Raw genomic sequence first — 41,415 nt, 5'->3', positions numbered from 1 at the left:
TCTCACGGAGACTGAATCAGGACGCCCGCGCTACTTCAAGCCTGAGTTTTTCAACGGAATACACCCAAATCCAGTCATTCCGCCCTTCTGCCGAAAGCGGCCGTTTATGAGTTCACGGTCTAGAACGGATCATGCTCCAGCGCTGGGCATGGAAGCATTGCCGATACCGAATTGTCTGGAAATTCGCATCCGCTCAACGGAAACTCCGCGCTCGTGCATCGTCCCACTGAATCAGGAGCGACGCGAGTGATGTGAGCAGCGACAGGCAGGCACGGATCATGGCTTGGGTGGGGAGCGAGATCCTTCCCCACGAGGCGGACGTGCGCGCCTGGCTCCGCCGCACGCTCGATCCGGACGACCTGGAGGATGCGATCCAGGAAACCTACGCCCAGATCGCCGGGCTCGCCGATATCGCGCATATCCGCTGCGGCCGCGCCTATTTCTTCGCCGCCGCGCGCACATCGGTGCTGATGCGGCTGCGGCGCGCGCGCATCGTGCGGATCGAAACCGCGACCGAGATCGACAGCCTGACGATATCGGAGGACGCCCCCTCCGCGGAGCGCGTCGCGGCCGGCCGGCGCGAACTGGCGCGCGTGCGGCGGTTGATCGCCGGCCTGCCCGATCGCTGCCGCCGCGTCTTCGAACTGCGCAAGATCGAGGGGCTGTCGCAGCGCGAGGTGGCGGCCCGGATGGGGCTGGCCGAACATATCGTCGAGAACGACGTGGGCAAGGGACTGAAACTGATCCTGAAGGCGCTGGCCGAGGGCGAGGCGCAGGCGGAACAGGCTTTGACGAAGATGGGAAGAGATGGACGAGCGCGAAACAGCACAGGCGATTGAGGCGCGTGCCGCCGAATGGGTCGCCCGCCTGGACGGCGCGGACGATCCCGCCGATCGCGACCGGCTGGACGCCTGGCTGGCGGGCGATATCCGCCGGCGCGGCGCCTTTTTCCGCGCCCAGGCCGCCTATGCCATGCTCGATCGCGCCAGCGTGCTGCGCGGCGGCCAGATCGAGGGCGGCATGCCCGCCCCCGATGACGACGATGCCGGGGATGCCGGGGATGCCACCGTCGAAGTCGACGCCACCGCGCATGGAAGCTTCACGCGCCGCCGCTTGTTCTGGGGCGGCGGTGCCGTCGCGGCCGGGCTCGCCACCCTGGGCATCGGCTGGATGTTCAGGGAGGGCGGGCAACAGCATATCGAAACCGCGATCGGGGAAATCCGGCGCGTGCCGCTGGAAGACGGGTCGCTCGCCGCCGTCAACACGCGGACCAGGCTCGCCGTCTCGCTGAAACCCGAATTGCGCCGCATCGTCCTCGACAGCGGCGAAGCCTGGTTCCAGGTCGCCAAGGATCACACCCGCCCCTTCGTGGTGGAGGCGGGGGAGGTGCGCGTGCGCGCGGTCGGCACCGCCTTTTCGGTGCGGCGCACCGATGCGGGGGCGGAAGTGCGCGTGACGGAGGGCGTGGTGGAGGTGTGGCGCGCGGGCGACGAGGGCAATGCCCGGCGCGTCTCCGCCGGCTCCGCCGCCATGGTCGATATCGCAGCCCAGGCCCCGCCGATGGTCGCCGCGCGCGACGATATCGATCGTGTGCTGTCGTGGCGCACGGGCCAGCTCATCCTGGATGGAGACAGCGTCGCGGAGGCGGCGGCCGAGTTCAACCGCTACAACCGCGTGCAATTGCAGGTGAACGACGATGCGCTGGGCCGCGAGAAGATGATCGGGCGTTTCCGCACGAACGAGCCCGACGCCTTCGCCCGCGCCGTCGCCGGCCTGATGGGCGCGCGCGTCGAAACCGCGCCCAATCTGATCCTGCTGTCACGCGACTGAAATAAATTTTGCGGCCCCGAACGGAAGCCCGCGATGAAGGCATCGTTCCCACTGAAATCCGAACGCATTCGGATCCGGCAAGGGGGGAATATATGAGATATCCTGGGTATCGCGGCACGCTCGCCGCATCGGTCGCCATCTGCGCGGTCGCGGCGGCGACGCCCGCCATCGCGCAGACGCGCAGCTTCAACGTGCCCGCGCAATCCGCCGCCACCGCCATTCCCGAACTGGCGCGCCAGGCCGATGTCCAGATCCTGATCAGCGAAAGCGCGGCGCGCGACAAGCGCACCAATGCGGTGAAGGGCAAGCTCACCGCCGATCAGGCGGTGCGCCGGCTGATCGCGGGCACCGGGCTGCGCATCGCCTCCAGCGACGGGCGCACCTATACGCTGGCCAATGCCGCAGGCTCAGGGCCGACACAGGCGACGCCGGGAAACGACGGCCAGGCCGCCGCCCGTGAGGACGACGCGGCGGATGGCCAGCAGATCGCCGAGATCGTCGTCACCGGCACCAACATCCGGGGCAGCGCGCCCGCCGGTTCCCCGCTGATCCGCTATGACGCGGAAGAGATGCGCCGCACCGGCGCCGGATCGGTCGATGATTTCCTGCGCAAGGTTCCGCAGAATTTCAGCGTGCTCGATACCAGCACCTATATCGGCGGCATCGCCAGCGGATCGATGGCGGCGGCCAATTTCACGCGCGGCGCCGCGGTCAGCCTGCGCGGGCTTGGCCCCGAAGGCACATTGGCGCTGATCAACGGCCAGCGGCTGGCGCCCGCCGGGCTGCAAAGCGCCTATGCCGACATCTCGGTGATCCCGATGACCGCGATCGAGCGCGTCGAGATACTCGGTGACGGCGCCTCCGCCATCTATGGATCGGACGCCATCGGCGGCGTCGTCAACTTCATCCTGCAGCAAAGGCTCAACGGCGGCATCACGTCGCTGCGCTACGGCACCAGCACGCGCGGCGGCGGCGAGGAGATCCGCGTGTCCCAGGCGGTGGGCGTCACCGACGATCGCGGCCGCGTGATGATCGCCTATGAATTCTTCGATCAGAACCGGATCGACGCGAGCGAGCGCGGTTTCGTCACGCAACGCCCAGGCCGACGCGTCGATCTGACGCCCGATCGCCAGCGCCACAGCGTGCTCGTCTCGTCCGCCTATCATCTGACGCCGAGCACCGAAGTCTCGTTCGACGGGCTGTATTCGCGGCGCACCTATCACCAGGTCTATTATTCGCAGTCGCTGCCCGAACAGGTGGACGATAGCGGCCAGGCGGCGACGACGCAGGCGAGCCTGGGCGTCGCGCAGGAACTGGGCGACTGGCGCGCGCGGCTGAACGGCACCTATTCCGGATCCACCGTCCGCCGCGTGACGGTGCAGCCCAGCTTCACCACGCCCAGCAACGGCTTCATCCGCTACAAATATCTCGATTTCGCGGTCGACGGCCCGCTCGTCGTCCTGCCCGGCGGCCCGCTGCTGCTCTCCGTCGGCGCATCCTATCGCAAGGAGGAATATCGCCCGACGGACGGCCGGACGGTGGGCATGACGCTGGCCCGCAACGTCGAAAGCGCCTTCGCCGAATTGCGCGTTCCCGTGATCGGGCCGGAGAATGGATTGCCCTTCGCCAAATCGATCAACCTGTCCGCGGCGCTGCGCCACGATCGCTACAGCGGCATCGGCAACACCACCAATCCGAAGGTCGGGGTCGAATGGAACGTCAATGATTGGCTGCGGCTGCGCGGCAGCTACGCCAGGTCCTTCCGCGCACCGTTGCTGTTCAATCTGGCGCCGGCGCTGCAATCCGCCTTCACCTATGATTTCCCCAATCCGGCGTCGCCCACCGGCCTCACCAACACGCTGGTCGATTCATCCTCCTACAATCCCGATCTCAGGCCGGAACGCTCGCGCTCCTTCACGCTCGGGTTCGACGTGCAGCCGACGGGGCGTTACGGGCCCCGCCTGTCGGTCACCTATTTCGACGTCGATTTCCGCGATCGCATCACCACGCCCCCGCTCAGGGGATCGATCTTCCTGGTCTACAGCCAGCTCGATTCGCTCAGGTCCTTCATGAATTTCTCGCCCAGCCAGGCCGATCTCGCATCCTATTTCGCGAGCCCCTATTTCGTCGATCTCGCCGGGCGCGGCCCCGGCGACGTCAAGGCGATCCTCGATTTCCGCCCGCAAAACCTGAAATCGCAGGTTTCGCGCGGCCTCGATATCGAAGGCAGCTATGCCGTCCCGCTGGGCCGGGGCACGCTCACCGCCGATGCCAATATCAATTACATGATCGATCTGAAGGTGCAGGCCACGCCGGACCTGGCGGTCGCCAACCTGCTCGATCAGGTCAGCGGACCGCTCAGCTTCCGCGCGCGCGGCGGGCTCACCTGGGCGAACGACGATGTCGTCGCCTCGCTCAAGCTCAACCATGCGCGCGGCTATCGCAACATCCTCATCACGCCCAACGAGCATATCGACGCCTATACCACCGCCGATCTGCATCTCTCGTGGAAAATCGCCGAAACCACGGTGGCGCTGGACATAGACAATCTGTTCGACGTGAAGCCGCCCGTCGTCCACACCAACATTCCCGGCGCCTATAATCTGGGCTTCGATGCGGTGAATGCATCGGCGCGCGGGCGCTATGTCGCGCTCGGCCTCACCCATCGCTGGTAAGCGGCAGGCCCCTTCCCTCCCCAGCCCCCTCACAAGAGGTGATCCCATGAAAACCGTCCGTCGGCGCCTTGCCGGCCCGTCCCGCCGCGCCCTTGCGCATCCCCTGATCCACTCCATCATGGTCGCCGCGCTGGCGGCAGCCCCGGCGGGAGCAAAACCCGCCGCAACACCGGCGAGAGAAGCACAGGGCGCCGAAAAGCCCATGGTTACGCTGCGCGACATCTTCGCGATGCAAGGCATCGGAAACCTGATCACGGGGGGTGACGGCAGCTTCGCCTATGCCCGCCAGCGCCCGGCGGAAGCCGGCGGGGATTTCGGCGGCGGACGGCTGTTCAGCATCGAAACGGGCGGAGACCTGATCCTCGTCGAGCGATCGGCCGGGGGCTACGCCACCCGCGTCGTCGCCCCCGCGACGCCGGAAACGACGTTCCTGCCCGTCGCCTTTTCGCCGGGCGGGCAGCGGCTGCTGCTGATCCGGATGGCGCGGGCGGGCACCCAGGTCGGCGTCTATGATCGCGCCAGCGGATCGCTGCGCTTCTTCGATGCCGCGCCCAGCCTCACCTTCGATCCCACCCGGCGGCTGGCGGGGCTGGAACAGAACAACCTGGTCTGGATCGATCGGGATCGCTTCGCCTATGCCGCGCTGCCGCCTGGCGAACAGCCATCCTACTCCAATCTGCGCTGGGACAATCAGGCGCGCTTGACCGCCGGCCGCGAAGCGAGCTGGGCTGGCCGCGAACCCTCGTTCCGGCTGATGGTGTCGGGTGGCGAGCCCGCGCCCCGGCCGGGCGCGCTGATCCTGGCCGACGCCGCGCGCGGCACCAGCCATGAACTCGGCCAGGGCCTGTTCTCCGATCTGGAGCGCTCGCCCGACGGGCGGTTCCTCGCCGCCAACCTTCTCCACGATTTCACGCCGCCGCCCGGGGACCAGCAGCTCAATTCGCTCTACGACGCCAGCCGCTCGTCGCGGCTCAGCCTGTTCGATCTGCAGGCGGGGGCCCCGCTTCCGCTTGCGCCCCATCGCGCCGTCCGCGGCACGATCTCCTGGTCGCGAACCGGGCAGCTCGCTTTCCTCGAACCCGATCCCGACAGCCGCGATCGCGCCGTCACGCTCAACGTGGTCGATCCCGCCACGCTTCGGGTCACGCCCCGCTCGCTGAAGGGACTGGCGGTCGCGTCGGCGCGGCAATGGGGCGGGTTTCAACTGCCGCTGCGCCCGCTGTGGCTGGAGGACAGCCTGGTCGTCATCGCCCGCCCGTCGGATCGGGAAACCATGGGCTATTTCAAACCCGTCCAGATCGGCGGGCGCGGCGAGGGCGAGACCGGGGCGGCCAAGGCGCCCATGCCTTTCCTGATCGCGGCGACGGGCGATCCGGTGCCGCTGACGGCCGATCTCGGCGATCCGGCCACCACGCTCCGCATCGTCGGGGATCGCCTGTTGACCGTCAGCGGCGGCGCATTGCGCAGCTATGACGCGCAGGGCCGCACGCAGACGATCGCGACGCTGCCCGCCTCGGCCGGCTTCGTCGAAACCGGCGCCGATCGCGCGGGCGTGTCGCCGGAGGCGCTGGTCTCGCTGACGAAGCCAGACGGGACGCCCCAGTTCGCGCGGATCGATCTGGCCAGCGGCCGGCTGGGCAGGCGCATCACCGTGCCCAAGGGAGAACAGGCGCTGGCCGCGAGCGCCGCCGCCATCGTGACGCGGAAGGACAGCGCGGCCGGCTCCAGCGTCACCGTGCGCGGCTTCGACGGGCGCGAGAGCCGCATCGAAACGCTCAACACCTTCCTCGCCGGCAGGACGATCCCGCGCTGGCGGCCGCTATCCTATCGTTCGTCGCAGGACGGGCGCGAGATGACGGGCTGCATGGTGCTGCCGTCCGATTATCAGCCGGGGCGCCGCTATCCGCTGATCGTCGAAGTCTATCCGGGGGTGCGCAACAGCGGTTGCGCCAATCCCGATGTCGATCCGGAGCCCTTTTCCGCATCGGCGATCGCCGCGATGAAGGGCGAATTGCTCGCGGCGCGCGGCTATATCGTGCTGAAGGCGAGCATGCCCGGCGATCTTCATCGCAGCGACGCGGGGCCGATCGACCTGATCGATGTCGCCGCCAAGGACGCCGCCGATGCCGCGATCGCACGGGGTTTCGCCGATCCGAAGCGCATCGGCCTGAACGGCATGAGCCAGGGCGCGATCTGCGCGCTGTGGATCGCCACCAAACAGCCGATGTTCCGCGCCGTCCTCGCCACCTATGGCTGGGTCGACAATTGGACGCACTATTTCGAAAACGGCATCTCGCGCATGTTCAACGCCGATTTCCCGCCCGCCGGCAGCGCCGAACGCTTCGAAATCCCCTTCGGCGATTTCGGCCTGGGCAAATCGCCCTTCGACGATCCGCTGCGCTATATCCGGACGAGCCCGCTGGTCCACACGCCCAGGATCACCGCCCCCATCATGCTGATGAACGGAGAGATGGACGCGTTCGACAAGGCGCAGTTCGATGCGATGTTCATGGCGCTGTTCCGCCTGAACAAGCGCGCCGACTACATCACCTATTGGGGCGAGGGCCATTCTCCCTCCAGTCCCGCCAATCTCCGTCACATGTGGGCATCCACCCTCGCCTTCTACGATCGAGCCCTCTCAGTCGCCCGCGACGATCAGGGACGCATCGTCTGGGATGGAGATGTCGCGAAAACGGCCGCAACGGGCGGGACGAAGGACACCGACTGGTTCATGCGGCATGACGGCGTCGGCACCATCAGGCCATAGACTCGTGGATATGACGTCGTTCCCTGATCAGCGGGCGCCTCGATCCAGTGCCGGCATCACGCGCTGTTGCAGCAGTGCGGCTTCAATCGCGCAATGTTGAGCGGGCGGCGCGCTGCGGCGAAGTGCTGCAAGTTCGGCTCGGGCGGCCGCGAGATCATTCTGATAGGCGGGTTTCGTCGCCACGAGCGCCATTGTCGAGGACGCCGACAACATGCCCGCTTCGACCGCGCTTTCATTGTGAGCGCCACAGACGAACCGGCTGTCGCCATAGGCGCGCCCGCGTTCGAGAATGCGCTGGGCCCGATCCGGTGCGATCGACGACAATATGAGCGCCCAGGTCCAGCCCCAGGTGGTATGGCCGGAGGGATAGTCATAGCTCATCCGCGCCGCCTTTTTATCATAGAGTTCGGATCGCGGCTGGCAGATCGCGCCCTTGTCGATCGTGAACGGGCGGCCACGCCTGTAGCTTTCCTTGGCGATCCTGGTCTGGCCCGACGTATCGACGCCGGCCCGGCGCACCACCGCCACAAGCGCCGGCGCATTTTCCGCTGTCAGTTCGACGCCGACCGCGCAACTGAAGTCACGCAGCAACGCCGGCACGCCGGTATCGGCATCGCGTGTCGCCAGGTCCCAGCGTGGAGATCCCTCCAGGCGCCTTGTCGCCCGGAATATCCTGCGATCCGAGTCGTATCGCGGATCGCCCCGCCGCGGGGCCGGTTCGATCACCGATGTCACGTCGAATTCGCCCGGCGTGAGATAGCCGCCATGGCCCGTGTCCGAAGCGGAACCCGCCGCGCCAATCGTCGTCAACATCGCGGCGACGGCCCAGGCAAGCTTGCGGTCGATCATCAGCTCTTTCCTCTTCGCGGGCCTTGCCGGGCCGCATGGCCCGCCTCAACGGCGGATGTCGGTGACGCCATCCAGAAACTGGTCGACGTCGCGCTGCGAGAAGAGCGAAGCGTCGCCGGGGATCGAGTGCTTGAGCGCCGCGAGCGCGAGCCCGGTCCGGGCCACTTCGTCAAGAGGAAGGCCCGAGCGAAGCGCATGAAGGATCCCGGCGGCGAACGCGTCGCCAGTTCCGATGCGATCGACGATGCCGGTTATGGCCACCTCGTCGGTCTGGACTTGCCGCTCGCGCGTATCGATCCGGGCCGAGAGCCGATTGCGGCCGGCATCTTCGGCATGGCGCGCGGTGGAAGCGATCAGTTGCAGGCGAGAAAAATGTCCGAACGCTGCTTCGGCCGCCTCGCGACGGCGCTCCGGCCCCTCGCCGCCGAACGGCTGGCCGAGCAGCAGCGCGATGTCGCGATGATTGCCGAACAGCATATCGGCGCTGCCGACGAGTTCCGTGAGGATCGCGCGCGCATCGCCGTTCCACGCCTCCCACAGCCGGGCGCGGTAATTGCCGTCAAAGGATAGCGCCACGCCCAGCCGGTTCGCCGCCCTCGCCGCCGCGACGGCGGCTTCGGCGCCTTGAGGGCCAAGGGCGGCGGTGATGCCCGACAGGTGCAGCCGATCCGCGCCGACGAGAAGGGCATCCCAATCCCATGCCGAGGCGGGTGCGGTGGCGAAGCTGGAATGCGCGCGGTCGTAAAGAATATCGGTTGCCCGGGGCCCCGCGCCGAGCGCTGCGAAATAGAGCCCCATGCGTCCTTCGCGCCGCTGGACCTGGCCGACATCGATCCCCGCGCCGCGCAGATGCGCGACGGCCGCCTCTCCGAGCGCGTTCGCCGGCACCGCGCTGACGAAGCGCGTCGCATGCCCCAACCGGGCGAGCTGGGTGGCGACATTGGCTTCGGCGCCGCCGATCCAGACGTCAAATGCCGGCGTCTGGAGCAGCAAAGCCCGGCCCGGCGGCGACATCCGCAGCATCACTTCGCCGAAGGTCACGAAAATGCCGCCCACGGCCATCAGAGCCTTGCGACACCGGCCCGATCGGGGCGGGTGATGAAACCGGCCAGGGTGTTGATCGCGCCGCCCGGTGTGAACGCCTGATCCACCACCCTTACGCTGGTGCGCCAGGCATCGGCGCCGATGTCGCACAGCAGATAGCCGCGCTGATCATGGATCATCGACATATGTGGATTGCTCGCGGCACGCGGATCGGGACCGATCGGAAGGCCGTTGCCGCTGTTCGAGCTGATCGAGGTCGCATGGAGTTCGGTGGCGACGGGCGCGCTCTCCAGATCCCCCCGCCGCGACGGCAGATGCCCGATGAAGAACATATGGCTGTCGCCGCCGGCGATGACGACATTGGTGAGCCTGCGATCCTGGATCATGGTCACCAGCCGCTCCCGCGCATCGGGATAGCCGGTCCAGTTGTCATAGCCATTGGTGGGAACCGGCTGGAGCGACCTGTCGAAAGGCATGACCAGGCCACCCAGTGCGAGCAAGTTCCAGGTCGCCCCGCCCGTAAGCCCGTCGCCAAGCCAGCGCTCCTGCGCCTCGCCGAGCATCGTATCCGGCCCGTCGCGCTTGTCGACGCAATTGCCGTCGCCCGGCTTCTCGCACAGCCGGATGCTGCGATAGCTGCGCTTGTCGAGGATATTGACGCGCATCAGCCGGCCGAAATCGAGCCGCCGATATGCGCGCGGCGCGCCGCTGTGCGGGAACTGCCCCGCCCGGACCGGCATATGCTCATACCAGGCCTGCATCGCGGCGGCGCGGCGGAGCAGGAAAATCTCGGGCGGCGTGCTGCCTTCGTCCAGATCGCCCGACCAGTTATTCTCCACTTCATGATCGTCGAACGACGACAGGAATGCCGCAGCCGCATGCGCGGCCCGCAGATCGGGATCGGCCTTGTAGAGCGCGTAACGGAGCCGATAATCGTCGAGGCTGTAGATCTCGTCACCCAGATGACGGCGGACGATCGGCACTTTCCCGGCCGCGAGCGCTCCGGCGGCCCGGCCTTCATAGATGTAATCGCCATAATGATAGACGAAATCCAGGTCGGCCTCCTGGCTGATATGGCGCCAGGCGGTGTAGAGGCCGCGCTCGTAATGCTGGCATCCCGCGACCGCGACGCGCAGCCGGTCGACCGCCGCGCCCGCCGCCGGCGCGGTCCGCACGGTGCCGGTATCGCTTCGGATTCCATCGACCACGAAGCGATACCAGTAGCGCCGATGGCTGGGCAGCCCCGCGACCTCGACATGGACCGAATGCGCCAGTTCGGGCCGGGCAAGCGCGGTGCCGGCGCGCACGATCGTCCGAAACCCCTCGTCCCCGGCGATTTCCCAGCCCACCTGGACGGCCTCGGCGGGCATGCCGCCATGCGGCTCGAGCGGCCTGGGCGCAAGACGTGTCCAGATCACGAAGCCGTCGGGCGCGGGATCCCCTGAGGCGACCCCCAACGAAAACGGATCGTCAAGGAATTTCGGCTTGGCCAGCGCCGGCGCGGCGGCGAGCAGCGCGGCCTGTCCCCCGGCGAGTATGAGGGTGCGACGGTTGAGCAGGGTTTCCATCATGGCGCTGTGGCAGCTTTCCTTGTCACGAATGTTTCACCCGTTTCCGTTCGCCCTTTTCCTGCACCGGAACCTGCTGGTTGGAACCCGGAATGGGCGGATCGGGCAATCTTGCCACCGACTGTTGCGCGAGCGCCAGCATGTCGGCCGTGCCGGGCAGGTTCGGAATCCGCCGGGTCGGTTCCCCGAACCGGAATGCCGAGGTCAGATCGCCGAAGGTCCGGCGCCGCCATTCGCTGATATTGGGCTCGCGCACGCCAGTATGCCGTTCGAGAAGCTGCAATATCGATGTGTGATCGAACGGCTCGCTGCACACCCAGCCACCGACCGTCCAGGGCGAGACGATGATGCAGGGCACGCGGAAGCCCGCGCCGATCGGAACGCCGTCCACGAACTCCTGCGGCGTGCCGGGCGGCGGCACGGGCGGCGGCACATGATCGAACAGCCCGTCATTCTCGTCATAATTCAGGATGAACGCGGTCTTCGCCCAGACGTCGGGGTTCGCGGCAAGCTCGTTGAGCCTGCGCGCGATGAAATCCGCGCCTGTCGCGGGCATGTTGCGCGGATGCTCGTTCGCCTCGGCGGAGGGATATATCCAGGACACGGCAGGCAGCCTGTCGTTCAGGACATCCTGCGCGAACCGGTCCTCGTCAGTATCGGGCATCCCGCGCATCGCCAGCGATGACCCCGCCGCGGCATCCTGGAACCGCGCGAAATATTTGAACATATTATGGTGCCGCTTGCCCGCCGCACCATATTGATAAATGCGCCAATCGACGCCGGCGGCCTCCAGCCGCTCGGGATAGCTGGTCCAGCGAAAGCCGCCCGGCGGCATCCTGTTGCGCGTCGCCGGCCCGCCGCCGGTCGCTTCGGGATCGATCATCCCCGTCAGATAATAGAGGCGATTGGGCCAGGTCGGCCCCATCACCGAACAATGATAGGCGTCGCAGACGGTGAACGCTTCCGCCAGCGCATAGTGGAACGGGATGTCCTCCCGCTTGAAATAGCCCATGGTATAGGGGCCGTGCGCCCCGTCCGCCGCGCGATGAGCGGGCAGCCACTGGTCCATCGCGCCACCGTTCCATGCCTGGTGCTGGACATCCCATTCATGGCTGGTCGAAGGCAGCCTCTGCGCATTGGTCGAGAAACTGTCGAGATGGAAGGGCAGCAGATAGCCGCTGGGGTTCTGCGCATCGGGCTGATGGAATACCGTCCGGCCGTTCGGCAGGATGAGCGGATCGGCGTCGCCGAAACCGCGCACGCCGGAGAGCGTGCCGAAATAATGGTCGAACGACCGATTCTCCTGCATCAGCAGGACGATATGCTTGATGTCGCCGATCCTGCCCGATCGTTTCGGGGCCTGGGCCATCAGCTTCTGCACATTGGGGGGCATCAGCGTCGCCGCCGCCGTGAGCGAGGCAAGGCGGACCGCGTCGGTCAGGAGACGGCGGCGGGTGAAACGAGATGGATCCGGCATGACAACCCCGCGATGGGCGGAACGTTGCGGACGGCCCGCTTCGGCCGCCCGCGATGATCAACATGGGCCCACGGCCCCCCTCCCTAGAAGCGCGCCCGGATGCCCCAGGTGCCGGTGCGCCCGTTCTGGACATAGATGGCGCTATGCGTGCCCAGGCCGGTCGCGGCCGTCGACGGATAGGCGCTTCCCGGCGTCACGACATTATAGGGCTGCCCGAGCACGTTATTGACGGTGAAATAGGTCTCGAGATTCCTGGTGAGCTTGAGCCGTCCGGAGATGGTGAGATCGGTGCGCGCCTGGAACCAGGTCGGCGTATCCGAACGATATTTGTCGTCGTTCCACAGCAGATTGGCGAAGAGGCGCACCGGGCCCTTTTCATAGATGATGCCGAGCGAGCCGATATTGTTGCCGACGCGCGGGATCTTCCGGTTCGGCTCGTTATGCATGAAGGCGCCGCGCACGGAGAGGCCGTCGAACGGCTCGGGCAGCCATGTGAAGCTGTGCTGGAGCGCCGCCTCGATGCCCTTGATCGTCGTGATGCTCTGCTGCGTGAAGGTCGAGAAGCTGTAGCCGGCAAAGGCCGGATCCGAGGCATAGGCCGCGAGCGCGGGGATCGATGCCGCTTCGCTCGCCGAATATTCCTTCACGACCGCCAGGCCGTCGATGCGATTATAATAGAGACCGACGTTGAGCATGCCGACGCCGCGCAGATAGCGCGAGAGGCGGATCGAGAAATTGTCGGAGATCGCGGGTGTCAGGCCGGGATTGGGCACGACGAGAAGCGGCCCGCCGACCGAGCTTCCGGTCAGGTTCTCGGTGGGCGAGGTGCCGGTCGCATCGACGCCCGGCCGCAGGATCGTGCGGCTGTAGCCGGCCTGCAGATCGTTGCTCTCGCCGAATGTGAGCTTGAGCGAGGCGCTGGGGAACAGCGTGAAATAGCGCCCCTTCACATTGGCGGGGCCGCCGGAGAATTGATAGTCGACGCACGGGATGGTGGTCGCGACCCCGGTCGACGCCGTCACCGCGCAATTGGCGGTGGCGCCGGCGGGCCGGTGCGCGCGCACGTCCGCCAGCGGCAGCGACTGGTAGACGAGCGCGTTGTTCTCGGTCCATTCGCCGCGCAGCCCGGCCCTCACCTGGAAATTCGGGGTGAGCGAGGCCGTCACCATGCCGTAGAATGCCTTGATGGTCTCATCGACATCGGTCTTGCGGTACTTTGATGTGGCATATTGGGCCGCCGTCGTCGAACTCACCCATTCCCCCGGATTCTGCCGGTACATCTCCAGCAGCCTGGCAAGGTCGATCGACGGAATATAGGTCGAGCCCGAGAGCGACTTGATGACGAAGTTGCTCTTGTTGGTGATGCCGCTGGTATAGGGATTGACCGCTTGCGCCAGGAACTGGGCGTTGGTCAGCGCGCCGTTATAGGTATAGCCGTAAAGCGCGTCGTTGCCGAACTCATAGCTGATGTCGGTGATCTTGAAGCCCGCCTTGAAGCTGACCGGCACCGCGCCGAATTCGGTGTCGTAGCGCGCGTTGAGCGCGCCCGATCGTGCCGAGAGCTTCGCATAGCTGCCCGTCGTCAGCGTGATCGCCGGCCTGCCGGTGAAGCTGTAGGACGCCGGATCGGACCAGTTGGGCCCACTGAGCTGGGTGATCGTCCAGTCCGCCAGGTTGAGATCCGCGCTGTCCTTCACGAACTGCGAATTGCCCGTTGAGGTGATCGTCGGCCCGGACGTGACCTGACCGGCGCTGGGCGAGTCGTAATAGGAATGGCTGTCCGAATAGGCGGCATAGCCATCGACGCTCCAGTTCCCCGCGCTCCAGTCGAAATTGGCGGCGAGGACGTTGCCCTTGTTGTATTTATACTGGTCGCTGGATGCCGAGCTGATCGACTGGACCGTGCCGGGCAGATTGGACTGGAAAGCGGAGAGCGCGTCCTGCGCGTTCGCCGGCTGACCGTTGAGGTTGCGCAGTCCATAGGTGCCGGTGGCGGTATCGGCGGTGACGGTCGTCACCTGATTGTGCAACTGGATGTTGCCGCGATAGCCCATGCCCAGAAGCGAGACGTTCAGCGTGTCGGTGGCCTTGAAATCCAGCACCAGCGAGGCGGTGCGGCGGATGGTCCGGCGCGCGCCCGTCTGTCCCTGCATCCGGTAGAATTCCATCGGATAGGGCGCATTGGCCGACTGGGTATATTGCCGGTCCAGCGTGATCTGCTCGCGCTCGATATACTGGTCGTTATAGCCGAGCGAGAACATCACGCCGAGGCGCCGGTTGAAGAAGCTGTTCGAATAGAACAGCGATGCGTTGGGCAGCAGGCGCTTGTTGCCCCAGCCGCCGGTATCGGGGCCGATATTCTTGTACTTGTCCCACATATTCTCGTGGGTGAACCCTTCGACCGAGACCACGAACAACGGCTTCTTGCGGTCGTAGGAACGCTTGGTGCGCAGATCGATGATGCCCGCGGGCGCATCCGCATTCTGGTCCGCGCCCGTCGTCTTGTACGTCGTGACCGCGTCGATCGCGGACATCGAGATGGTCTCGTAGTTGAAGATTCGCGCGGCGGCGGCGGCGCTCGAATAGCCGGTGGCGGTCGCGGCGTTGGCCGAGACGATATCCATGCCGTTCAACTGCGTGCGCGTGAATTCCGCCGGCAGACCGCGCAGATAGGCATAGACCGAGGTGCCGTTGGACCCGTCGACGTCCACGCCGGGCATATATTTCATGAACTCCGCCGGATTGCCGCCTGCGATATCGCCATAGGCCTCGGTATTGAGCATGTCGGCGATCTGCACCTCCTGGCGCTGCGACATCAGCTCGACCGCATTGGCGTCGCGCACGCCGCTGACCACGATATCGCCGCTGCTCGCCGCCTGCCCGTCGCGCCCGGCGCGCTGCAGATCCAGATCGAGCGTCGCGATCTCGCCGGGACGGATGACGACATCCTGGGCCTGGGAGACATAGCCGACGAAGCTGACGGTGATCCGGGCCGTACCGGTCGGGAGATTGGGAATGCGATAGGCGCCGGCTTCACCCGTGGCGACCGTGCGCTTCTGCCCGTCCGCCGTCTCCACCTCGATCAGGGCATCGCGCAGATAGGCCTCGGTCGCCGGATCGAAGATCTGGCCGGACAGCGTGCCCCGCCCGCCCTGCTGATCGCCGGAGGACTCGCCGGCGGCCGGCGACGACGCGTCCTGCGCATGGGCCGGCAGCGCGGCAGCGGTGAACATCGAGATCATCGATGTCGCGACAAGCAGCTTCACCTTCATTCGCATTGCAGCCTCCCCTGAATCGATTTTGGTATCGTTAATGGACATTGCCATACACCCCGTTATCCGTCAAATCCCTATAACATGCTGTTATCTTGCATTATTTTTTTACAGTTTCGTGACGGATGGCCAGATTGACGATTCCAACGTGCAGATTTACGATAACGCTAATGTTCCTCAAGGGGTTAGCCTGTCCCGATGCGCGGCGCACATCTTGCCCAAGGGGCTTTCACAAAATCGCTCGTTGACATCCTCACCAGTCATCGTCATCAGTCCACATTATGGACTATGGTCCACAAATAAGATTGGGAGGCTTCGTATGTCAAACGGATTTTGTCGAACCAACGCCGCGCAGGCCCCTCACCCAGGGCCGGGCCTGGCCGTACACGGCGGCGAACATGGCGGATTCCTGACGGGCGCGGTGGCGGCGGGATGCTGAAAATCGCTTCGATCGCCGCAATCGAGATGCGCTATCCCTTCTCCAGGCTCTATGGCGAAGGCCGCGTCCCGCAGGAGCTGCTTTCGCCAGCCGCGCATTTCCAGCGGATCAAGCGCACGGGCCAGACCGCGACGCTGATCGTCGTGACCGATCAGGACGGCGCCAAGGGCTTCGGCGAATGTTTCGGCCTGCCGAGTCCCGGCCCAAGCCGCGCCATCATGGAAGACGTCATCGCCCCCGCGCTTGCCGGTGCGGAGATCGCCTCGCCCGAGGAGGCGATGCAGGAATTCTACCGATTCTTCCTTGCCCTGGGGAACAGCCGCGGGCCCGCCATGGAAGCGCTGGCCGGGCTGGACATCGCGCTGTGGGACCTGCTGTCGAAACGCGCGGGAAAGCCGCTGGCCGAGATGCTCGGCGGCACGGTCGCGCCGGTCCGCGTCTATGCCAGCCCCGTCCCCTTCCTCGCCAGCCCGGACGACAGCGCGGCGAAAGCCCTGGCGTTTCTCGAGCAGGGCTACACCGCCGTGAAGCTGAAGATCGGCCGGGGCGTCGAAACCGACGTGCAACATGTGCGCGCGATACGCGAGGCGATGCCCGCCGGTACGCCGCTCATGCTCGATGCCAATTGCGGCTATGAACGCGATGAGGCGCTTGCCCTGCTTGACGGACTGGCCCCCTATGACATCGCCTGGCTGGAGGAGCCGGTGGAGCCGGAGGATTTCGAAACGCTGAGGATGATCTGCGAGCGCGCGCCCTTCCCGATCGGCGGCGGCGAGAACGACTTCACGCTTTCCGCCTTCGAGCGGCTGGTCGATCTCGGCGTGACCTATCTGCAGCCCAATGTGACGCGCGCGCTCGGCGTGACCGGCATGCGCCGGCTGGACGCGCTGGCGCGACGCACGGGCGTCGAAGTCGCGTTGCACGGTGTGGGAACCAGCATCGGCGTGTCCGCCGCGCTGCACTGCTGCGCGGGACTGGAGGGGCTGACGCTGTTCGAGCGCAATCATCTCGTCAATCCGATGCGCGACGATGTCGACATCGCGTTGACGGTCGATGGCGACGGCACCATCCTGCCGCCGCCCGGCCATGGGCATGGCGGGGCGCCCGGCCCGGCCGCCGCGCAGCGGATCCACGACCCCGCCGTCCAGCGCGCGCTGGCTCCGTCGTCGCATGTCGATATGGAGCTGGCGCAATGATCGCCGTCCAATCCTGCCCGCCTGGACGGCCCGGTTCATGAGGGCCGTCTCCATGCTGGACGCGGCCGATGCGACACGGCTTCTGGACGCCGCCATCGCCGCCGCCATGTCGCTCGGCGTGCCGCAGAATATCGCGGTGGTCGATGCCGCCGGCGCGCTGCTCGCGTTCCACCGCATGGACGGGGCCAAACCCTTCACCTGCGATTTCGCGATCGCGAAGGCACGAACGGCGGCGGGCCTGCACACCGCCACCGAGGCGCTCGCCGAGATCGCCTTGCCGGGGCAGCGCGGCTTTGGCCTGAACAGCCTGCGCGGCGGCGATGTCGCCATTCTGGGCGGCGGCGTGCCCGTCGTCGTGAATGGCGCCGTGGTCGGCGCGATCGGCGTCAGTTCCGGGACGGTGCACCAGGACGCGGAGATCGCGAACCGTGCCGTCCGGGATTTCGCGGTCCGGGAAGCCTAGCCTCAACCGATGGGATCCACTTGATGACACACGCCGCACGCTCAAGCCCCGACGACGCGCCGACCAGGAAGCTGCCCTTGAAGGTCTGGCTCGTCCTCGGGCTTCTGATGAGCCTGGTCGTGCTCAACTATTTCGACCGGCAGACGCTCTCCATCCTCAAGCCGGTGGTCAAGGCCGAGCTGGATTTCGACGACACGGCCTATGCGCTGCTCACCTTCACCTTCATGCTGCCCTATATCGTGATGTATGTGGTGAGCGGCCGGCTCATCGAGCGGTTCGGCACGCGGATCTGCATGACCGTCTTCGCGATCGGCTGGTCGATCGCGAACATCGCATCGGGCATGTCGCACAGCTTCAGCCACCTCGCCGCATCGCGCGCCTTGCTGGGCGCCACGGAGCCGGGCGTCTTCCCGATCATGCAGCGGGCCATCCTCAACTGGGTTCCCGTCGAACGCCGCACGCTCGCGATCAGCATCGTCACGCCCGCCGGCAATATCGGCGCGGTCCTGGCGCCGCCGCTTGTGGCGTTGATGGCGACAGGCATCGGCTGGCGCGCCGCCTTCGTGATTCCGGGGCTGGTCGGCATCGCCATCGCGATCATGTGGTGGTTCACCGACACCAGGCATGCGCCACGCGCCGAACCCGAACCGGAGGCGCGCCCTGCCGATGCCGCCGGCGACGATTCGGTGTCGGCCACGGCACTTCTCAGGGATCGCCGCTACTGGGCGATCATCGCGGTCCGGATGATCAGCGATCCTGTCTGGTACTTCTACCTCTTCTGGATTCCGGGTTATCTTCAGGAACGCGTCGGCCTGTCATTGTCCGAGCTCGGCCTTGTCGGCGGCCTGCCCTATATCGTCGCCATCGTCAGCTGCATGATACTGGGCCGCACCGTCGACGGGCTCGCCACGCGCGGACATGATCCGATCCGCATCCAGCTTCGCGTGTTCGCGATCACCGCCGCGCTCATGCCGCTCGGCGCGCTGATCACCATGACCTCCAGCCCCGCGATCGCGCTGCTGATCATCACGGTCGTCATCACCGTCTGCCAGGCCTGGTTCGTCGGCTTCAACGTGCTCCTTGCCGGCCTGTTTCCGGTCAAGGTCAATGCCTCCGCCGTCGGGATGCTCGGCGCGGTCGGCGCCAGCACCTCGCTGCTCCTCAACCTGCTCGCCGGGCTCATCCTCGCACAGTTCGACTATGCCGGGCTGCTTGCCGGACTGGCGATCCTGCACCCGATCTCGGCGGTCATCCTGATCATGGTGATCGGGCGGTCGCGAGCAAAACCCACCGCGCGCGACATCGCGTGACACCACATCGCGGGCGCCCGGCCCGGACGGAAAAGGATATCCAAATCATGTCAGTCGAGCCCAATCAGCCCCTTCATGATCGGGTGGCGATCGTCACCGGCGGCGGCAACGGCATCGGCGGCGCGATCGCGAGCGCACTCGCCGCACGCGGCGCCAAGGTCGTGGTGAACGACATCGATGCCCAGCGCGCGCGCCGCAAGGCCGAGGAGATCGGCGATGGCGCCCTCGCCGCGCCGGGCGACGCGTCGTCCTCGGCGGACGTCTCGACGGTGGTCGCACAGGCGCTCGCGCGGTTCGGCAAGGTCGATATCCTCGTCAACAATGCCGGCATGGATCAGGCGGTGTCCATCCTCGACCTGGAAGAAGAGGACTGGGACCGGCTGATCGCGGTCAATCTGAAGAGCGCCTTCCTGTTCTCCAAGGCGGTGCTCCCGGGGATGATCGCGCGCGGCCATGGCCGGATCATCTGTACCTCGTCCGTCGTCGCGCATCGCGGCGCGATGAACGGCGGCATCCATTACGGCACCACCAAGGGGGGGATGCTCGGCTTCGCGCGCACCCTTGCGCGGCAGATGGCAAGGACCGGGATCACCGTGAACGCGATCGCGCCCGGCGTCGTCGATACCGACCTGATCCGGACGCACATGCCGGACGATGTCCGTGCCCGGGTGATCGAGGACATTCCGCTCGGCCGCCTCGCCGACCCGGCGGAGATCGGGCATGCCGTCGCCTTCCTGGCGTCCGACGAGGCCGCGTACATCACGGGCGCCACGCTCGACGTGAATGGCGGCTTCTGGATCGGGTGATGACCAGCATCGATTACATCATCGTGGGCGCGGGCAGCGCGGGCTGCGTGCTGGCGAGCCGCCTGTCCGAGGATCCGCGCCTGAACGTCCTGCTGATCGAAGCGGGCCGCGACCTGGCACCCGGGCGGGAACCGGCCGAATTTCTCGACATGTATCCCGGCATCGTCGCGTTCGATTCGGCCAATCACTGGTCCAACATCCGCGCGCGCGCATTGCCGATGACCGGCAACGATCTCTCCTCCGAACCGGCCCCGAAACGCTACGACCAGCCCAAGGTCGTGGGCGGCGGATCGAGCATCAACGGCCAGGCGGCCAATCGCGGAACGCGCGAGGATTATGACGAATGGGCCGATATGGGGGCTACGGGCTGGAGCTGGGACACCGTCCTTCCCTATTTCCGCAAGCTGGAGCGCGACCTGGATTTCGGCGGGCCGATGCACGGATCGGACGGCCCGATCCCGATCCACAGGATTCCGCGCGAACACTGGCCGGAATTCACGCACGCGGCGGAGCGCGCGTTGCTGGCGCGCGGCTTTCCGACGATCGACGATCAGAACGGATCGTTCGGGGACGGCGTGTTTCCCCTCGCCCTGTCCAATGACGGACGGCACCGGGTCTCGACGGCGCGCGGCTATCTGACGCAGGCGGTGCGCGACCGCCCCAATCTCAGGATCATGTCCGGCACCGAGATTTCGGGGCTGGTGCGTCGCGGCAACAGGGTGATCGGCGTCAGCATCGGCAGGGGCGGTGAAACCGCCGAAATCCTGGCGCGCGAAACCATCATATGCGCCGGCGCGCTGCAATCGCCAGCGATCCTGATGCGCGCGGGCATCGGCGCGGCGCCCCGGCTCCATGCACTGGGCATAGAGATTTGCGCGGACCTGCCGGGCGTCGGCCAGAACCTCCAGGAACATCCCGGCGTCTCGCTCTCGGCGCTGATCCGTCCGCATGCCCGGCTCGGCGGGAAAACCCGTCGCCACAGCCATATCGGCCTGCGCTACTCCTCCCGGATCGAAGGTTGCGAAGCCGGCGACATGTTCGCCATGGTCGCCACCAAATCGGCCTGGCACCCGCTGGGGGAACGGATCGGCACGCTGCTCTACTGGATCAACAAACCCTATTCCCGGGGGTTCGTCGATATCGAGGACGCGGATGGATCGAGCGGGCCGATCGCCAATTTCAACTGGTTCTCCGATCCGCGCGACCTCGATCGCCTGGTCGCATCGACCGTGATGATGGCGGCGGTCGCGGCATCGCCGGAACTGGCGCCGCATATCGTCGGCCCGTCCCCGTCGAGCTACAGCGGATGGGCGAAACGGCTCGGGCGGCGCAGTCTCTCCAACTATCTGATGACCGCGCCCGTCGCGCTGCTGCTCGACGCGATTCCGGCGTTGCAGCCCGCCTTCGTCAAGACATTCATCGGCGGGGGCCGAACGCTCGACAGTTTCGTGAAGGATCGCGCCGCGATCGAAGCCTTTGTCCGCGCCGGCGTCTTTGGCCAGTGGCACCCGTCAGGCACCTGCCGGATGGGCGCGGCCAACGATCGCCATGCGGTGACGTCGCCGGAAGACGGACGCGTGCACGGCGTGGAGGGGCTGCGCGTCGTCGATGCGTCGCTCATGCCCACCATACCGCGCGCCAATCTGAACATTCCCGTCATCATGATCGCCGAGCGGATGGCGGACCAGATCCGGCGAACGCAGGTATCGCAGTGATTTCGAGCCGGGTGATTCCACCGGCCCTGAAATCGCTCTAGGGTCGCCGGCGGAATCGCGCACGCCCTTGGATCGACCGCTCAATGCATGATTTGGATGAAAAGCAGACGGGAGGCGCGAACGCCGTTCGCCGCAGCCTGGCTGTCCTGCGCGCTGTCGCCGAGGCCGGCACCGACGTGACCGTCGCCGAACTGGTGGAACGCCTCAACCTCAAGAAGCCGACGGTGCACAGGCTCGTCGCCGCATTGGTGGAAGAGGAGTTCCTCCAGGCGGATTCGTCGCCGCAACGCCTGCGGCTCGGCCCCCTGTTCCTCGAACTCGCGCATTCGGTGTGGAGCCGGTTCGATATCCGCGGCGCGGCGGCGCCCGAGCTCGAAAGGCTGGCACGGGCGACGGGGCACACCGCGCGGCTGCTGACCCGCGCCAGCGACCGCCTCATCTGCGTGGAAGCCGCCCATGTCGGCGAACGCATCCGTGCGCTGGACGTTGGTTCGATGGAGGCGCTGCGCGGCTCGGCAGCGGGGCTCGTGGTCGGCGCCTTCTCGCACGCCGACATGCATGATCCCGATCCCGAGGAAGCGCTGACCAAGGCGCGTTATTACGCGATCGACGGCGATGCGCATTCGGGCTGGCGCTCGGTCGCCGCGCCGGTGTTCGACGAGCATGGCGAACCGGTCGGCGCGGTCGTTGTGACCGGCCCCGCGCATCTGCTCACCGACGAGCAGCTTCACGCCTTCGCCCCGCATGTCCTTGAGGCGGCGCGCAAGACTTCACGCGCCGCCGGCGGCTACCCCTTCGCGATCTCGCCCGACGAACAGGGCTCCGATGGCCGCACCGCCGCCGTCCGGCCGATCAGCCGCCTCGCCAACCTGATCGGGGATTCGCCGCTCTGGGTGGGCGAGACCGATACGCTCTACTGGATCGACATATTGGCGCCCGCGATCCTGCGGCTTGGCGCGGACGGCAAGACCGAGAGTTTCGCGATGCCCGACGTGATCGGCGCGCTCGTTCCCAGGCCCGATGGACAATTGGTCGCCGCCTTTTCCAACGCCATCGCGACCTTCGACCCGCGAACCAACACCCTGGGCAGCCGCGTCACCGTCGAAGGCGTGAATTTCGGCTATCGGTTCAACGACGGCGCGACGGATCGGCGCGGCCGGCTCTGGCTCGGCTGCGCCGACCCGTCTCGCGCGGGCGCGCATGGCAGGCTGCTCCGCGTCGAGGACGACGGCACGGTGGCGGCGGAGCTTTCGGGCCTCGGCCTGCCCAACGGCGTGGTCTGGTCCGACTGCGGCAGCCGCGTCTATCTGATCGATTCCGCGATGCGCCAGTTGCGCGCCTATCGCTATGACGAGGACCGGGGCCAGTTCGCCGATTTCGAGATCCTCCACCAGTTCCCGCCCGGCGGACCGCGCCCAGCGGGCCTCGCCATGTCGCCAGGGGGCAATCTCTGGACGGCCATCTGGGATGGCTGGGAGCTCGTCGAACTGAATCCCGCCGGCGAGATTCTCGACAGGATCGCGCTTCCCGTCCCTCGCCCGTCCGGACTCCGCTTCACCCGGGATGGCCGAAACCTGATCATCACCTCCGCCTCGGTGCGGCTGAGCCCCGCCCAGCTTCTCAAGGCCCCGCTGTCCGGCAGCGTCTTCATCTGCGAAGTGTGAAGGGCGCCCGCCTCCCGGGACGGGAGCCCGGCCTCAACGCGCGGTCGAGGCGCGGAGAACGAGTTCCGGAACGATACGCTCGGTGACGACCCGATCGTCCGCCGTGCCGCCGATCCGGTCGAGAAGCCGGCGCGTCGCGCGGCTCGCGACTTCCTGGAAGGGCAGCAGCAGCGTCGAAAGCGGCGGCGCCATGAAACGGGTGAAGGGATGATTGCCCCATCCCATCACCATCACATCCTCGGGGATCCTGAGGCCACGCTCGGTGAGCGCGCGGTACAGGCCAAGTGCATAATAATCGTCACCGACCACGAAAGCATCCGGCCGCCGACCGCGATCCAGCAGGTCGCTGACGACACGATAGGCGTCGTCGGCCTGCCAGGACTGGGAAACGCGGAACGCGCGGGCCGGCGGGACGAGGGCGAGTTGCTGCCGGGGATCGAAGGGCAATCCGTGCCGTTCGAGCGACCGCCGGAATCCCTCGCTGCGCAGCCGGATCGTGGAGAAGGGCATGTCTTCATCGACAAGGACCACATCCTTGGCGCCCTGCGCCAGAACGAAGTCGGTCGTGAGGCGAATGCCGGCCTCATTGTCGGCCGAGTAGAAATCGACACCCAGCTCGGGAAGTTCGCGGCTGACCAGGACAAGGGGAATGCCCGACTTGATCACGGGCGTCCACGCATCCGAACGCTCCTGCACAGGCGCCGCGATCAGGCCGTCCAGCCCCGATCGCAGAGCCCTGCCGATCGCCTCCCGCTCGCGTTCCGCCGATTCGTAGGAGAGAAGCAGCAACACGGTGTAGCCGGCCTGCTGCGCCTGAAGCTCCACCTCGCTGACCAGATCGGCGAAGAAGGGATTGGAGATGTTGCTGACGATCACGCCGATCGTCTTGCGTGAACCGAGCACCAGCGACCGTGCATGGACGTTGGGGACATAGCCGAGGCGTTCCGCCTCCGCCTTGATCAGGGCGCGCGTGGTCGCGCTGACGCCGGATTTGTCGTTGAGCGCGCGCGAGACCGTGTTGGCCGTCATGCCGACGGCATCCGCCAGATCCTGAAGCGTTGGCGGACGACGCCCGTTCCCTACATCCGCGATGGTCTTCACTCCAATGCAAGCCTGACGTGTAGCGGGGGGCGCAAGGCCTGCCAAGCCGGCCGGCAAGCGCGCGCAATTACATTAGCGCTATTGTGATCCATGACATTTCCCGGCCATCCCTATATGATGAACCAGAAGATCATCCACAAAAACTACCATTAAACAGCAATTTATATAATCTCCTCCACGGAGATTGAGCGGCGACACAAGCATCATTAGCGCTATTGCATTCCGATCGAATGCGCCTATCAACGTCGAAGGCCATGCCCTGGCCTTGATGAGGGAAGGACTGTCGATCGCCGGGCCACGCTGCCGATCGCCGGCGCGTAAGATCGCCTGCCCCATCATCCGGGCTCGCCGGGCAACAACCGGATCAAAGGAAAAAATGTGTCGGTGACATCAGGAATGAGGAATTCGATCCGGGAACCGGGCCGGGACGTGCCGGTGGCCGGCGACTATGATGTCATCGTATGCGGCGGGGGCCCCGCTGGCCTGATCGCCGCGGTCGCCGCCGCCCGCAATGGCGCGAACACCCTGCTGATCGAGCGCTATGGCTTTGTCGGCGGCATGTCGACGAGCGCCCTGGTGACCCCGATCAGCGAGTTCCGCCATTTCGGCAAGCAGCATATCGGCGGCATCCCGTTCGAACTCCTGCGGAAAGCGGCCGAACTCGGCGGCGCGGACGTCTCGCTTGAGAGCGGCAACTATCCCGTCAACGACGAAATGCTGAAACTCGCGGCCCAGCGCCTGCTGCTCGAAAGCGGCGTGACCCTGCTCTATCACTCCTGGTTCTCGGACTGCGTGGTGGAGGGAGACCGCGTCACCCATGTCATCGTCCAGAACAAGGCCGGCCGCGTCGCCTATGGCGCCGATGTCTTCATCGATTGCACCGGCGATGCGGACCTTGTGCGCGCGGCGGGCTTTCCGACCACCAAGGGCGACGTCCTGCAGCCCGCGACGCTGTGGTTCCAGTTGGGCGGCGTCGATACCGACGCGCTGGACTATCTCTTTCGCGACGCGGTCGACGGGATGCTGCCGGTCTCCGCCGACATTCGCGACCGGCTGCTCGCGCTCAACGAACAAGGCGAGATCCCGATCTTCGGGGGGCCCTGGATCAACAAATTCTTCCGCGATGGCATGGTCAGCATCAATGTGCTGCGCGAAGCGACGGATGCCAGCGATCCGGAATGGTTCACGAAGACCGAATGCAGCCTGAGGGAAAACCTGCAACTCATCATCGAAGTCCTGCGCCGGGAGTTTCCGGAATTCCGCGACTGCTGGCTGGCGAAGTCGGGCATCCAGACCGGCGTGCGGGAATCCTATCATATCGTGGGACTCTACGAGCTTCAGCGGGACGACATCCTGTTCCCGAAGGCCTTTCCCGATACGATCGCGAAGGGCGCGCACGTCATTGATATCCATGCGAGCGACAGCAACGACCAGAACGGCCTGGTCGTCCCACGGCAGGAATATAACGTCCCCCTCCGCTGCCTGGTGCCGCAAGGCAGCGTCAACCTCATCACGGCGGGACGATGCCTCAGCGCGGACGGCCCCGGTTTCGGCTCGGTGCGCGTGATGGCCACATGCATGGCGATGGGCCAGGGCGCGGGCACCGCGGCGGCGCTCTGCAACAAGCACGGCTACAGCATGTCCGACATGAACTTCACGCATCTGCGCGAAACCCTGATCGCGCAAGGCGCCGTCGTGGATTTCGACAATGTCGTCGCCCCGAAGGCCCCGATCGAACTGACGATCTACCCGGCGGTGAAAGCGGCATGCTGAAAGCGGCGCCCTCGGAAGAGGCGCGCCTCTCCAGGCTGGCGGGAAAAACCGCGCTGATCACCGGCGCGGCGCGCGGCATCGGCCTGGCATTCGCCCGCGCCTATATCGCCGAAGGCGCGACGGTCGCGCTCGCCGATATCGATGGCGAGCGCGTCCGGACAGCCGCCGCTACGCTTGGCCCCTCGGCGGTCGCGGTCGAGATGGACGTGACCCGGCAGGCATCGATCGACGCGGGCTTCGCCGCCGCGATCGCAAAGCTCGGCACACTCGATATTCTGGTGAACAACGCCGCGCTTTTCACCGCGGCGCCGATCGCCGAAATCGCGCGCGCGGACTATGAGCGGGTCTTCGCGGTGAATGTGGCGGGCAGCCTGTTCTGCCTGCAGGCGGCCGCCCGCCACATGATCGAGCGCGGGCGCGGCGGAAAGATCATCAACATGGCAAGCCAGGCCGGCCGGCGGGGCGAACCGCTGGTCGCGGTCTATTGCGCGGCGAAGGCGGCGGTGATCAGCCTGACCCAGTCCGCCGGGCTCGACCTCATCCGCCACGGCATCAACGTCAATGCGATCGCGCCCGGCGTCGTCGACGGCGAACATTGGGACGGCGTGGACGCTGAGTTCGCCCGGCTCGAAAACCGGCCGCCGGGAGAGAAGAAGCGGCTGGTGGAGCGCGCGCTGCCGATCGGCCGCATGGCCGGGGCCGGCGACCTGACGGGCATGGCGATCTTTCTGGCAAGTTCGGAAGCGGACTATATCGTGGCGCAAACCTATGGCGTCGACGGCGGCAACTGGATGGCATGAGATGAGCCCTTCCCAGCCCAGATATGATCGCGCCCGGCTGACGCCCGGGATCGTCCATATCGGCCTCGGCAATTTCCACCGCGCCCATATGGCGGTCTATCTCGACGATCTGTTCGCGCTCGGCGAAGATGCCGATTGGGCGATCCTCGGCGCGGGCGTTCGTCCGCACGATGCTCATACGCGCAAGGCACTCAAGGCGCAGGACTGCCTGTCGACGGTGATCGAACTCGATCCGGAAGGGAAAACCGCCCGGCGTGTCGGTGCGATGATCGACTTCATCGAGGTGGATCCAGCCAATACCGCACTGATAGCGGCGATGTGCCGGCCGGAGATCCGGATCGTCTCGTTGACCATCACCGAGGGCGGCTATTTCATCGCCCCGGCGAGCGGCCGGTTCGATCCGACCGATCCGGACATGATCGAGGACGCCCGGAACCCGGACCGGCCGGCCACCGCGTTCGGCGCGATCGTCGCGGCGCTGAAGCGGCGTCGCGACGCCGGCACTCCCCCCTTCACCGTGCTTTCCTGCGACAATCTGCCGGGCAATGGCGATGCGGCAAGCGCCGCGACGATCGGGCTGGCGCGCCTGTCCGATCCCGATCTCGCCGATTGGATCTCCGCCCATGTCGCCTTCCCCAATGCCATGGTCGACCGGATCGCACCGGCGACGGGTGCGCGCGAACGCGCGATGGCGGCCACCTTCGGCCTTGCCGACGATCCGGTGCCGGTCACGTGCGAACCCTTCCGCCAATGGGTGGTTGAAGACAGGTTTCCGTCAGGACGCCCAGCGCTCGAGAAAGTCGGCGTCACCTTCACCGATCGGGTCCACGCCTTCGAGACGATGAAGCTCCGCATCCTCAACGGCGGCCATGCGATCATCGCCTATCCGGGTGGCATCAGGGGCATCGAACATGTCCATGAAGCGATGGCGGACAGGACGATCGCCGCCTTTCTCGACAAGGTCCAGGCCGACGAGATCCTGCCTGTCGTGCCCCCGGTACCCGGCCTGGACCTGTCGGAATATAAGAGGCAGGTCATCCAGCGCTTCTCCAATCCGGAGATCGCCGACACCGTGCGACGCCTGTGCTTCGACGGTTCGAACCGGCAGCCCAAGTTCATCATTCCTTCGATCCGCGACGCCCTGGCCAGGGGCATCATGCCCGGCGGGCTGGCCCTCGCAAGCGCGATGTGGTGCCGCTATTGCCATGGCGTCGACGAGCGCGGACAGATCATCGCACCGAATGATCCCGATTGGGAGGAACTGACGGCAATGGCGCGACAGGCACGGCACGACCCCGCCCGCTGGATCGGCATGCGTGCGATCTACGGCGACCTGGCGGACAATCAGGCCTTCGCGACCGCATTTGCCGAAGCCCTGGAGCTGATCTGGGATCAGGGCGTCGACATCGCCATGGCGCATTATCTCGGGAGCTGACGCCGATGTCGAACCCTGCCCGCCCAACCGATCATTCGGCAAGCCCGTATCGCGCCGCGCGGGACATTGCGGAATGACGCTTTCTCCGCTCGTCGCCGGTCTCGAGCTGGGCGGGACCAAATGCGTCGCGATCCTCGCGACCGGCCCTGACGATATCCGGGCGCGTCAGACCGTTCCGACGGCCGATCCCGTCACGACGCTCGCCGCGCTCGAAGCTGTTTTGGACGGATGGCAATTCGATGCGATCGGCGTGGCGAGTTTCGGACCACTCGACCTCAACCCCGCCAGCCCCGGTTTCGGATCGATCAGCCGAACCACCAAGCCCGGCTGGACGGGCGCCGATCTGGTCAGGCGCCTCACCGCTCGCTACGCCAAGCCGCTGGCGATCCAGACCGACGTGATCGCCGCCGCCTTCGCCGAAGGTCGCTGGGGCGCGGCGCAAGGGCTTTCCAGCCATTGCTACATCACGATCGGCACCGGCGTGGGCGTCGGGCTCATTTCAGGGGGCCGGCCCGTGGAAGGCTTTTCGCATGGCGAAGCCGGACATATGCGCGTGGCGCGCGCCAAGGGTGATGATTTTGCGGGCTGGTGCCCCTTCCATGGCGATTGCGTCGAGGGACTGATCTCCGGCCCCGCGCTGGCCGACCGTTTCGGCCGCTCCGGCGAAACCCTTCCCGACGACGGACCGGAATGGGACGCGTTTGTCCACGACCTGACCGGATTGCTCCACAATCTCGTCGTGGTGGCCGCGCCCGAGCGTTTCGCGATCGGCGGCGGCGTGATGGCCACGCGCGAGCGGCTTTTCCCCCGGCTCCGCGCGAGACTGGCCGCCAGTATCGGCGGCTATGGATCGCTCTCTGCCTATGTCCAAGAGCTGGATCGCCGCCTGGGCGCGCCCGGCCTCGGTCCATTGGCTGGACCAATGGGGGCGATCGCGATGGGGCTTGAGAACCTCGGCCCATAGATCGCCCCGGCTATCGGCCCCGGTCTGGAGAGAGCCGCACAGCATTGTGCGGACCCTCGCAGAGACCGGCCTTCCTTGCCCTTCCGACCGTTCGCCGGGCGCCCGTGAAACGGATCAGGCCAGAGATCAGAAGGGATAGTTCACCCCGTAATAGCCATAGACCTCCCGGCCATAATCGCGGTCGAAAGCAGGTTCTCTGTCGCTCGCGTAGCGCGGCGCCTTTTCGAGCATGGCCCTGTCGAGATTGACGGCATAGCCGCCCTGGGCGGTATCGTAAGTGAGGACATCCCAGGGAAGCGGATAATAGTCGCTGCCGAGCCCGAACAATCCGCCGAACTGGAGCACGGCATATTCGACCCGGCCCGATCGCTTGTCGACCATGAAGTTATAGATCGAACCCAGCTTCTCCCCGTCCCGGTTGTAGACATTGGTGCCCTCGACCTTGTTCGAGGCGATGAGGCGGCTGGTTTCGTCGGTGGCGATATCGGTCTGTACCATGTGGATTCTCCTCGCGGCGGTGGGTTAGGATCCAACGCAGGAGCAGACCTCGTCTTTCCACCCGGCGGCGGCCAATCGCCGGAACGCCCTGCGAGCCGGACCAGAGCTGTACGAACCGGCCGATAAATCCGTGTTTCATTGACCCAATATCGGCCGGCATGGACACAATCCCCGATTGTGCGGCGCAGCATGATCCATGCCGCATGAACCACGACGAAGCGGCCATCGCGTCCGGGAACTTTCACCCGGCCTCACAATTCAACCCTGACCGTCCATAACGCGGCGACATCGCCCGAAAGGAGCTGCAATGCCCGTGAAGCTCAACGGATCGTGCCGGTGCGGCAATGTGCGCTTCTCCGTCGACAGCCATGCCCCCGTGCCGTTCATGCGCTGCTATTGTTCGATATGCCGCAAGACCGCCGGCGGCGGCGGATATGCGATCAATCTCCACGCCGATAAACGCACGCTGACAGTCGAGGGCGCCACGAGCGTGTTTCACGCGGAGCTCGACGACGGACATGGGGGGTGCCGCGTCAGCACGGGCGAGCGGCACTTTTGCGCGCAATGCGCCAGCGCGCTCTGGGTCTTCAGCCCGGAATATCCCGAGCTCGTTCATCCCTTCGCATCGGCGATCGATACCGAACTGCCGAAGCCCCCGTCGCTCGTCCATATGATGCTCTCCTCAAAGGCGACATGGGTCGAGCCGGAAATCGGCCCGCAGGATCAATGTTTCGAGGAATATCCCGAAGACGCGCTCGAGGACTGGCATCGGGCGCATGGCCTGTGGATCGACTAGCCGCGCACCCGTCTTCGCATCAGCCTTCGCCATCAACATAGGTTAAGCTGATAAAATGAAACAATTTATTCGACTTCGACGTTGAGAGCCACATGCTGAAACCGACCGACGATTCCACGCATCCCCTTGCCCGCTCATTCCAAGCCTTCGTCAAGGCAGACAGCTTTCCCTGTGTCGGCGCCAAATCGGCGCTCGGACGCGGGAAAATGCGTTTTGTCGTCGGCAAGGAGATCGGGTCGGCATGGGACGATCTGCGCATCTACCCCAACCTGCTCGACCTGGTTCAGGACTATCGGGCCGATCCGACACTGTTCCAGTCGCTCGTCGTGCTGTTCGAGAATGATGCCGGGCTGGACGAGGCCGCGTTCGAGCACAATCTCTGGGCGCGGCTCCAGTCGCTCAGCGACAAGGACGAATGGCTTGGGCAAAGGCCCGATCCGCGCGTCAGCGCGGATCCGGAAGATCCACACTTTTCCCTGAGCTTTGGCGGAGAGGCCTTTTTCGTTGTCGGCCTTCACCCGCATGCAAGTCGCCCCGCCCGGCGCTTCGAGCGCCCCGCGCTGGTCTTCAACCTTCACGACCAGTTCGAGCGGCTGCGCGAACAGGGGCGTTACGACAAACTGCGCGAAGCCATCATCACGCGCGATGTGGCATTGGCGGGCACGCCCAATCCTATGCTGGCGCGACACGGCGCGATATCGGAGGCACGGCAATATAGCGGCCGCGAGGTCGGGCCGGATTGGCAATGTCCGTTCCGCGGCCGCAAGGAAGGACAGCCCAAGGGAGAACAGGATGCCGCATAGGATCGCTCCACGCACGGGCGTCGCCTTCGAATTGCCGAAGGGTGCGCTGCTTTCGGTGATCGATCCGAGCGGCGAACAGGTCGCCGACCTTCTCGCCTTTCGCCGCGACGACGTGCGCGAGGTACTGTCCTCGGGCCGTACGCTCGATTATGCTGGCCGCATCTATCTCACCACCGGCCACAAGCTTTATTCCAACCGCAGCAACATATTGCTGGAGATCGTCCATGACGATGTCGGACGGCACGATTTCCTGCTCACGCCATGTTCCAGCGACACGTTTCGGATCATCTATGGTGACGAGGACCCGCATCATGGCTGCTTCGGCAATCTCGCATCGGCGCTTGCTCCCCATGGCATCGCACCGGACGATATTCCCGTGGCGTTCAACTGCTTCATGAATGTGCCGATCGACGCTGTGACCGGCGCCTTGCGCGTCGATCCGCCATTGAGCGTTGCTGGAGATCGCATCGTCTTCAGGGCGGAGGAAGACCTTGTGATCGGCCTCACCGCCTGCTCGGCGCCGCAATCCAACAACGGATCGTTCAAGCCGATCGATTACGAAATTTCCCACCCCTAGGTTCGAGGTTGGTTGCGGGGTCAGATTCTCATTACCGGGCGGCAATGTTTACCCCGGTGCATCGGCCGCAAGAAGATCCTGTTCCTCGGGATGCCTGTCGAGATAGGCGGAGACGAACTCGCAGAGCGGAACCACCTTCAACCCCTGGGCACGAACGTCCGCCAACGCACCCCTGATCAGCCGGCTGGCGACACCCTTGCCCTTCAGTGCGCCCGGCACTTCGGTATGGGTGAAGACAATGGCGCCTTCGCGACGTTCATAACATGCGATGCCCAGTTCGCCGTCCACCATCAGCTCGTAACGGCCGGCTTCCACGTTGTTTCGTACTTCTGCATGTTCGGTCATCAGGCCTGTTCCTTCCAAACCATGGCGCGAACGGATCATTCACCCAGCAGGTGGAGCGCGATGGAGCGCCGATGCGGCCGCCGCCTGTGCTCGAACAGGTAGATGCCCTGCCACGTTCCCAAGGCGAGGCCGCCGTCGATCAGCGGGATCGACAATTGCACCTGGGTGAGTGCGGTGCGCAGATGCGCCGGCATATCGTCCGGCCCCTCGTCGTCATGCGCATAGGCTGCCGGGTCCTCGGGCGCGATGCGCGCGAAATATCTTTCAAGATCGGCACGCACCTCCGGCGCCGCATTCTCCTGGATCAGCAGCGAAGCGGAGGTGTGCCGGCAAAAGATCGTGAGCAGCCCCTGTACGAGTTGGGCATCCTCGACCCATGAGGAGATGCGATCGGTGATCTCGACCAGGCCTTGGCCGCTGGTCTGGATCGACAAGCTTGTGGTGAACTGCCGGATCGCCATTCGGCCCTCCTGAAAATCGTCTGGCATGTCCGGCATGTGCGGCGAATCCGGATCAGGCCACCTGAACCAGCGCCTTCGCAGTCATGTCGAGCAAGATCGCTGTCGAGAAGGGTTTGGTGACGATCGAGACTGTCTCGAAACCCTCGGGCAAATTCTCCCGGCCATAGCCGCTGACGAACAGGAAGGGTACGCCGCGCGCGGCAAGCGCGGCGGCGATGTCGTCCACCGTCTCGCCCTGCAGGTTGCCGTCGACCAGCGCGACTTCGGGACCGGCATCGTCGATCAGCGCCAGCGCCTGCCTGGCGGTCGCCGCCGGACCGATCACCTCCGCGCCGGCATCGGCCAGGATCGTCGCCAGTTCCAGCGCAACCAGCGGCTCGTCCTCGACGACGAGGATGCGCCTCCCGCGCAGCGATCCGCCACCGCTCGACTGCTGCGCCGCCTTCACCGCCTGTTCGAACCGGCGCGGCCGGGCTGGTGCGCGCGGGCGCGTGGACGCGCCGTGCGGCAGCGACAATGTCCAGCGCATGCCCGGCCCCGTATAATCGGGCACCGCGCTGCCGCCCTCGGCGCGCAGGCTGCGTTCGATCAGCGCGGTGCCGAACCCCTTGCGCGTCGGCGGAGAGACGGCGGGGCCGCCGCTTTCCACCCAGTCGATGCGGAGCGTTCCGTCCACCACGTCCCAGTCGAGCGTCACCCGCCCTTCCGGAACCGAGAGCGCGCCATATTTATGCGCGTTGGTCGCCAGTTCGTGGATGACGAGCGCCAGGTGCAGCGCGGGTTCGGGCGCCAGTTCCAGATCGGGCCCGTTCGCCGCGAAGCGCGCGGGATCGATCGTGCCGATCTCGCGCTGCCCCTCGATCAGCTCGCTCAGCCGCGCACCCTGCCAGGTGGTGTCGCTCAGCAACCCGTGCGCGCGCGCCAGCGAATGGATGCGGCCGATAAAGGTCGGCGCGAAATCCGACGGGCCGGATGAATGGCGCAGCGTCTGCGTCGCGATCGCCTGGACGGAGGCGAGCGTGTTCTTCACCCGGTGGTTGAGCTCGCCGATCAGCAGCCGTTGCGTTTCCTCGGCCCGCCTGCGGTCGGTGACGTCCAGGATCTGCGCATTGACCGAAACGAGCCGGCCCAGCGCATCGAGCAGCGCCGAACAATAGACGTCGCAATCCAGCACCACGCCCTCGGCCGTGCGCATCCGCAGCGCGCCGGTCTCGCGCAGCGATCGCCCCTCGATCATCGCCTGCATCAGCGCGGCGAAGCGCGCGGCATCGTCGCTGTCGATCCAGTGCAGTTCCCCGCCGCGAAAACCCGCCACTTCGGGCGCGCGCCAGCCGAACATGCGCTCCGCGCCCTTGGACCAGCCGATGATCCGCGCCTCCGCGTCGAACTCGACCACGGCCAGCGGCGAATTGTCGATATGCGCGTTGAGCCGGGCGAGCGCCGCGGCATGGCGGTCGCGCTGGCGCGCGAGCTCGCGGCGCTGCGCGAACAGCTCGACGAACACGTCCACCTTGTTGCGCACGATCTGGGTATCGACGGGCTTGAGCAGATAATCGACCGCGCCCGCCTCGAATCCCCGGAAGCGGCGGCGCTCGTCGGTGGCGACGGCGGTCAGGAAGATGATCGGTACGCCGCGCGTCCGCTCGGTGCCGCGCATCAGCTCGGCCAGCTCGAACCCGTCCATGCCCGGCATCTGCACGTCGAGCAGCGCCAGCGCGACATCATTGACGAGCAGCAGCTCCAGCGCCTCCTCGCCCGATGCCGCCTTCAGCATCTCCAGCCCGTCGCGCTTCAGCAACGCTTCCAGCGCGACCAGGTTTTCAGGCACGTCGTCCACCGCCAGGATGGTGACCGGATCACGCAGCATGGATCGCCTCCCGCATGTTCACCGCATTGCGCCGGTAGATCTTCTCGTCCGGATCGAAATCGGCGAACCGGTCCGAAACGGTCGAGAAGCGCAGGCTTTCGCGCGCGCCCAGCCCCAGGAAGCCGCCGCGCACCAGCGAATCCCCGAACAGGCCCAGCGCGCGATCCTGCAGCGCGCGGTCGAAATAGATGAGCACGTTGCGGCTGGAGACGAGCTGCACCTCGCTGAACACCGCATCGGTCGCCAGGCTGTGTTCGGCGAACACCGCGCGCGCGCGCAGCGACCGGTCGAACACCGCCGATCCATAGCCCGTGGTGTAATAATCGGAGAGCGAGGTCCTGCCGCCCGAGCGGCGATGATTTTCGGTGAACTGGGCGATGCGGTCGAGCCCGTAGATCCCGGCTTCGGCCGCCTGCAGCGCGGCCGGGCTGATATCGGTGCAATAGAAGATCGTGCGATCCTCCAGCCCCTCCTCGCGGAACAGGATCGCCAGCGAATAGAATTCCTCGCCATTGGCGCAGCCCGCGATCCACACTTTCAGCGAGGGATAGGTGCGCAGGTGCGGCACCACCTTTTCGCGCAGCGCGCGGAAATATTCGGGATCGCGGAACATCTCGCTCACCTGGATGGTCAGGAAGCCCATCAGCCCGGCGAAGATCGCGGGATCGCGCAGCACCAGATGCTGGAGCTGCGACAGGCTCTCGCAGCCGAAGCGCGCCCGCGCCCGCGCCAGCCGGCGATGCAGCGATCCGCGCGAATAGCCCCGGAAATCATGATGATGATGACGCCAGATCGCATCGAGCAGCAGGTCCAGCTCGATCTCCTCATGCGGCAGGACGGCCTCTTCGTTCATCGCGGCATCCACACGCGCACCAGGCTCAGCACCTTGTCGACATCCAGCGGCTTGGCCAGATAATCGTTGGCGCCGGCATCCAGGCAATCCTGCTGGTCGCGCGCCATCGCCTTGGCGGTCAGCGCGATGATCGGCAGCCCGCCATGTTCGGCGCGGCTGCGGATCTCGCGCGTCGCGGTCAGCCCGTCCATCTCGGGCATCATCACGTCCATCAGCACAAGGTCGAAAGGCTGGCAGAGCTTGCGTTCCGCCTCGTCGAGCGCGGTCAGCGCCTCGCGGCCGTTGCGCGCGATCCGGATCTTCACGCCATGCGGCTCGAAGATGCTGGTGAGCGCATAGACGTTGCGGATATCGTCCTCGACCACCAGAATGTGCCGCCCCTCCAGCGCGGCGTCGCGGTTGAGTGACTTCACGATCAGTTGCTGCTGCTGCTCGGGCAGCTCGGACACCATCTGGTGCAGGAACAGGGTCACCTCGTCGAGCAGCCGCTCGGGCGATTTCGCGCCCTTCACGATGATCGACTTGGAATAGCGCCGCAGCCGGAATTCCTCGTCGGCATTCAGGTCTCGTCCGGTATAGACGATCACCGGCGGGAAACCGACGCTGTCGTCGGCGCTCAGCCGGTCGAGCAGGTCCAGCCCCGATGCGTCGGGCAGGTTGAGGTCGAGCACCATGCAGTCGAAGGTCTGTTCGCCCAGCCGCTCGAAGCACTGGGCGGCCGAATGCGCCTCCACCGTCTCGACATCGCGCGACGCCAGCAGCAGCCGCACGCTTTCGGCCTGTTGCGCGTCGTCCTCCACCACCAGCACGCGGCGCATGCGCTGCGCCATGCGCGCCTCCAGCCCCTCCAGCATCTCGACAAGCTGTTCGCGCTTCACCGGCTTGAACAGATAGCCGATCGCGCCGCTCGACAGCGCCGCCTGGCTGGCGTCGTCGACCGAGACGACATGGACGGGAATATGGCGCGTGCGCACGTCGCGCTTGATCCGGTCGAGCACCGAAAGCCCGGTATGATCGGGCAGGTTCATGTCCAGGATCACGGCATGCGGGATATATTGCCGCGCCATCAGCGCGCCTTCGTCGGCGGTGCCCGCCACCAGGCACTGGAAACCCTGTTCGCGCGCGATATCGCACAGGATGCGCGCGAATGCCGGATCGTCCTCGACGATCAGGATCGTGCGCTTGTCGCCCGCAAGCTGCTCGCGATCGTCGCCGGCGGGCATATGCCCCTGCGAGCGTTTCGGCCGGACCGGCCTGGGCGCGGGCATGGGCGGCGACGGCAGCGGCCTCGCCCCCTCGAAGTCGCGCGGCAGCACCAGCGTGAAGGCGCTGCCCTGGCCCCTGGCGCTGGCGACCGAGATCTCGCCGCCCAGCAGCCGCGCCAGCTCGCGCGAGATCGAGAGGCCAAGGCCGGTGCCGCCATATTTGCGGCTGACCGTCCCGTCGGCCTGGCGGAACGCCTCGAAGATCAGCCCCTGATCCTCTGGCGCGATGCCCACGCCGGTATCGCGCACGGTGAAGGCGATGCGGCCATCCTCCTGCTCCGCCACCGCCAGCGTCACCGTGCCGGCATCGGTGAACTTGACTGCGTTGGAAAGGAAGTTCTTGAGCACCTGCTCCACGCGCAGCGCATCGGTCTCGAACGCCTCGGGCAGGCCCGGCCCGGTCTCGGTCACGAACATCAGCCCCTTCGCCTCGGCGGCGGGCGCGAACACCGCTTCCAGCTTGGCGATCATGCCCCGGATCGCGACCGGTGCGGGCTCCAGGTCGATCTTGCCCGCCTCGATCTTCGAAATGTCGAGGATATCGTTGATCAGCGTCAGCAGGTCGTTGCCCGACGTCTCGATCGTCTCGGCATGCTTCACCTGCTCGGCGCTCAGATTGCCCGCCCGGTTCTCCGCCAGCAGCCGCGCCATGATCAGCAGCGAATTGAGCGGCGTGCGCAGTTCATGGCTCATATTGGCCAGGAATTCGGATTTGTAGCGGCTCGCCCGTTCCAGCTCGCCCGCCTGGTTTTCCAGCGAGACCTGGCTGCGCGTCAGATCGTCGCGCTGCACTTCCAGTTGACGGGCCTGTTCCTCGAGCTGGGCGTTGGTCTGCTCCAGTTCGGCCTGCTGCGCCTCCAGCCGCGCCGCCGCATCCTGCAGCTGGCGGCTCTGCGCCTCCAGTTCCTCGTTATTGGCGCGCAGTTCCTCGCTCTGGACCTGGAGCTCCTCGGCCTGTTGCTGCGTCTCCTCCAGCAATTCGCGCAGCCTTGCGCGATATTTGCCCGATCGGATCGAGACACCAAGCTGGCCAGACACGCGATCGAGCAATTCCTGCGCGCGCGCGCCGCCGCCGCCGCGGAAGCCCAGCTCGATCACCGCATTCACGGCGCCATCGGCGCGCGTGGTCGCGATCACCAGCCGGGCGGGTTTTGCGCGGCCGAAGGCGGATCCAAAATAGAGATAATCATCGGGCACCTGATCGATCACGAAGCCGCGATCCTCGGCCGCCGCCTGGCCCAGCAGCCCGTCGCCGGGCAGGAAGCGTTCGGGCACGGGCGCATCGGCGGGCACGCCATAGGTCGCATGGCGGCGGAAACCCTCGCCATTGCGGATGAACAGCGCGCCGGCATCGGCATCGAGATAATCGACCAGGAAATCGAGCGCGCTTTTCGCGAGTTCGTCGAGCGGCTGTTCGCCGCCCACCGCCCGCGCCAGCCCTACCTGTCCCGATTGCAGCCATTCCTGATGCGCGATCGCCAGCCGGTTGCGGATGAACAGCGCGCCGATGATCGCCAGGATCCAGGTGACGCCCACGCCGAGCGAGCGATTGACGATCGCCACATTTGGATCGACGCCTTCGGGCGCCATCGCGAAACCGACGATCACGAGCAAGGTCGCGAGCGCGGCGACCACCAGCGGCGCCTGTTGGCGCGGCGCCAAATATGCGCCGACGACGGGTAACAGATAGGCGACCCAAACGGCCGTCCCCAGCGGAAAAATCAGATCCGCGGCAAAAGGCAGGGCCAACAGCAGCGCGACGACGGCATAAACCCACGGGGCCCGGTCGCGAGAGGTGAAGCTGGACATCAATTGCCTCGATCAGGTCGGAAGAAGGGCCGGGAATGGCGTCTGCGCGGTGAGATCATCCGCCCGTTCCTGCCCGGGCGCATAAGCCGCGCCGGCCTCCGGTCGATCGAATTGTTTGGTCACCCCCGCCATCTGGCGCGCCAACGCACATCTTGTCAAACCGTTCCCAATATTGAATTTTTTGTCATGGCAGGGCGGAATGCGACGAATGGGTCACGGCCCCGCGTTCGTATCGCCCCCACTTTCCACGGGCTGGAGCCGCGACAATCGCGTGAGCAAAACGGGCAGGTCGCCGGTGATGAAGGTGTCGCGCCGCACCTCGTAGGTGGCGCGCAACGCATCGCGCAATGACAAGACAGGATCATTGTCGTCACGAGCGGCAGGCTCCCGCTCGCGCAGTTCGAATTCGGACGGCATGCTCATCCCGGATGATAGTGAAGCCAGCACGCACCAGGGGAGGCGGGCGGCTGGCTCCGGGGGTTCAAACCCGGCAACCGTGCGCAGGTTCCACGACGAAAACCGGCTCGCGAATTTCCGGAAGCGCGCTCAGCCATGGTCTGCCATCATTGGGCGCGCGCCGGAATTGCCAGTTCCTCCGGAAAATGCGGAACGGCTGGATCGGGCGATGTATCGGCATCCTCACCGATCGGGATCACGGGCTCGGCAGGCGCCGATGCACCCAGGTCGATATCGGGTATCATGCCCTCATCGGCGATGCGAGCGGACAGGCTCGCACTGTCATCGGTTCCATCGGCGCGATGCGTCAGTCCGGGTGATCTGGCCCGGCGTGAACGCCATATCCATACCGCCGCGATGGCGGCGATTCCGCCGGCTGCGGCGGTCAGTCCAGCCAGCGCCGCGGGCGGAACGATCCGGTTCCTGCTGTCTCTGCTCATATTGCCCTCACGGATCGGTCGTCATGGGTTTCGAAACCCGCCGGCGTCGATTCGGTTGCCTCGTCCGCCGCCGGCGGCCGTGCGCGCCGCTGCTCCAGCCGGCGGGCAAGGACGGCCAGGTGCAGGAAACGCTCCGCCGCCACCACCGCCTGCCGGGCGCGTTGCGGCAGGCGTTCGCTTTCCGCGAGTGTCATGAAGGTGCGCACACGCTCCAGATATGCCTCGCTGCTTTCCAGGGTACGGATCTGGCGCGCGCTTTCTTCGCGGGCGTTCACGGGTATTTCCCCGTTTGGACAAGGCCCTGCGCGTATGCCTCGCAGCGGGCGGCCCAACCCTCATGCGCCAGGCGGTCGCCGGGATCGATCGCGCTTTCCGCCCTGCGCCGGGCCTGCCGGGCCCTTGCGCGCCAATACGCCAACTCCGTGTGATCGGTCATCAGGCCTCCGAACCGCCCCCGGCTCGTCGGCGCATCCTGCGCGGTTCTTCGGTCCGCCGCCTTAATGTCGATCAGTGTGTTCGATAATCGCGGTCACGCGTCAGGACGCGGCACGCCATTTTTCCAATGCGAGAGCGCACGCCGGGGCCGGGCGGCCACGCGCGTGGCCCTGGAAATGATGCCCGGCGAAATCGATCGCACCGCCCCGGAAGCAGGGAACTTCGGACTCTCACCCGTGGTTTGAGACGAGCCCAATCAAGGAGACTGATCATGGCGCAACAGCAATTCACCGATGCCATCGCCCTGCTGAAAGCGGATCACCGCAAGGTGGAGGGACTGTTCGAACAGTTCGAAAAAGCGCGCGATCCAAGCCGCAAACAGGCGATCGCCAACCAGATCTGCACCGAACTGAAAGTCCATACGATGATCGAGGAGGAGATTTTCTACCCGGCATTCCGGGGGAAGATCGAGGACGACACGCTCGACGAGGCCTATGTCGAGCATGACGGCGCGAAGGTGCTGATCAACGACATCATGAACTCGACGCCTGACGCCGATTTCTACGATGCGAAGGTCACCGTGCTGTCGGAGGAGATCAAGCATCACGTCCACGAGGAAGAGATGCCGTCCGAGGGCATGTTCGCGCAATGCCGCAAGGCCGATGTCGATCTCGTCGCCCTGCGGGACGAGATGGCTGCACGCAAGCAGCAACTGCTCACCGAAGCGGAAAGCAGCGGACTGCCGCCCGCGAAACCCCGGGCCGTCAGCCTCCAGCCAGCGTGATGCTTCAAGCGCGGGGCGACCTCACCTGACCGGAGGCCGAGATTTACCGCGCATGCCCTGGCGGCGTGGTCGCGCATGGGTCTTGGCCCATGGTCCCCGGCTTTGCCGCGCCTTTGGCGACGCACCCCCGCAGCGTCGCCACGGCACCCTTCTGATAGGCGTCGATGATATCGTAAAAGGCGGGTGCCGCCCGTTTCAGCCGTGCATCCTGGTTCGGTGACGATGGATCGATGAGCACGATCCCCGCGACCTTGCGAGGATGGCGAAAGGCGAACATCAGCGTTTCGAAACTGCCGAGCGAATGGCCGACCAGTACATAAGGCGGGCGGATGCCCGATCCAGCCAGGATGTGTTCGAGATCGCCGGTGCGATGATTCACATCCTGGACCTCCGCGCTCGGATCGCTGAAGCCGAAACCGGCGCGGTCCCAGGCGCAGATCCGCGCCTTGCCGGCAAGCGCGGACTGGATGGATCGCCAGGTCAGCGACTGGTCGCCTGCCCCTGCGGTCAGGATCACGGCCGGGCCGCCCTTGCCGGCGCAGCGTATATTGAGCCGGCGCCCGCCCGGTGCCTTCACCAGCAGGCCGGGCCGCGCATAGGCGCCGAGTTCGAGCGGCGCCGGCGGCGGAGCGGCGGGAGCAGGGGCGATCGTCGTGATCACAAGGCCGGGCGCCAGCAACCGGGCAAGGCGGCGGCGCGGGATCGTGGAACGCTTCATGCGCCTCTCCATTGCGTCTGATGCGCCGGATCAAAGACCCGGCGCAGAGATGAGAAAGGATTCAGAAGCTCACGCGCGCGCCGACCGTGAAATAGCGGCCGACGACATCGCAATGGATGTTGTGGAGCACGGTGAGGGGCGGAGCCACGTCGAACAGATT

General features: G+C 66.0%; 36 protein-coding genes (1 of these 36 cut by a window edge). 19 read left to right on the top strand and 17 right to left on the bottom strand.

Annotated features, from left to right (window positions below; genetic code table 11):
* The first annotated feature begins 251 nt into the window (after positions 1–251).
* The 4 genes from ACODTA_RS25300 (at position 252) to ACODTA_RS25285 (ending at position 7,272) form a co-directional block, all read left to right on the top strand.
* Positions 252–839, top strand: coding sequence for an RNA polymerase sigma factor (locus tag ACODTA_RS25300; RefSeq protein ID WP_489069898.1), 588 nt, complete (start codon positions 252–254; stop codon positions 837–839).
* Positions 808–1,830 (top strand): FecR family protein, encoded by a 1,023-nt coding sequence (locus ACODTA_RS25295; RefSeq protein WP_489069896.1) that lies wholly within the window; start codon positions 808–810, stop codon positions 1,828–1,830. Before ACODTA_RS25300 ends, ACODTA_RS25295 begins: the two co-directional genes overlap by 32 nt.
* 92 nt (positions 1,831–1,922) lie before the next feature.
* Positions 1,923–4,505 carry a TonB-dependent receptor domain-containing protein gene (locus tag ACODTA_RS25290; protein WP_489069894.1) on the top strand — a complete coding sequence of 861 codons (2,583 nt, stop codon included), beginning with the start codon at positions 1,923–1,925 and terminating at the stop codon, positions 4,503–4,505.
* 46 nt (positions 4,506–4,551) lie between these two features.
* Positions 4,552–7,272, top strand: coding sequence for an alpha/beta hydrolase family protein (locus ACODTA_RS25285; RefSeq protein WP_489069892.1), 2,721 nt, complete (start codon positions 4,552–4,554; stop codon positions 7,270–7,272).
* 27 nt (positions 7,273–7,299) lie between these two features.
* On the opposite strand, the gene ACODTA_RS25280 is transcribed toward ACODTA_RS25285, so the two are convergent.
* The 5 genes from ACODTA_RS25280 to ACODTA_RS25260 form a co-directional block, all read right to left on the bottom strand.
* Entirely contained in the window at positions 7,300–8,121 is an 822-nt protein-coding gene (locus ACODTA_RS25280; protein ID WP_489069890.1) for an acid phosphatase, read from the bottom strand.
* Positions 8,122–8,166: 45 nt separating this feature from the next.
* Positions 8,167–9,183, bottom strand: coding sequence for a sugar kinase (locus ACODTA_RS25275; RefSeq protein ID WP_489069888.1), 1,017 nt, complete (start codon positions 9,181–9,183; stop codon positions 8,167–8,169).
* Positions 9,183–10,736 (bottom strand): alkaline phosphatase D family protein, encoded by a 1,554-nt coding sequence (locus ACODTA_RS25270; RefSeq protein WP_489069886.1) that lies wholly within the window; start codon positions 10,734–10,736, stop codon positions 9,183–9,185. Before ACODTA_RS25270 ends, ACODTA_RS25275 begins: the two co-directional genes overlap by 1 nt.
* A gap of 22 nt (positions 10,737–10,758) precedes the next feature.
* Positions 10,759–12,210, bottom strand: coding sequence for an alkaline phosphatase family protein (locus tag ACODTA_RS25265; RefSeq protein WP_489069884.1), 1,452 nt, complete (start codon positions 12,208–12,210; stop codon positions 10,759–10,761).
* An 83-nt stretch (positions 12,211–12,293) separates the two neighbouring features.
* Entirely contained in the window at positions 12,294–15,452 is a 3,159-nt protein-coding gene (locus ACODTA_RS25260; RefSeq protein WP_489069882.1) for a TonB-dependent receptor, read from the bottom strand.
* Here ACODTA_RS25260 and ACODTA_RS25255 point away from each other — a divergent pair.
* The 7 genes from ACODTA_RS25255 to ACODTA_RS25225 all read left to right on the top strand — a co-directional run bounded on the left by ACODTA_RS25255 (position 15,436) and on the right by ACODTA_RS25225 (position 23,075).
* Positions 15,436–15,921: a hypothetical protein gene (locus ACODTA_RS25255; protein ID WP_489069880.1), complete on the top strand. Its 486-nt coding sequence runs from the start codon at positions 15,436–15,438 to the stop codon at positions 15,919–15,921. The genes ACODTA_RS25260 and ACODTA_RS25255 overlap by 17 nt on opposite strands.
* Positions 15,915–17,117 carry a mandelate racemase/muconate lactonizing enzyme family protein gene (locus ACODTA_RS25250; protein WP_489069878.1) on the top strand — a complete coding sequence of 401 codons (1,203 nt, stop codon included), beginning with the start codon at positions 15,915–15,917 and terminating at the stop codon, positions 17,115–17,117. Before ACODTA_RS25255 ends, ACODTA_RS25250 begins: the two co-directional genes overlap by 7 nt.
* Before the next feature lie 37 nt (positions 17,118–17,154).
* A complete protein-coding gene (locus tag ACODTA_RS25245) occupies positions 17,155–17,580 on the top strand; it encodes a GlcG/HbpS family heme-binding protein (RefSeq protein ID WP_489069876.1) in 426 nt (141 codons plus the stop codon).
* A 23-nt stretch (positions 17,581–17,603) separates the two neighbouring features.
* Entirely contained in the window at positions 17,604–18,890 is a 1,287-nt protein-coding gene (locus ACODTA_RS25240) for an MFS transporter (RefSeq protein WP_489069874.1), read from the top strand.
* 47 nt (positions 18,891–18,937) lie between these two features.
* The gene (locus ACODTA_RS25235) at positions 18,938–19,696 is read left to right on the top strand and encodes an SDR family NAD(P)-dependent oxidoreductase (protein ID WP_489069872.1); all 759 of its coding nucleotides are present in this window, start codon (positions 18,938–18,940) and stop codon (positions 19,694–19,696) included.
* Positions 19,696–21,411 carry a GMC family oxidoreductase gene (locus tag ACODTA_RS25230; protein WP_489069870.1) on the top strand — a complete coding sequence of 572 codons (1,716 nt, stop codon included), beginning with the start codon at positions 19,696–19,698 and terminating at the stop codon, positions 21,409–21,411. The genes ACODTA_RS25235 and ACODTA_RS25230 overlap by 1 nt, the downstream gene beginning before the upstream one ends.
* Before the next feature lie 83 nt (positions 21,412–21,494).
* On the top strand, positions 21,495–23,075 hold the full coding sequence (locus tag ACODTA_RS25225) for an SMP-30/gluconolactonase/LRE family protein (RefSeq protein WP_489069868.1): 1,581 nt from the start codon (positions 21,495–21,497) through the stop codon (positions 23,073–23,075).
* Positions 23,076–23,108: 33 nt separating this feature from the next.
* Here ACODTA_RS25225 and ACODTA_RS25220 read toward each other — a convergent pair whose 3' ends face one another.
* A complete protein-coding gene (locus tag ACODTA_RS25220) occupies positions 23,109–24,176 on the bottom strand; it encodes a LacI family DNA-binding transcriptional regulator (protein ID WP_489069866.1) in 1,068 nt (355 codons plus the stop codon).
* A 396-nt stretch (positions 24,177–24,572) separates the two neighbouring features.
* On the opposite strand from ACODTA_RS25220, the gene ACODTA_RS25215 reads away from it, so the two are divergent.
* The 4 genes from ACODTA_RS25215 to ACODTA_RS25200 all read left to right on the top strand — a co-directional run bounded on the left by ACODTA_RS25215 (position 24,573) and on the right by ACODTA_RS25200 (position 29,148).
* A complete protein-coding gene (locus tag ACODTA_RS25215; protein WP_489069864.1) occupies positions 24,573–25,949 on the top strand; it encodes an FAD-dependent oxidoreductase in 1,377 nt (458 codons plus the stop codon).
* Entirely contained in the window at positions 25,943–26,749 is an 807-nt protein-coding gene (locus ACODTA_RS25210) for an L-iditol 2-dehydrogenase (protein ID WP_489069862.1), read from the top strand. Before ACODTA_RS25215 ends, ACODTA_RS25210 begins: the two co-directional genes overlap by 7 nt.
* A 1-nt stretch (position 26,750) precedes the next feature.
* The gene (locus ACODTA_RS25205) at positions 26,751–28,184 is read left to right on the top strand and encodes a mannitol dehydrogenase family protein (protein ID WP_489069860.1); all 1,434 of its coding nucleotides are present in this window, start codon (positions 26,751–26,753) and stop codon (positions 28,182–28,184) included.
* A gap of 73 nt (positions 28,185–28,257) precedes the next feature.
* Positions 28,258–29,148: an ROK family protein gene (locus tag ACODTA_RS25200; RefSeq protein WP_489069858.1), complete on the top strand. Its 891-nt coding sequence runs from the start codon at positions 28,258–28,260 to the stop codon at positions 29,146–29,148.
* Positions 29,149–29,274: 126 nt separating this feature from the next.
* On the opposite strand, the gene ACODTA_RS25195 is transcribed toward ACODTA_RS25200, so the two are convergent.
* Positions 29,275–29,646 (bottom strand): PRC-barrel domain-containing protein, encoded by a 372-nt coding sequence (locus tag ACODTA_RS25195; protein WP_489069856.1) that lies wholly within the window; start codon positions 29,644–29,646, stop codon positions 29,275–29,277.
* A 307-nt stretch (positions 29,647–29,953) separates the two neighbouring features.
* Between ACODTA_RS25195 and ACODTA_RS25190 the strand changes: the two genes are divergently transcribed.
* The 3 genes from ACODTA_RS25190 (at position 29,954) to ACODTA_RS25180 (ending at position 31,822) form a co-directional block, all read left to right on the top strand.
* Positions 29,954–30,442: a GFA family protein gene (locus tag ACODTA_RS25190; RefSeq protein ID WP_489069854.1), complete on the top strand. Its 489-nt coding sequence runs from the start codon at positions 29,954–29,956 to the stop codon at positions 30,440–30,442.
* A gap of 92 nt (positions 30,443–30,534) precedes the next feature.
* Complete coding sequence (gene gntA, locus ACODTA_RS25185; protein WP_489069852.1) at positions 30,535–31,245, top strand: guanitoxin biosynthesis heme-dependent pre-guanitoxin N-hydroxylase GntA; 711 nt, start codon at positions 30,535–30,537, stop codon at positions 31,243–31,245.
* Entirely contained in the window at positions 31,235–31,822 is a 588-nt protein-coding gene (locus ACODTA_RS25180) for a DUF1989 domain-containing protein (protein ID WP_489069850.1), read from the top strand. The genes gntA and ACODTA_RS25180 overlap by 11 nt, the downstream gene beginning before the upstream one ends.
* 48 nt (positions 31,823–31,870) lie before the next feature.
* On the opposite strand, the gene ACODTA_RS25175 is transcribed toward ACODTA_RS25180, so the two are convergent.
* The 8 genes from ACODTA_RS25175 to ACODTA_RS25140 all read right to left on the bottom strand — a co-directional run bounded on the left by ACODTA_RS25175 (position 31,871) and on the right by ACODTA_RS25140 (position 39,593).
* Positions 31,871–32,167 (bottom strand): GNAT family N-acetyltransferase, encoded by a 297-nt coding sequence (locus tag ACODTA_RS25175; RefSeq protein ID WP_489069848.1) that lies wholly within the window; start codon positions 32,165–32,167, stop codon positions 31,871–31,873.
* A 35-nt stretch (positions 32,168–32,202) separates the two neighbouring features.
* Complete coding sequence (locus tag ACODTA_RS25170) at positions 32,203–32,622, bottom strand: secondary thiamine-phosphate synthase enzyme YjbQ (protein ID WP_489069902.1); 420 nt, start codon at positions 32,620–32,622, stop codon at positions 32,203–32,205.
* Between the two features lie 58 nt (positions 32,623–32,680).
* The gene (locus ACODTA_RS25165) at positions 32,681–34,495 is read right to left on the bottom strand and encodes a response regulator (protein WP_489069847.1); all 1,815 of its coding nucleotides are present in this window, start codon (positions 34,493–34,495) and stop codon (positions 32,681–32,683) included.
* Entirely contained in the window at positions 34,485–35,360 is an 876-nt protein-coding gene (locus ACODTA_RS25160; protein ID WP_489069845.1) for a CheR family methyltransferase, read from the bottom strand. The genes ACODTA_RS25165 and ACODTA_RS25160 overlap by 11 nt, the downstream gene beginning before the upstream one ends.
* Positions 35,345–38,422, bottom strand: a complete 3,078-nt coding sequence (locus tag ACODTA_RS25155) for a response regulator (protein WP_489069843.1) — start codon at positions 38,420–38,422, stop codon at positions 35,345–35,347. Before ACODTA_RS25155 ends, ACODTA_RS25160 begins: the two co-directional genes overlap by 16 nt.
* Before the next feature lie 213 nt (positions 38,423–38,635).
* Complete coding sequence (locus tag ACODTA_RS25150; RefSeq protein ID WP_489069841.1) at positions 38,636–38,845, bottom strand: hypothetical protein; 210 nt, start codon at positions 38,843–38,845, stop codon at positions 38,636–38,638.
* A gap of 140 nt (positions 38,846–38,985) precedes the next feature.
* Entirely contained in the window at positions 38,986–39,318 is a 333-nt protein-coding gene (locus tag ACODTA_RS25145; RefSeq protein ID WP_489069839.1) for a hypothetical protein, read from the bottom strand.
* Complete coding sequence (locus tag ACODTA_RS25140; RefSeq protein WP_489069837.1) at positions 39,315–39,593, bottom strand: hypothetical protein; 279 nt, start codon at positions 39,591–39,593, stop codon at positions 39,315–39,317. Before ACODTA_RS25140 ends, ACODTA_RS25145 begins: the two co-directional genes overlap by 4 nt.
* 431 nt (positions 39,594–40,024) lie before the next feature.
* Between ACODTA_RS25140 and ACODTA_RS25135 the strand changes: the two genes are divergently transcribed.
* A complete protein-coding gene (locus ACODTA_RS25135; protein WP_489069827.1) occupies positions 40,025–40,537 on the top strand; it encodes a hemerythrin domain-containing protein in 513 nt (170 codons plus the stop codon).
* A 43-nt stretch (positions 40,538–40,580) separates the two neighbouring features.
* Here the strand turns inward: ACODTA_RS25135 and ACODTA_RS25130 are convergent, their stop codons facing one another.
* The gene (locus ACODTA_RS25130; RefSeq protein ID WP_489069825.1) at positions 40,581–41,255 is read right to left on the bottom strand and encodes an alpha/beta fold hydrolase; all 675 of its coding nucleotides are present in this window, start codon (positions 41,253–41,255) and stop codon (positions 40,581–40,583) included.
* A 61-nt stretch (positions 41,256–41,316) separates the two neighbouring features.
* Positions 41,317–41,415 carry the final stretch of a hypothetical protein gene (locus tag ACODTA_RS25125; protein WP_489069823.1) on the bottom strand. It continues 177 nt past the right edge of the window, so the window shows 99 of its 276 coding nt (coding positions 178–276); its start codon lies beyond the right edge, outside the window; it ends in the stop codon at positions 41,317–41,319.

This window comes from Sphingomonas sp. FG14 (genome assembly GCF_057809675.1).
This window is presented reverse-complemented; position numbering and strand designations above follow the sequence as displayed.

Bases quoted from the DNA above. Each gene is read 5' to 3' on its own strand.
- ACODTA_RS25295 (WP_489069896.1), top strand. From the start codon at position 808: ATGGACGAGCGCGAAACAGCACAGGCGATTGAGGCGCGTGCCGCCGAA.
- ACODTA_RS25290 (WP_489069894.1), top strand. From the start codon at position 1,923: ATGAGATATCCTGGGTATCGCGGCACGCTCGCCGCATCGGTCGCCATC.
- ACODTA_RS25285 (WP_489069892.1), top strand. From the start codon at position 4,552: ATGAAAACCGTCCGTCGGCGCCTTGCCGGCCCGTCCCGCCGCGCCCTT.
- ACODTA_RS25280 (WP_489069890.1), bottom strand. From the start codon at position 8,121: ATGATCGACCGCAAGCTTGCCTGGGCCGTCGCCGCGATGTTGACGACG.
- ACODTA_RS25275 (WP_489069888.1), bottom strand. From the start codon at position 9,183: ATGGCCGTGGGCGGCATTTTCGTGACCTTCGGCGAAGTGATGCTGCGG.
- ACODTA_RS25270 (WP_489069886.1), bottom strand. From the start codon at position 10,736: ATGATGGAAACCCTGCTCAACCGTCGCACCCTCATACTCGCCGGGGGA.
- ACODTA_RS25265 (WP_489069884.1), bottom strand. From the start codon at position 12,210: ATGCCGGATCCATCTCGTTTCACCCGCCGCCGTCTCCTGACCGACGCG.
- ACODTA_RS25260 (WP_489069882.1), bottom strand. From the start codon at position 15,452: ATGATCTCGATGTTCACCGCTGCCGCGCTGCCGGCCCATGCGCAGGAC.
- ACODTA_RS25250 (WP_489069878.1), top strand. From the start codon at position 15,915: ATGCTGAAAATCGCTTCGATCGCCGCAATCGAGATGCGCTATCCCTTC.
- ACODTA_RS25245 (WP_489069876.1), top strand. From the start codon at position 17,155: ATGAGGGCCGTCTCCATGCTGGACGCGGCCGATGCGACACGGCTTCTG.
- ACODTA_RS25240 (WP_489069874.1), top strand. From the start codon at position 17,604: ATGACACACGCCGCACGCTCAAGCCCCGACGACGCGCCGACCAGGAAG.
- ACODTA_RS25235 (WP_489069872.1), top strand. From the start codon at position 18,938: ATGTCAGTCGAGCCCAATCAGCCCCTTCATGATCGGGTGGCGATCGTC.
- ACODTA_RS25230 (WP_489069870.1), top strand. From the start codon at position 19,696: ATGACCAGCATCGATTACATCATCGTGGGCGCGGGCAGCGCGGGCTGC.
- ACODTA_RS25225 (WP_489069868.1), top strand. From the start codon at position 21,495: ATGCATGATTTGGATGAAAAGCAGACGGGAGGCGCGAACGCCGTTCGC.
- ACODTA_RS25215 (WP_489069864.1), top strand. From the start codon at position 24,573: ATGAGGAATTCGATCCGGGAACCGGGCCGGGACGTGCCGGTGGCCGGC.
- ACODTA_RS25210 (WP_489069862.1), top strand. From the start codon at position 25,943: ATGCTGAAAGCGGCGCCCTCGGAAGAGGCGCGCCTCTCCAGGCTGGCG.
- ACODTA_RS25205 (WP_489069860.1), top strand. From the start codon at position 26,751: ATGAGCCCTTCCCAGCCCAGATATGATCGCGCCCGGCTGACGCCCGGG.
- ACODTA_RS25200 (WP_489069858.1), top strand. From the start codon at position 28,258: ATGACGCTTTCTCCGCTCGTCGCCGGTCTCGAGCTGGGCGGGACCAAA.
- ACODTA_RS25195 (WP_489069856.1), bottom strand. From the start codon at position 29,646: ATGGTACAGACCGATATCGCCACCGACGAAACCAGCCGCCTCATCGCC.
- ACODTA_RS25190 (WP_489069854.1), top strand. From the start codon at position 29,954: ATGCCCGTGAAGCTCAACGGATCGTGCCGGTGCGGCAATGTGCGCTTC.
- gntA (WP_489069852.1), top strand. From the start codon at position 30,535: ATGCTGAAACCGACCGACGATTCCACGCATCCCCTTGCCCGCTCATTC.
- ACODTA_RS25180 (WP_489069850.1), top strand. From the start codon at position 31,235: ATGCCGCATAGGATCGCTCCACGCACGGGCGTCGCCTTCGAATTGCCG.
- ACODTA_RS25175 (WP_489069848.1), bottom strand. From the start codon at position 32,167: ATGACCGAACATGCAGAAGTACGAAACAACGTGGAAGCCGGCCGTTAC.
- ACODTA_RS25165 (WP_489069847.1), bottom strand. From the start codon at position 34,495: ATGCTGCGTGATCCGGTCACCATCCTGGCGGTGGACGACGTGCCTGAA.
- ACODTA_RS25155 (WP_489069843.1), bottom strand. From the start codon at position 38,422: ATGTCCAGCTTCACCTCTCGCGACCGGGCCCCGTGGGTTTATGCCGTC.
- ACODTA_RS25150 (WP_489069841.1), bottom strand. From the start codon at position 38,845: ATGAGCATGCCGTCCGAATTCGAACTGCGCGAGCGGGAGCCTGCCGCT.
- ACODTA_RS25145 (WP_489069839.1), bottom strand. From the start codon at position 39,318: ATGAGCAGAGACAGCAGGAACCGGATCGTTCCGCCCGCGGCGCTGGCT.
- ACODTA_RS25135 (WP_489069827.1), top strand. From the start codon at position 40,025: ATGGCGCAACAGCAATTCACCGATGCCATCGCCCTGCTGAAAGCGGAT.
- ACODTA_RS25130 (WP_489069825.1), bottom strand. From the start codon at position 41,255: ATGAAGCGTTCCACGATCCCGCGCCGCCGCCTTGCCCGGTTGCTGGCG.